Below are 57,113 nucleotides of genomic sequence, written 5' to 3'. Positions count from 1 at the left end.
TCCCGGTGATCGGCGACAGCGGGCGGCCGTCGGCGACCGGCACGGGTTCCAGGGCGCCGAGGATGACGGCTGCGGCGGCGGCGATCACGACGACCGCGGTGAGGATGCGCACCGGCCGGGGGCGGCCCATGGCGCCGGTCGCGGTGTTCCAGGACTCGCGGACGGCTTTCACGGCGACATCCGCAGACGCACGGCCCGATGCACGTGCAGATCGGTTACGGAGAGTTTGCGCCGGACAAGTGGCATGTCGGCGCCCCCTTCCGCGCAGGGTCCCGGGGCCGTGCGGCCCCCGGCGGAAGGCTAAATCAATCCTGATGAACGCAACAGGGCTTGACGGAGTCGAGACGGCCACACTCGGCGCGCGGCGGCCGAAACCAGGCGCGACGGCGGAGCGTGAAGTGGATCAGGCGGACGCCGAACCGTCGCGCGAACCGGCCGCGCCCGGCTCGTCGCGAACGCCCGCCACCTCGGCCTCCTCGGCCTGGCCAGCGACAACCGATCGATCGGTCTCGACATCGCCGGAGGCGGCGGCGCCGGAGCGCTGGGCCGCGTCGCCGCCGCGGGCGATCTCTGACACACGATCCCGCTCAGATGCAACAGGAAAACTGTCGGGAAGCCGACGAATTCGCTTGTTCATGTTGCGGATCAAAAGAACGGTCGCCACACACATGAGGACGATGAGGAACAACCCCATCGGGCCGGCCAGGCCGCCCGATCGGGTGTCGCCGAAGTTGTTGACCGCTACCACGAAGTCCACGCCGCCAGCGTACTGCTCAGCGCGCGTCGACCTTCTCCCGGATGCCCGCGAACAGGTCGGACTCCGGAACCGGGCTGTCCACGAGCGAGCGGGCGAGCTCGAAGTCCTCGGTGGGCCACACCTTCTGCTGCATCTCCAGCGGGATGTGGAACCAGAAACCATCCGGGTCGACCTGGGTCGCGTGGGCACGCAGCGCGTCGTCGCGGATCCCGAAATACTCTCCGCACTCGACCCGCGTGGTGATCTTGTCACCACGGTCGTCACGGTCGGCCCACTTCTCCAGCCACTCCGCATACGGCGACTCCAGGCCGGCCGCCAGCATGCCCTCGTGCAGCGCCAGCATCCGCGCCCGGGTCCAGCCGGAGTTGTAGTACAGCTTCGACGGCTGCCACGGCTCGCCCAGCTCCGGGTAGAGCTCGGGGTCACCGGCCTTCTCGAAGGCCACCACCGAAACCTTGTGGCACATGATGTGGTCGGGGTGCGGGTAGCCGCCGTTCTCGTCATAGGTGGTCATGACGTGCGGCCGGAACTCGCGGATCAGCTTGATCAGCGGCTTGGCCGCCTCCTCCGGGTCCTGGAGGCCGAAACAGCCCTCCGGCAACGGCGGCAGCGGGTCGCCCTCGGGCAGCCCGGAGTCGACGAAGCCGAGCCAGGCCTGCTCGACGCCGAGGATCTCGCGCGCCCGGTCCATCTCGGCGCGGCGGATGTTGGTGATGTCGGCGAGCACCTCGGGCCGATCCATCTTGGGGTTGAGGACACTGCCCCGCTCCCCACCGGTACAGGTCGCCACCAGCACCTGGACACCCTCGGCGACATATTTCGCCATGGTGGCGGCGCCCTTGCTCGACTCGTCGTCGGGGTGCGCGTGCACGGTCATGAGACGCAATTGCTCGGCCACGGTTGTTGAGATCCTCTCGACCAGGCCTGCCGTCGGCGGGCCGGGATCGGCTGCGAAGATGGAACCCTGCCATTCTGGCCGATCCCCCCGACAACAAACGCACGAGAGGTCGTCAGGTGAGCGAGACGCACGCCACAGCTCCGGTCTTCCCGCCCGGCCGGTACGGCCGTCGCCGTGAAGGCGGGCGGCGCCGTCTGGCCCCGGTCCTGGCCGTCGCGATCTTCGCTGTCGTCATCTCCGGCATCACCTATGCCTACTACGACAAGTTCGGTCAGACCGACTACACCGCCGACATCATCGGCTGGAGCATCCCGTCCGACACCGAGATGGTCGTCGAGTTCCGGGTCCGGGTGCCGGCCGGCGGCGCCGCGATGTGCATGGTCCGGGCCCGCGACTACGACGGTTACGAGGTCGGCCGGCAGGCGGTGACGGTGCGTGCCGCCGACGGTGGCGGCGCGGTCGAGGTCAGCCAGGCCGTGACGACCGAGAGCAAGGCTTCGGTGGGCGACGTGATGGGCTGCCGCGCCACCGGCTGAGTCGAGATCCGACAACATTTCACCTTCCGGGCGGCCCGCATACCGCTGGTAAGCTTGGTAATTCGCTGCGTTCAGCATGACGCCTTTTCAGGCGTCATGTTTCGACCATGCCCCGTTCCAGCAAGGAGATCGACCGTGTCCAGTTCCGAGGCGCCGAAGACCTGGCTCTCCCAGGACGCTTACGACCGGCTGCAGGCCGAGCTCGACGAGTTGATCGCCAACCGGCCGGCCATAGCGGCGGAGATCAACGCCCGGCGTGAGGAAGGCGACCTCCGCGAGAACGGTGGCTACCACGCGGCGCGTGAGGAGCAGAGCCGCCAGGAAGGCCGGATCCTGTACTTGAAGGAGTTCCTGCGCAACTCCGAGGTCGGCGAGATCAAGGCCGCCGACTCGGTCGGCCCCGGCTCGGTCGTGACGATCTACTTCGACGACGACCAGAAGGACACCGAGACCTTCCTGCTCGGTTCCCGGGAGATCGCCTCCACCACCAAGCTCAAGGTCTACAGCCCCGAGTCGGCGCTGGGCAAGGCGATCCTCGGCTCCCGCCCCGGCCAGACGGTCACCTACGCCGCCCCGAGCGGCGCGGACATCAAGGTCACCGTGGTCGAGTTCGGCCCCTTCGAGGGCTGATCCACAGTTTCGACGCAGAGCCCGCGGCGCATGTGCCGCGGGCTCTGCCGTAGCTTCAGGGCGTCGTGTCGGCCAGCAGCGCCACCCGGTAACCGGCGTCGCGCAGCGCCTTGATCAGCGCCGACGAGTGGGCCGGCCCGCGCGTCTCGACCGACAGCGCCACCTCCACCTCACCGAAACTGAGCCGCGGGCTCTGCCGCGAGTGGTTCACGTCGACGATGTTGGCCCGCTGCGCGGCGATCTCCCGCAGCAGCCGGGCCAACTCCCCCGGCCGGTCCGAGCAGCGCACCGCGAGCCGCAGGAACCGCCCCGCCGACGCCAGCCCGTGCTCGATCACCCGCAGCAGCAGCATCGGGTCGATGTTGCCACCGGACAGGATCGCCACCACCGGGCCGCCGGCCGGCACGTAGGCGCCGGTCAACAGGGCCGCCGCAGCCGCCGCGCCGGCCGGTTCGACCACCGTCTTGTGCCGCTCCAACAGCACCAGGAGCGCCGCCGACAGGTCCTCGTCGTTGACCGTGACGACCTCGTCGACAAGCTTCGCGACGTGCGCGAACGTCAGGTCACCGGGCCGCAGCACGGCGATGCCGTCGGCGATCGTCGCGCACGACTCCAGCTTGCGAGGGGCGCCGGCGGCCAGCGAGGGCGGGTACGCCGCCGCCCCGCTCGCCTGCACACCGACGATCCGGATGTCCGGCCGCAGCGCCTTGGCCGCGACCGCCAGCCCGGAGATCAGCCCGCCGCCGCCGACCGCGGTCACGATCGTCGCCGCCTCCGGGCACTGGGCCAGGATCTCCAGAGCGACGGTGCCCTGGCCGGCGATCACGTCCGGGTGGTCGAAGGGGTGGATCAAAACCGCTCCGGTGGTACGGGCGAAGTCGTCCGCCGCCTCCAGCGCGTCGTCCACGCTGGTTCCGGCGTACTCGACGGCCGCGCCGTACCCCTTGGTGGCGGAGACCTTGGGCAGCGGAGCGCCCTCCGGCATGAAGACGGTGGCCCGTGCGCCGAGCAGTCCGGCCGCGAGCGCCACCCCCTGCGCGTGGTTGCCGGCGCTCGCCGCGACGACACCGCGGGCGCGTTCGGCGTTCGACAGGCGGGAGATCCGGGTGTACGCCCCCCGCACCTTGTACGACCCGGCGCGCTGCTGGTTCTCGCACTTGAGCCAGACCGGCACCCCGGTGATCTCGCTGAGCGGCCGCGACGGGATCAGCGGCGTCTCCTTGACCACCCCCGCCAGCAGGTCGCGGGCGGCCTCGACGTCAGCGAGGGTGAGCAGGTCGAGCGGGGTGCCGGAGGCGGTCATGGACACCAATCGTGCCACCGCCCAGGCGCGGCGCAGCCGCCTGCCCGGGCGGAACAGCAATCAGCCGCCGAAGGCGTCCTCGCCTTCGAGGAGGCGAAGCCTCTATACGAGCGCGTGCCGCTGCCAGGGATTGGCGACCTCGAATTGACCGGCCACCGAGAGCAGCAGCAACTCCGATCCGGGCGGCCCGACGAGCTGGATCGCGAGCGGCAGCCCGTCCGGCCGGAAGCCGACCGGCACCACGATCGCGGGCAGTCCGGCGTAGTTCCACGGCGCCGCGTACGGCGCGTAGGACGCGTTGGCCCACATGTTCTTGCGCCAGGGCGACGCCGAATACTGCACGGCCGGCGGTGGCGCGGTCGCGAGCGCCGGCGTGAGCAGCAGATCGACCGCCTTGTCGGCGAAGAACTGGGTGGACCGCTCCCGCCACGCGTCGCGCTGCTTCTGCCGGACCAGACCGGCCCGCATCATCGTCTTGCCGAGGGCGATGTGCCGGCGGGTCCGCGGCTGGAGGCGCTCGACCGGCAGGCCCTCCGAGTTCACATACGCCCCGGCGAACCAGGTCGCCAGCACGCCCAGGGCCACACCCGTCGGGTAGACCGGATCGGCGGTGACCGTGTCGTGGCCGACGTCGACGAGCAGCTTCGACGCCCTGGTGACGGCCGAGACGTTCGCCTCGTCCGGTTTCACCCCGGCCGCCGGGGAACGCAGCGAGACACCGATCCGCAGTTTCGACGGCTCGACCAGCTTGACCGGGGTCTGGCCGGACAGCACCGAGAAGCCCAGCGCGGCGTCGGCCACCGTGGTGGTGAGCACGCCGTTCTCCACCAGGCCGAACCAGTCCTTGTCACCGAAGTCGACCGGGACGACGCCGCGGCCCGGCTTGAGCCCGACCAGGCCGCAGCAGGCGGCCGGGATCCGGATCGAGCCGAGCCCGTCGTTGCCCTGCGCGATCGGCACCAGCCCGGCGGCCACCGCGGCGGCCGAGCCACCCGACGAGCCACCCGGGGTCCGCTCCAGGTCCCACGGGTTGCGGGTCGGGCCACCCTCGTCGTCGGTGACGGCCCACAGACCCATCTCCGGCATCTTGGTCACCCCGACCACGACGGCGCCGGCGCCGCGCAACCTCCGGACCACTTCGTGGTCGACTTCAGCAACCTCGGGGGTACGCGCAGCGGCCGAACCGTGCCACGTGGGCAGCCCCGCCACCGCGGTGTTCTCCTTGACCGCCACCGGAACCCCGGCCAGCGGAAGGTTGGCCAGGTCCTCCTGGTCGTCGACCTTCTCCGCCTCGGTGATCGCCTCGCCGCCCCGGACCACCCGGAACGCGCCGAGGGCCGGGTCGGAGATGGCGATCTGTTCCAGGTGATCGGCCACGACCTGGGTGGCGCTCGCGTCTCCGCGGCGCACCGCACGGGAGATCTGTTTGGCGGTGGCGCCCACCCAGGTCGTCGAGTCCATCGCTCTCAGTTTCTCCAGCGTCGGTCTTATCCGAGGGCCTGCTCGAGATCGGCGAGCAGATCGTCAACGGTTTCGATGCCGACAGACAGTCGCACGAGATCGGCGGGAACTTCAAGCGCTGAGCCCGCAGCCGACAGATGTGTCATCTGACCCGGGTGCTCGATCAGCGATTCGACACCACCGAGCGACTCGGCGAGCACGAAGAGCTTCGCCTTGTTGCAGATCGCGATCGCCGCGTCCGGGCCGCCGGCCGCACGGAACGACACCATGCCACCGAACCGGCTCATCTGCTTGGCCGCGACCTCGTGCCCGGGGTGCGTCTCCAGGCCCGGGTAGAGCACGCTCGCCACGGCCGGGTGCTCACGCAGGTAGCCGACGATCCGCTCGGCGTTGTCACAGTGCCGGTCCATCCGTACACCCAGGGTCTTGATCCCCCGGAGGGTCAGCCAGGCGTCGAAGGGACCGTTCACGCCGCCCATCGCGTTCTGGTGGAAGGCCAGCTCGTCGCCGAGCCCGGCGTCCGCGGTGATCAGCGCGCCGCCGACCACGTCGGAGTGACCGCCCAGGTACTTGGTGGTGGAGTGGATCACCACGTCGGCGCCGAGGGTGATCGGCTGCTGGAGGTACGGCGAGGCGAACGTGTTGTCCACGGCCAGCATCGCGTCGTACTCGTGGGCGAGACCGGCCAGCTGCGCGATGTCGTTCACGTTGAGCAGCGGGTTGGTCGGCGTCTCGGACCAGATGAGCCGGGTGTGCCCCGGGCGGAAGGCGGCCCGAACCGCGTCGATGTCGTCCAGCGGGGCGGCCGTCCAGTCCAGGCCCCAGCGCTCGGCGACCTTGCTGAACAGGCGGAACGTGCCACCGTAGGCGTCGTTCGGGATGACCACGTGGTCTCCGGGCCGGCACACCGTACGCAGAAGGGTGTCCTCAGCCGCAAGGCCGCTGGCGAAGGCCAGCCCACGCCGGCCACCTTCGATCGCGGCCAGGCATTCCTGGAGCGCGTCCCGGGTCGGGTTGCCGGACCGGCTGTACTCGTAGCCCAGGCGAGGGGCGCCGACGGCGTCCTGGGCGTAGGTGCTCGTCTGATAGATGGGCGGCACCACCGCGCCGGTCCGCGGATCCGGCTCCTGGCCGGCGTGGATGGCGAGGGTGTCGAACCCGTAGCTGTTAGCCGTCATGTTGCGCAAGGCTAGTCTCACCAGATGGCGGACTGCGTGTTCTGCGGCATCGTTTCGGGTTCCGTTCCGGCCTTCATGGTCGCGTCCGACCCGGCCGGCCTCGCCTTTCTCGACATCCGCCCGGTCTTCAAGGGGCATGTCCTGGTGATCCCGCGCCCGCATGTCGTCGAGCTCACCGCTCTACCGACGCCCGACTTGCCGGGATATTTCGGGTTTGTGCAGCGGATTGCCGCGGCCGTACCCGTTGCCATGGCCGCAAAAGGCACATTCGTCGCAATGAACAACATCGTCTCCCAGTCGGTGCCTCATCTGCACACCCACGTGATGCCCCGCACCAAGGGCGACGGCCTGCGCGGCTTCTTCTGGCCCAGGCGCAAATACGCCGGCGACGACGAGGCCACCGCGGTCGCCGAGGCCATTGGTAAGGAATACCTCCGGCTCAGCGTTGCAGAGGGTGGACGAAGGGAGTGACCGTGTTCCTGCGGTACAAGAAGCTCGACCTGCCCACCGCCGACACCGCTCTGCCCGGCCGGCTGATCTCGATGCCGGTCGCCGACCGTCACGAGGTTCTCGGAACCCCGCTGGAGGGTCCGTGGCCGGCCGGTCACGAGGTCGCCGTCTTCGGGATGGGCTGCTTCTGGGGCGTCGAGCGGATCTTCTGGAAGTTGCCGGGCGTGCACTCCACCTCGGCCGGGTACGCCGGCGGATTCACCGCCAACCCGACCTACGAGGAGGTCTGCTCCGGCAGCACCGGCCACAACGAGGTCGTGCAGGTGGTCTACGACCCCAGCCGGATCAGTTACGAGCAGCTGCTCAAGGCGTTCTGGGAGAACCACGACCCGACCCAGGGCATGCGCCAGGGCAACGACGTGGGCACCCAGTACCGGTCGGCGATCTACACCACCACGGAGGCCCAGGCCGAGACCGCGCGGGCGTCCCTCGCGGCGTTCCAGCCGGTGGTGACGAAGGCCCGGCTCGGTGAGATCACCACCGAGATCAAGCCGCTGACGAAGTACTACTACGCCGAGGACTACCACCAGCAGTACCTGGCCCCGACCAAGAACCCGAACGGTTACTGCAACCACGGCCCCAACGGCCTGACCTGCCCGGTCGGCGTGGCTCGCACCAACTGACCGGCGTCACACGGGACGGGCCCCCTCCGGAGCCCGTCCTGTGTGACGATGGTGGGAAGGAGGTGACCTGAGATGCGCCGGTACGCCAAGCCGATCGTCGTTGCGGACGATCTCGGCCTGCTGCGCGGGCGGACGACAGGAGTCGTCACTCTGCCGCGTCACCTCGACTGGTCCGGCGCGGCCGACTACGACCTCGACGGCCCCGGCCGGATCGTCGATCTCTACCGCACGGTCCTGATCGAGGCCACCAAACCCGATGATCTCCACAGGTTTCTTGATCGGACGGTCCTGACAAGGCTGTGGCCGTCGATCTGGCTCTCTCCGGAACTACGCCGGGCGTGGGAACTGCGCTTCCCGGAGCTTCGGCGGACCGCGCCGGAGGCCTCTGCCGCGTAAGGTCGCCGGCATGGATCCCCGTCACCGCGAGCTGGCCGAGATCGCCCTTCGCCCGGCTACTGGTCTCACGGCCTGACGAACCAGACACGGAACCGCAGAAGATGGAGCTGGCCGCCGACTGGCGCGCCCACCCACCGGTGGCTCTGAACGTAGGGCCCGTCCTGCACCCGGACGACGCCGTCGGCAACAAGATGGCGGCGCTCTACGGCCGTGCACTCGCCCGCGACTTCCTCGACATCGATGCCGTGCTCACCAGTGGTCGTTACACAAGCAATCAGCTCCTGCGGCTGATCGAGGCCGCCGATCCCGGCTTCGACCGCACCACCTTCGCCGATGTACTGGGAGCGGCTGACCAAATCAGTGACGCCGCGTTCGCTCCCTACGGCGTCACGACGGAATCCCTTCGAGGCCTGCGCCAACGCTTCGCCGAGTGGCAGAAGCAACTGCGCCAGGAATGAAATGCTGGTCCGACTCGAACAGCTGCCGCCAGCAGTACCTTTCAAGTGATAGGAACCCCACCGGTTGCTGCAACCGCGGCCCCGACGGCCTTACCGGCCCGATCAGTGTCGCCGAGACCGGCGCCTGTTCGCTCGGCCGGCTTCGGGTGTGACAGACCGACTGCGACGATCCGGCGGTCCGCGTCTGGGCAAGGCCGCCGGCCGGCACCTCGTACTCAGAACTCTCGGCAAGGCGGAGGTCAATGGTCGGACCGCTTCGCGGGGCCGGGGGCGAACCGGTCCCCGATGGCAAGTGGGTGGAGAGGATTTCACGCTGGCGATCGAAAAAAGTCGACATGTCCGGAAACTCCGCTCAAACTCGAAATCGAGCCAGCGGGAGGTGGATGTGAATCCGATCTACCAGCACAACGAGAGTGAGCAGGACGCCTGGGACCTCGCCGAGTCCCTGATGCAGCAGGCCCGCGCGATGATGCGTGACGCCGAAGTGGCCCTCGACACCTGGCGGACCGGCAAGGAGATGAACCGGCTGCGCTGTGCGCGCCGCGGCATCAGCACCACCGATGCCGAGATCCGCTGGTCCGCGTCGTCCAACGCGAAGAACGCGCTGACCACGAACAACTTCAGCACCGGGCTCGCGACGATGTACTACAACGCGGCGACCGCCAATTACGCCCGGGCCATGTATCTGATGGCCAGCGAAGATCTGCGGCGGTAGCCGGGACCTAGCCCTCCGGCGCCTCGTCGGGCTGGTCCTGCGTGGTGGCCGGGGGCCGGGGCGGGTCGGCCTGGGCGGGCGAGGCGGGGACGGCGAGCGCCAGACCGAGGACGGCGCCGGCGCCGATGAGGCGCAACCCGGCGAGCGAGGCGGCGAGCGTGATCGGACGGCGTTCGGACTTCTCCATGAGCACTCCTTACTGGCCGGGCCACAACGATGGCAGGCGAACCTGAGACACCGCTGTGCACGGGCCCTCGGGCCAGGCACCATGGACGTGTGGAGATCGCCACCGAGACCGAGCGCAAATACGACGTCCCAGAGACGTTCGAACTTCCTGACCTGGTCGGTGTCGGCGGGATCGCCGGCGTCGACGGTGCCGAGACCCATGATCTCGACGCCACGTACTTCGACACCGAAGACCTCCGGTTGATGAGAAATCGCCGGACACTTCGGCAGCGCAGCGGCGGCAACGACGCGGGCTGGCATCTGAAGACGCCCGGTGACGGCGACGGCCGGACCGAGCATCGTCTGCCGGCGAGCGGCGACACGGTGCCGGCCGAGCTGATGGCCCTGGTCCGGGCGATCGTGCGGCGCAGCCCGGTGGGTCCGGTGGGGCGGCTGCGCACGCATCGGGTGGAGACGCCGCTGCGTGACGCCGACGGCCGTACGCTCGCGCTGGTCGCACAGGACCGGGTGACCGCCGAGTCGGACGGCGCCGAGACGGTCTGGCAGGAGGTCGAGGTCGAGCTGGTCGACGGGGACGCGACGGTGCTGGAGGCGGTCGAGGAGCGGCTGTTCGCGGCGGGCGCGACTCCGGCCGCAGGCCCGTCGAAGGTGGCCCGGGCGCTGGCCGGGCGGCTGGCCTCGATCAAAACCGGCAAAAAGGCCAAGCCGCAGAAGAACCCCGTCATGTTGTACGCCCGTGAGCAGCGCGACGCCATTCTCGGTTACGACCCGGCCGCCCGCCGTGGCGAGGCACGCGCCGTCCATCAGATGCGGGTCGCCACCCGTCGTCTGCGCAGCACGCTGAAGACGTACCGGAAGGCGTTCGACGAGCCGGCTCTGCGCGACGAGCTGCGCTGGCTGGCCGGGGTGCTGGGCGCGGTGCGTGACCCGCAGGTGCTGGAGGAGAAGCTGCTGGCGCTGGTGGACGAGGCCGGCCCGGAGTTCGCGCACACCGCTGCGCGGGTGCGGGCGCACCTGGAGCACCGGATCGAGACCGGGCTGGCCGAGCTGGCCGAGGCGCTGGAGACGGATCGCTACCTGGACCTGCTGGACCGGATCGACGAGCTGGTGGACCACGGTTCGCCGCACACCCCGGACCCGGTGCGCCGGGCGGAGAAGGTGCTGGCGAAAGCGGACGCGAAACTGGACGCGGCCCTGGCCTCGGGTGTCGAGGAGGAGATCCACGAGTCGCGGAAGGGCTTCAAGCAGGCGCGGTACGCCGTCGAGCTGATCGCCCCGGACGCCGGCAAACCCGCGAAGCGGCTGGTGAAGGCGCTGACCGCCCTTCAGGACGGGCTCGGCGACTACCAGGATTCGAACATCGCCCGTGGCGTGTTGCGCGAGCTGGGTTCGGACAGTTTCCACTTCGGCGTGTTGTACGGCCGGCAGGAGCAGGTGGGCCGGGAGGCGCTGGCGAAGGTTCCGGCACTGGCGCAGGCGTCCCGGCGGCGAAAAGTTCGGCGAGTGTTCTGATCAGGCCGGTTGTGGTCTTGGCCTTCGCGGGTATGAATCAGTGTCATGCAATCCGAGTTCGACCAGGCGACCACCAACCCCTATGACGGGCCGATCGCCGAGCTGTCCGGCTACCGGGTCGTCGACGACGAGGACGACGACCCTCGACTGATCAACGCCGACGGCCAGCCGGTGGACACGTGGCGGGACGACTATCCGTACGACGCGCGGCTGCCCCGCCCGGAGTACGACCACGACAAGCGTCTGCTGCAGATCGAACTGCTGAAGCTCCAGAACTGGTGCAAGGACACCGGTGAGCGGTTGCTGATCCTCTTCGAGGGCCGGGACGCGGCGGGCAAGGGCGGCACGATCAAGCGGTTCATGGAGCATCTGAACCCGCGCGGCGCCCGGGTCGTCGCGCTGGAGAAGCCAAACCAGCGCGAGAGCACCCAGTGGTACTACCAGCGCTACATCAAGCACCTTCCGGCGGCCGGGGAGATCGTGCTCTTCGACAGGTCCTGGTACAACCGGGCCGGCGTGGAGCGGGTGATGGGCTTCTGCGACCGCAAGGAGTACCTGGAGTTCCTGCGCCAGACCCCGGAGCTGGAGCGGATGCTGGTCCGGTCGGGCATCAGGCTGGTCAAGTTCTGGTTCTCGGTGACCCAGGGCGAGCAGCGGACCAGGTTCGCGATCCGGCAGGTGGATCCGGTCCGGCAGTGGAAGCTCTCTCCGATGGACCTCAAGTCCCTGGACAAGTGGGACGACTACACCGAGGCCAAGGAGGCGATGTTCTTCTACACCGACACCGCGGACGCCCCGTGGACGGTGGTGAAGAGCAACGACAAGAAGCGCGCCCGGGTGAACGCGATGCGGCACGTGCTGAACCGGTTCGACTACACCGGCAAGGACCGGGAGATCGTCGGCATACCGGACCCGCAGATCGTCGGCCCGGCCTCCCTGGTGGTGGAGAGCACGAACGACTCCCCGCTGATATTCCCGCGTCTGTAGTGATTCAAATTCGTTGGCGCTCCCTCCTCGGGCTGGATAACGTGGCCGTACACGTGAAGGGAGGTGGTCCGAAGTTGTATAGCAACGGGACTCGTGAGGTGGCTGTCCGCTAGCCGCTGTCCTTGACAGCTTCGTAGTTTCAAGAAGTACGTCGAGACCGTGTGGCAGCGGTGCGGCGAATCTCAAGACAGCCACCCGACCCCTGGGGATCCGGTTTAGTCCGGCCGGACCGCGTTCGGTTACGAGCGCGGAAGTCCCCAGGGGTCGCTTCATATCCGGGGGGAGATTTCGGTGACGCGCGAGCTGTTGGTGCTCGGCACGGCGAGCCAGGTGCCGACGCGGCACCGCAATCACAACGGCTACCTGCTGCGCTGGGACGACGAGGTGATCCTCTTCGACCCGGGTGAGGGCACCCAGCGCCAGCTGCTGTTGGCGAACCAGCCGGTCACCCCGATCAAACGGATCTGCATCACCCACTTCCACGGCGACCACAGCCTCGGCCTGCCGGGCGTGCTCCAGCGGATCTCGCTCGACAAGGTCCCGCACCCGGTCGCCGTCCACTACCCGGCCGGCGGCCAGGAGTTCTTCGACCGCCTGCGGCACGCCACCAGCTACTGGGACAACTCGGAGATCGTGCCCGGTCCGGTCGGCGCCGGATTCGCGGTGGAGACGTCCGCGGGGCGCCTCACCGCTCTTCCACTGCGACACCCCATCGAGACGTACGGCTACCGCCTGACCGAACCGGACTCGCGCCGGATCGTGCCCGCCCTGCTGGCCGAACACGGCATCGGCGGACCGGCAGTCGGGGAGCTGCAGCGGACCGGCCGGCTCGGTGACGTGACCCTCGACCAGGTGAGCATGGCCCGGCCCGGGCAGAGTTTCGCCTTCGTGATGGACACCGGGCTGTGCGACAGCGTGTTCGAGCTGGCCCGGGGCGTCGACATGCTGGTGATCGAGTCGACCTTCCTGTCCGAGGACGCGGAGCTGGCCGCCCAGGTCGGGCATCTCACGGCCGGCCAGGCCGCTGCGGTCGCGCGCGAGTGCGGCGTACGGAAGCTGGTCCTGACGCACTTCTCGCAACGCTATCCGGAACCGAACCGCTTTCTGGAGGAAGCCCGCCGGGAGTTCGACGGCCCGGTGGTGATCGCCGAAGACCTGTCGCGGGTGAAGGTGCCCTCCCGTCAGGCGGCAGCCTGAGGCTGGTTCCCTTGGTGGCATGACAGTTCTGCTGCGCCCGGTTGCGGACGCCGACCTGATCGCGGTCGGCGCGCTGCATCATCGTTCGCGTGCCGCCGCCTACGCCGGCCTGCTGCCGCCCGAGACGTTCGAGGCCCGTGGGCCGGAGGCGATGAGCGCCTGGTGGGTGGAGCGCTGGAAATGGGAGCGGGAGTCCCATCTGATGACCGTCGCCGAGGTAGACGGCGAGCTGGCCGGGTTCACCTATGTGGGGCCGAGCGAGACGGATCGGGCCGCCGAGCTGTATGCGATCCATCTGGAGCCGCACCGGGTCGGCTCGGGCGTCGGCCGAGAGTTGATGATCAACGCATTGGCGCAGCTGGCGGCGCTCGACGCGGAACGGGCCGTGCTGTGGGTGCTGGCGGACAACCCGGTGGCCCGGCGCTTCTACGAGCGCGGCGGCTGGACGCCGGACGGCGCGACCAGGGTCGCGCCGATCAACGACCGCCCGTTTTCGCAGCTTCGTTACACACACCCGCTGTAGGGCGCGGGGGTTGCTGGTTGGGCGGGAACACGCGACCGAGTGAATGCGGGGGAACCTGTAGTCGCGTGCTCCCGCCCACCGCCCCGCCCGTACCGGATGCGCCTGGCCGGAGGCGCTCGATCAGCGGAGGCGTGCCGATCTGGGATCCAGTTCAAGGGCGGGTCTGGGCGCGGGATACCGGCGCGCTGGCGGGGCGCTCCGGTGTCACCGCTGGTCGACGTCGGCCGGGCCGGGAAGCCGTACTTGCCGGGGGACGGTCAAGCGTGTCGGCGACGTCGTGGTCCTGGGGTCAGGCCTGATACCTCCGGTGGTCGTCGTTGCGGTGGTGCGAGCCGGCACCGGTGTACCGGCTGCCGATCTCGTCCAGCCCGGCCCGTTTTCCGGGCAGGGCACGCATGCTGTTCAGGTCGTGCCGTAGCGTCCAAGCCTCACGCCAGGGGCGCCTGGCGATCGCGTCGGCACGCTCGGCCAGGTGGCGGGCCGAGCACGGCCAGCGCCATCCACACCAGACGCATGTGCCGTTCCGGGCCTCCACGTGGCGCCCGAGCATGTTCTGCGCGTCCCGCCACAGCAGGCGGTCCACGATGCCGGCGGGCGCCGCCTCGTCGACGTCGACCATCCCCTGCCCCTTCGTCCGGGAGTGGCTCATAGCTCCGTCACGACACATACAACCGCAGCAGCCCCTCAGGCGGTCGGACTGTCTGTGCGATTGCCGCAACTATCCGTGACGATCCATGTACCGAGGTTGTCCACCGCGCAGTTCACGCCGTACCCGGCCCTTTGTTGGTACGGTCCTGCCGTGATCTTCAAGAGGCGCCCGAAGGCGGTCCCGGCCGACGCGATCACGGCGTTCTGGACCTGGTGGGCGAGCGCACGGCCACGCGCCGAGAAGATGATCGACGGCGGGCCGGACGAGACGCTCATCGAGGAGATCGCCGCCCTGGTCACCGCGATCCATCCGGACCTGCACTGGGAGTTCGCGGCCGGCACCACCTCGCGGCACCTGCTGATCGTGAGCACCGGCGGATCACCGGAACTGCGCTCCCTCGCCGAACGCTGGCGACGGGCCGGACCGCCGCCGGACGAGACGTTCGGGTACGCGGCCGCCCGTCAGGGCCGGCCGGACGCGCTGGACGGGGCCCGGCTGGCGATCGGCGGCCACCACCTGGACCTGGGTGAGCTCCGGTTCCACGCCGAACACGACGAGGAACGCGACTGCGTGGACGTCGAGGTCTGGCACCCGGCCTTCCCGGGACTGCCGGAGGAGGCGCGCGGGCAGATCGCGTACCTGTCGCTCGACTGGCTGCTCGGCGAGGACACCGTGGAGATCTGGGTCGGCGCGATCGACGCGGTCACCACGACGACGGGCGCCGGCCTGACCGGTCCGGAGCTGGCCGGGCTGGTCGCCGCGATGCAGCCGGCCGACGGGGCGCCGCGCTGGCGCAACATGTCCGGGATCCGGGCCGGGAAGCCGATCATCGCGATGGCCCAGACCCGGCTCCGGCCGGCCCGGTGGCCCGGACACGACCTGCACATCCGGATGGACGTGCCGTACTCGGCCCGGGACGAGAACGGCTTCCCGGACAAGGCCGCGCTGGCCGAACTGCACGGATTCGAGGACCACGTGGCCGAGCACGCCGACGGCATGGTGGTGGTCGCCCACGAGACGAGCGACGGGGTACGCACCACGCACCTCTACGCCGACAGCCCGGTCGCCGCCGAGGTCCTGAAACCGTTGATCGGTGGCTGGCAGGACGGGCGTGTCCGGATCACCGTCACGCCCGACCCCCGCTGGGAGCAGGTCGAACACCTGGCCCCTTAGCTCAGGTGCGCCAACAGGTCCTGACGCGTAAGTACGCCGGCGGGCTTGCCGTCGACCAGGACCATCGCGGCGTCGGCCTTCTCCAGGAGCACGACCGCCTCGGCGACCGGCTCACCGCCACCGATCATCGGCAACGAGTCGGTCATGTGCCGTTCGATCGTGTCGTGCAGGTGGGCCTGCCCGGTGAAGAGCGCGTCCAGCAGCGCCTTCTCCGAGATGGAGCCGGCCACCTCACCGGTCACCACGGGCGGCTCGGCCTTCAGCACCGGGAGCTGGCTCACGCCGTACTCCCGCATGTAGTCGATGGCGTCGCGGACCGTCTCGGTCGGGTGCACGTGGATCAGCGGCGGGATCTCGGCGCCCTTGCCGGCCAGGGCGTCGGCCACCGTCGGCGTGCCCTCCTGGGTGCGCAGGAACCCGTACCGTGCCATCCATTTGTCGTTGAAGATCTTCGAAAGGTAGCCACGGCCGCCATCGGGCAGCAGAACCACGATGACGTCGTCGGGGCCGGCCTTGCGGGCCACCTCGAGCGCGGCCACCACGGCCATCCCGCAGGAGCCGCCGACCAGCAGGCCCTCCTCACGGGCGAGGCGGCGGGTCATCTCGAACGAGTCCGAGTCGCTGACCTCGATCACCTCGTCGGTGACGTCCCGGTCGTACGCCGTCGGCCAGAAGTCCTCACCGACGCCCTCGACCAGGTAGGGACGCCCGGTCCCGCCGGAGTAGACGGACCCCTCCGGGTCGGCGCCGATGATCCGCACCGGCCCCTGCTCCTTGAGGTAACGCCCGACGCCGCTGATCGTGCCGCCGGTGCCGACGCCCGCCACGAAGTGGGTGATCCGGCCGCCGGTCTGCTCCCAGAGCTCGGGCCCGGTGTCCTCGTAGTGCGACCGCGGGTTCGCGGGATTGCTGTACTGGTCCGGTTTCCAGGCGCCCGGAATGTCGCGGGTCAACTGGTCGGACACGTTGTAGTAGGAACGGGGGTCCTCCGGGGCCACAGCGGTCGGGCAGACCACCACCTCGGCCCCGTACGCCCGGAGCACGTTCTGCTTGTCCTCGCTGACCTTGTCGGGGCAGACGAAGACGCACTTGTACCCACGCCGCTGAGCCACCAGGGCCAGCCCGACGCCGGTGTTGCCGCTGGTCGGCTCGACGATCGTGCCGCCCGGCTTGAGGAGGCCCGCCTTCTCGGCGTCCTCCACCATCCGCAGCGCGATCCGGTCCTTGACCGAGCCGCCGGGGTTCAAGTACTCGACCTTGGCCAGCACGGTGGCACTGATGCCCTCGGTCACGCTGTTCAATCGGACCAAGGGGGTATTGCCGATGATCTCGACTACGTTGTCGTAATAGCGCACGTCTTACTTTACGACCGCGGGCCGGCCGGTCTTCTCCCACTCCAGGAACCGGTCGGTCTCGGCGAGCACGGCGCCGGCCAGCCAGGTGACCGCGACCGCGTCGTCGATCAGCCCGAAGACCCAGACGAACGCCTCCGGAACCGCGTCGATCGGCGACACCACGTACGCTGTGGCGGCCGCCATCAGGGCCAGGCGCATCCCACCGTCGTATTGACCCCTGGTACTCGCCTTGATCATCCTCGGGATCGCACCGAGTCGCTGGGCCACCGAAGGTCCACCGCGGCTACCCGCGGTGAGCGCCCGGGCCAGCGCGGTGAACGCCGCCGCACGTTTCAACGTCTTGGCCATTTCTGTTCCCCTTTCCGCAACTCCAGCATGACGGGAGCGCGCCATGATTGCCTCTCGCCACTGCGAGTTAGCCTCGAATCCCGACCCCACACGCCGATCATGGGCGAGCCGGATGGTTCCCTTCGAGCGACAGCGAGGGAGACTATGAGCAGCATCGATGTAACTGGTACCCACTGGCGATGGATCAGGAACGCCGGACGGGTCGCCGGAGCAGCCGCGGGATTGACCGCCCTGTCCGCGGGACTGCTGATGCGCCAGGCCGCCGAGGCCCGCCGGGTGATCCCGATGGCCGAGGCGCCACCGCCGCGCGGCGACGGCGTCTACGGCGCCAAGTTCGGCGGCAAGGCCCTCGAGCTGGTGATCCTCGGTGACTCGTCGGCCGCCGGGTATGGCGTGCACCGTCCCCGTGAGACGCCCGGCGCACTCTTCGCCACCGGCATCTCACGCCGCCTGCGCCGCCCGGTCCGCCTGCACCGGCTGGCCGTGGTCGGTTCCGTGTCGGCCGGGCTTCCGTACCAGGTGGACGCCGCCTTGGAGTACTCACCCGAGCTGGCGATCATCCTGATCGGCGGCAACGACGTCACCCACCGCTCAGCGGTGCCGGCCGCGGTCCGCCACCTGGGTGATGCCGTGCGCCGCCTGCGGGCCGCCGACTGCCGCGTGGTCGTCGGCACCTGCCCCGACCTCGGCGCCATCCAGCCGATCAAACCACCGCTGCGCTGGCTGGCCCGCCGCTGGAGCCGGCAACTGGCCGCCGCACAGACCATCGCCGTGGTCGAGGCCGGCGGGCGGACCGTGTCGATCGGCAACCTGCTCGGCCCGATGTTCGAGGCCGACCCGGCCCGGATGTACAGCGAAGATCGTTTTCACCCGTCGGTCGAGGGGTACGCCAGAGCCGTGTCCGTCATGATGCCGACAGTGATGGCGGTGCTCGGCACGGACGACCGGGCGGTGCTGCCGCTCGCCGAGGACGTGCGGGCCCTGCCGGAGGCCGCCGACGAGGCCGTCCGCGCCCCGGGCACCGAGGTCGCCCCGGCCGGCCGGTGGGCCCGGATGCGGCGCTACCGCTGGTTCAGTTCGCGCCCAGTGGCCGCGGCCCCCGTTCCCAGCGGTGACCCCACCAGCGGGGCCGTAGGGTATACCCCAGAGGATCATCAGGTCGGCTGACGCAGGGAGGCGGGACATGGCTGGGCTGCCGGAACGTCTGACCAGGGCCGCGGCCACGAGCCTGCTGGCCGGCGTGGTGGGCGGGGTCGCCCTGATCGCCGGCGAGATGCTCGCGGCGAAGGCACGGAGGTATGCCAAGCCCACCATGGGGCTGGCCTTGCGTACCTCGATGGGCCCGCAGAGCGCGCCGCCGCTGCGCCTGGTGCTGCTCGGTGACTCGGCCGCGGTCGGGGTCGGGGTGGAGTGGCTGTCCGACACGGTCGGCGGCCAGCTCGCGCGGCTGCTGGCCGACGGCTCCCCCGGCAACGGGCAGCGGCACGTGCTGCTCTCCAGCGTCGGCGTGGCCGGGTCCCGGTCCACCGACCTCGCCACCCAGGTGGCCCGGGCGCTGCTCGGCGACCGTCCGGACGTGGCGGTCATCCTCATCGGGTCGTATGACGCGGGTTCCGGCCGGGCCGCGGAGGATTCGGCCGGTCACCTCGGGCAGGCCGTCCGCCGGCTGCGCTCGGCGGGTGTCCAGGTGGTCGTCGGCACCTGCCCCGACCTGGGGGCGGCCCGGTCGATGGCGCCACCGCTGCGGCAGATCGCCGGGCTGATCGGCCGACGGCTGGCGAAAGCGCAGGCCAAGGCGGTGACCGATGCCGGTGGCGTGGTGGTCGACCTGGCCTCCGAGACGGGCGCGGTGTTCCGGGCCGACGCGGGGACGCTCTGCTATGACGGCTTCCACCCGTCCGCCGACGGCTACCGGGTGTGGGCGCACGCCCTCTACCCGGCGGTGGCGAAAGCCGCAATGACCGAAGTGTGAGTTCCCGGCTCACAGCCGCTCCTCGGCTGGTTTTTTCACGGCGTGTGACAAATTCGCGCTTCCGACCATGTTACTGATGAGTAAACTGGGCGCATGCCGGAAGCTGTCATCGTCGCCACTGCCCGCTCCCCGATCGGCCGCGCCCACAAGGGTTCACTGAAGGATCTGCGCCCCGACGACCTCGCCACCACGATCGTCGACGCCGCCCTCAACAAGGTGCCGCAGCTCGACCGCACGCTCATCGAGGACCTGTACCTCGGCTGCGGTCTGCCCGGCGGCGAACAGGGCTTCAACATGGCCCGCGTGATCGCCACCAAGCTGGGGCTGGACGGCCTGCCCGGCGCCACCGTCACGCGGTACTGCTCGTCCTCGCTCCAGACCACCCGGATGGCCTTCCACGCCATCAAGGCCGGCGAAGGTGACATCTTCATCTCGGCGGGTGTCGAGACCGTGTCCCGCTTCGCCCGCGGCAGCTCGGACGGTCTGCCGTCAGCCGCTCAGGAACTCGTCGGCGGGCCGTGGACCAACCCGGCGTTCGCGGACGCCCAGGCCCGTACCATCGCGTCGGCGAAGAACCAGACCACCTGGCACGACCCGCGCGAGGACGGCCTGACGCCGGACATCTACATCGGGATGGGCTACACCGCCGAGAACCTGGCACAGATCAAGAACATCTCCCGCCAGGAGATGGACGAATTCGGCGTACGCAGCCAGAACCTCGCGGAGAAGGCCATCGCCAACGGGTTCTGGGAGCGGGAGATCACCCCCGTGACCCTGCCCGACGGCACCGTGGTGTCGAAGGACGACGGGCCCCGCGCCGGCGTCACCATCGACGCGGTCGCCGGGCTCAAGCCGGTCTTCCGGGAGGACGGCCGGGTCACCGCCGGCAACTGCTGCCCGCTGAACGACGGCGCCGCCGCGGTCGTCATCATGAGCGACACGAAGGCCCGCGAGCTCGGGATCACGCCGCTCGCCCGGATCGTCTCCACCGGCGTGACCGGGCTGTCCCCGGAGATCATGGGCCTCGGCCCGGTCGAGGCCTCGAAGCAGGCGCTCAAGCGGGCCGGCATGAGCATCGGCGACGTGGACCTGGTCGAGATCAACGAGGCGTTCGCCGCCCAGGTGATCCCCTCCTACCAGGATCTGGGCATCCCGATCGAGAAGCTCAACGTGAACGGTGGCGCCATCGCGGTCGGCCACCCGTTCGGCATGACCGGCGCCCGCATCACCGGCACCCTGCTGAACTCGCTCGACTGGCACGACAAGAGCATCGGCCTGGAGACCATGTGCGTCGGTGGTGGGCAGGGCATGGCGCTGATCCTCGAACGCCTCAGCTGACCGCATCACCTCTGCTCGGGCCCGGCACGTCGCACCACGTGCCGGGCCCGCTCCATCCCAGCGTGCCAACCAGCGGTCCGATCCACGCCACAAATCACCACACGCAGTCACGCACGCCGCAGCGTGCCGACCAGCGGTCCGAACCGCGCCACAGATCACCACACACGGTCGCGGGCACCGCAATGTGGTGAGCTTTGGCCGCGGGTTGCTGCGCGCTGGGGGCCGGATTCAGCCCGGCTGACGCGTCTCGGTCCGGTGGCGGGCCTGCGTCGCGTGGTAGCCAGGGGGCTGGGTGGTTCGGCGAGGGACGTTATGCCCGTACCAGAGAATCGCGGACGTCGTTTGTCGCCTGCGTGGCGCGTTTCAGCAGGTCGTCGGTGGGGTTGGCGGCGAGGATGTCGTCGGCCATGACCCGCAGCTGGTCGCGGAGGACCAGGTCGTGGAGGTGCGGGACCGGGCGGGCCGGGCGTTTCTCAGCCTCGGCGCCCAGGTCGGCCAGCTGCTGTACCAGGCCCTGGACCAGCCGCGAACGGGACAAACCGGCCGACGCCGACGCCGACCGCCAGCGCGGCTCGTCCCAGTGGTGGACCTGGGTCAGCAGGCGCTCGACGGCAGCAGCGAAGTCTGGCACCCGGCGACGATACCCGGCACGGGAGAAAAGGCGAATGCCCGCCCTGCGCCGGAGCGCGGGACGGGCATTCGTGTGAGATCGGGGGCAACGCCCGGTCCGCGGGGAGTCGGGCCGGGCGTTGCTCGTGACGACGGACGAACCGTCAGTCGTCGCCTTGGAAGTAGCTCAGCAGGCGCAGGATCTCGATGTAGAGCCAGACGAGGCCGACCAGGATGCCGAACGCCGCCGTCCACGAGTAGCGCGCCGGCAGACCCATCCGCACGCCCTCCTCGATCTCAGCGAAGTTCAGGATGAAGCTCAGCGAGGCGACCACGATGCAGACCAGGCTGAACCCAATGGCCAGCGGGCTGCCGTCACGCAGACCGGTGTTGATGTCGAACATCGCCAGCACGAAGTTGATCAGCATGACGGCGAAGAGACCCGCCATCACGGCGATCATGCCTCGCACGAACTTGGGCGTCGCCCGGATGACGCGGGCCTTGTAGAGCGCCCCCATGATGAAGAAGACGCCGAATGTGGCCGTCGCCGCCTGGAGGACGATGCCGTCGTAGAGCGACTCGAAGTACTTGCTGACCATGCCGACGAACACACCCTCGATGACCGCGTAAGCGATCACGAGAGCCGGGTTGGCCATCCGCATGAACGAGATGACCAAGCCGAGCACCAACCCGGTCAGCGCGGCACCGATCCAGGCCACGCCGAGCAGCGAATCCGGGATGAGTGCCCATGCGGCGACCGCGGAGGCGCCGGTGATGCCCAGAACCGTGACCGTCTTGACGACGACGTCGTCGATGGTCATCGGCTGGACGGCCGGAGGAGCGGAGGGGTAGCCCGTAGCCGTGGGGTAGGGATCGCCGTATGCCGGCTGACCGTAACCCGGCTGCGCGGCCGGCCCGTATGGCCCGTACCCGGCCGCTCGCTCCCGCTCAGCCGCCTGGCCGAGGCGCGAGAGCACCGGGTTAGATGTCTTCACTGTTTCCAGCCTCCCTTGAGGTTGCGGCGCTATGCCTGCGTTCAAGGGTAAGCGGTGAGAGCCATTCGCGCCGCACCCGAAAGCTGTGAGCAGGCTGAAAAAGGCAGGTTTCTGTGCTGCTCAGAGCGTATGCGACGACGATCACGGTCGCGGCGGGCCTGCCGCGACCGCTGGCGATGGTGCCCGGGGCGGGTCTCGAACCCGCACGCCTTTTGGGGCAGCCGCTTTTAAGGCGGCCGTGTCTGCCATTCCACCACCCGGGCGGCCTGCGAACACCGTAGCTGGTGCCGCCCAGGCAGTGGAAACGGCATTGGCCGGATCAGCGGGCGGCGGCGCCGACCTTCTTCTCGGCGGGCAGCTCGACCGGCGGGGTCACCTCGGTGAACTCCTCACGCGGGCTGTGCAGCTGGCCGAGGGCCACGGTCTCCCGCTTGAACAGGAACGCGAGCACCCAGTCGGCCACCACGCGGACCTTGCGGTTGGTCGAGGGGATCCGGCTGACGTGGTAGAAGCGGTGCATCAGCCACGCCGGGTAGCCCTTGACCTTGATGCCGTAGACGTGCGCGACACCCTTGTTGATGCCGAGGCCCGCGACACCGCCGACGTGCTTGTGGCGGTAATCCTTCGGCGCGCCGCCCAGAACCACCTGGGCGATGTTGTCGGCGAGCACCTTGGCCTGGCGGACCGCGTGCTGCGCGCTCGGCGAGCAGTAGCCGCCGGGGTTGGTCAGGTCGGGGACCTGCGCGCAGTCACCGGCGGACCAGGCGCCCTCCCACACCTCATTGGTCTCCAGGTCGGCGACCTGAAGGGTGGGCAGGCAGTTGACGTGCCCCTTGGGGCCGAGCGGCAGGTCGGTGTTGGCGAGCATCGGCGACGGCTTGACACCCGCGGTCCAGACCAGGGTCTCGGCGCGGAACGTGTCGCCGTCGGAGAGCACGATCCGCCCGTCGACGCAGGACTGGAGGAAGGTGCTCAGGCGCAGGTCGACACCACGGCCGGCGAGCTGGCGGGCGGTGTAGGCGCCCATCTCCGGGCCGACCTCGGGGAGGATCCGGTTGCTGGCCTCGACCAGGATGAAGTGGACCTCCTTCGGGTCCAGCTCCGGGTAGTACTTCAGCGCGTCGGCGACCACGTCCTGCATCTCGGCGAGCGCCTCGATGCCGGCGAAGCCACCACCGACGAACACGAAGTTGAGGGAGGCCTTACGCACGTCCTCGTCGGGGGTCGCCGCAGCGACGTCCAGCCGGTCGAGGATGTGGTTACGCAGGTAGATGGCCTCACCGATGGTCTTGAGGCCGATGCCCCGGTCACTGAGACCGGGAATGGGCAGGGTGCGAGAGACCGAGCCGGGCGCCACGATGATGTGGTCGTACTCCATCTCGTAGGCCGGGCCGTCGATCGGCTGGATCGTGACGGTCTTGCGAGCGTGCTCGACCTTCGTCACCTCACCGGAGACGATGCGGCACTTCTTCAGCTCCCGGCGCAGCGGCACCACAGCGTGTCGCGGCGAAATGTTACCGGCCGCTGCCTCAGGCAGGAACGGCTGGTAAGTCATGTGCGGAACAGGGTCAATCACGACGATCTCGGCCCGGTTCCGGTTCAGCTTCTTGGACAGGCGGAGGGCGGCGTAAAGCCCGACGTGACCTGCTCCTACGACGACTATGCGCGGCGGATTCACGCCCCTATTGTCGCGCGCGGGGCCCCTTTCATGCGCCGTTCTGTGACGATCACAACGGCCTAAGTCAAGTGACGAAACACTCAGATTTCACTCGCGGCGGGCCATACGGGTTAGGACCATTGTCACAGTCGTCGCCGCGACAAGTCCGACGAGTGTGGCCAGCTGGAACGGCTCTCCGCCCAGGTCGGCGGTCAGGCCCAGGGCCAGGACGATGACCACCGCGGAGAGCAGCACGACCAGCAGGGCGCGGCCCAGCCAGAGGGCCGGGACGTCGAAATTCACGATCGCGTCGTACGGCAGAACAGCCGCCAGCGCAGTGAGCGTGTGCCCCAGATAGAGCAGTGTCGCCAGTGCCAGCACGCGCCACAGTTCGACCGGGGAGCCGTACCCCGCGGTGTCGATCAGCCAGCCGGCAATCGCGGTGAGCGCGACCGCCGTGCCACCTCGTCCTCGTGGGGCCAGCGCCGGCCAGAAGACCGCGACCAGGGCCGGCAGCATGAACTTCGGATTGGACAGCAGGTCGGCCGGCCAGGCCACACCCACGGTGAGCAGGCCGGTGAGCGCGATGCCGAGACGGACCGTGAACGGCACGACAGTCGCCCGTCCGGCCGCCGAGCGCCAGCGGTCGATCCGGCGGTTCACCCCGTTGAGCATGTCAGCGTCCCCTCGGTGCCGAGGCCAGCCGGGCGACGTCACGCAGCACCAGGTCCAGGCTGCCGGCGCCGGCCCAGGCCACCACCGGCACGCCGTGCTCGCGCAACCGGCCCAGCACGTTCTCCCGTTCCATCCGCCACAGCCGGGTGGCGGCGGGTGTCCACTGGTTGCGCACCGGCGGTTTGGCCCCGGCGGGCAGCGTGTCGACCGCCACCACGTACCGGCCGGACTGGGTGAGCTGGGCGAGCATGTCGGCGGCCCGCGGGTCGACCAGTGGGGTCAGCACCACGACCAGCGCTGACGACGAGACGTGGTGCGCGCTGACCATGTTCTCGTACTGCTCGGTCCCGGCCGGGTCGGGCCGTACGTCGAGCAGCCACTCCAGAACCGTCAGGTACTGCCGGCGGCCGGAGGCGGGGCGCAGCCGGCGGGCGGTCGAGCCGTACTCCAGCAGCGACACCCGGTCGCCCCGGTGCAGATAGTGCTCGGAGATCGCGGCGGCCGCCCGGACCGTGGTGTCCAGCACCGACGAGCCGCCCCGGACGCCGCCGGACAGGCCGATCTCGCCGAGCACGTCGAGCAGGAGCAGCACCTCGGCGTCCCGGTCCGACAGGGTCGAGGCGACATGCAGGTCACGGGTCCGCAGGGAGACGCGCCAGTCGATACGTCGTAGTCGATCGCCGGGCGCGAACTGGCGTACCCCCGCGAGCTCTCCGCCCTCACCCGGCCGCCGGGAGCGATGCGCCCCGACCAGGCCGGCCGCGGCCGGCATCGCCTCCGTCGCGTTGAACGGCTCGGTCACCGGATAGACCCGCACGCCTCGCGCCGGGGTGACCACCGGCCGGCAGGCCAGCAGGCCGCCGCAGGCCGCGGCGCGGGCGGCGGCCGGGCCGACCTCCTGCCGGCCCCAGCGCAGCGCCTCGCCGGGCAGGTCGATCGCGGCCCAGCCGTCGGCGCTCACGGTGATCGCGAACGGCCGGTCGGAGTGTTCCAGTTTCAGCCAGGGCGACGTCCTGGTCCGGACGACGACCAGGTCGTAGTCGATCGAGTCCGGATTGGCGACGGTCAGCCCGGCCTCCACCTCGCCGCCCTCGACCAGGTGGGACTCGTCGGCGCTGATGGTGATCTCGGGGGCGGAGACCGGGGTGCGGCGCAGGTTGATCGCGGCGCCGATCGCGAACGGCGCCGCGAGCAGCACCAGGTCGACCCGGCCCAGTGCCACCCCGAGCAGCAGGAGCAGGCCGGTGAGCAGGATCGTCCGGCCCAGTGCCCGGGTGGGCGCCCAGGCCGGGCCGGACGACGACTCGGCCGTGCCCGCAGCGGGCACGGCCGGCCGGAGGCGCAGCAGGTCAGTCATGCCGGGCGTACGTCGGGAGCGCCCCGCTGGCCGGGGCGGGCACCGCGGTGAGCACCTCCTGGACCACGAAGGACGGATTGACCTGGCGCAGCCACATCTCCGGCCGAAGTGTTATCCGGTGGGCGAGGGCTGGGATCGCGACGTCCTTCACGTCCTCCGGCACCACGTAGTCACGGCCGGCCATCGCGGCACGGGCCCGGGCCAGCAGCAGCAGGGCGAGCGAGCCACGGGGCGAGGAGCCGACCAGCACCGCGCCGTGCTCGCGGGTGGCCGAGGCGAGGGCCACGATGTAGCGGCCGATCGAGTCCTCGACCGCGACCGACTCCAGCGCGGCCTGCATCATCTGGAGGGTACGGGCGTCGACCACCGGCGCCAGGGTGGCCTCCTCCTGCCGGCGGGCCATCCGGCGCTGGAGCACCGACCACTCCTCCTCGGCGGTCGGGTAGCCGAACGACACCCGCAGCAGGAACCGGTCGAGCTGCGCCTCGGGCAGCGGGTACGTCCCCTCGTACTCGATCGGATTGGCCGTCGCGATCACGTGGAACGGCGGGTCCAGCCGGTAGGTGACGCCCTCGACCGAGACCTGCTTCTCCTGCATCGCCTCGAGCAGGGCGGACTGGGTCTTCGGCGGCGTCCGGTTGATCTCGTCGGCCAGCAGCATGTTGGTGAAGACCGGGCCGGCCCGGAACGCGAAGTCACCCTTGCGCTGGTCGTAGAGGAACGAGCCGGTGACGTCAGCCGGCAGCAGGTCCGGAGTGAACTGGAGACGGCGGAAGTCGAGCCCGAGGGCCTGCGCGAAGGACCGGGCGGTAAGCGTCTTACCGAGACCGGGCATGTCCTCCAGCAGCACGTGGCCGCCGGCCAGGATCCCGGCCAGCACCAGCTCCAGTGAGTCCCGCTTGCCCACCACAACCGAGCCGACCGAGTCGAGGACCGCCCCGGCCAGCCGCCCGACCTCGTACGGGGGAAGAGCCTGCGTCACCGGCGCACCTTTCTCACAGTCGTTCCATGGCGTCTAGGTAAGTCTCGACGTCGCGGGCCTTGAGCGCCCGCCGGCCCGGCTCGGACAGCGCCGACCACAGGTCGTCACCGAGGAGTTCCCTGGCCCGGCGCGGGTCACCGGCCCGGGTGAAGCCGTGCCGCAGGCGCAATCGTTCGTCGGCCAGTTCCGCGAGCACCGGCAGAACGTTACGCGCATACAGTTCCGGGTCCGAGTGGGCCCGGTCCAGGTTCTGCTCCCAGCGGCGGACCGCGGCCCGGAGCGCGTCACCTGACGGCTGCGGGCCGGCGCCGATCCGGGAGCGCAGCCGGGGCGCCGGCGGCGGGGCGACCCGGGTGGCCGCGTAGATCACCATGCGCAGGCCGATCAGCAGGCTGACCAGGAGCAACAGCGAGATGCTGGTGTCCAGCGCGCGCAGCCCGGCGGTGATCACGACGGCGGCCAGGCCGATCACCACCCCGTTGCCGATCAGGGTGACCGCGATCGAGCGTCGCTTGGCGACGGTCTCGGTCTCCTCAGCGGTACGCGGGGTGTCCGCGACGCCGAAGAGATCGTCCAGCCCTCCGTCGCTCATGCGGCCACCACTGCCTCGGCCCGGCCCGGCCGTGCTCCTGTCATGCCGGCGCTCCGCTCCGGGCGGCGCCCAGGTCGGCGCGTAGCCGTTCCAGGGCGGACCGCGCCTGCTGTCGCATCTGGTCGTCGACGGTGTGTGTGGCATACCGCGCCTCGCGGTACACCTCCAGCAGCGCGGCGAGCACCCCGGCGTCGACCCGCTGCTCGGCAAGCAACCGTCCGACGTAGTCGGTGGGGCTGTCCCCCGGATGCCGCGGGGTGCCAGCCGCGGCGGCGGCGTCCTCCAGCCGCACCCAGCAGGCGATCACCGCCCGGCGCGGGTCGCGGTCGGTGTCGGACAGCTCCTCCAGGCCGGCGTCGAGGGCGGCGACCAGGTCGTCGGCGGTCTGGCGGGCCCGGCGGGGCTGGTGCTTGCCGGTGCGGGCCGGGCGGCGGCGCAGGTGGTCGCGGACCAGCGCCCAGGTGAGGCCGACCACCATCAGCACCGCCCCGAGGATCAGCACGACGAGCGTCGCGGTGCCCACCCACTCGGGCAGGATCCGGGCTGGCTCCGGAATGCTCTCCTGGAAGCTCGGCTGCACGGACGGCCGGGGCGGCAGCAGCGGCGGCCGGGTCGGCGCCGCATCGGGCTCCAACTGGTCGAGCTGCGGGGCGGATCTGGTGGCGGCGAGCGAGGTCACGAAGAGCAGTCCGAGGACAGCAGCGAGTGGCCACCATCGGCGCAGTGCGGCGAAGTCCATAACGGGCTCAGATCCGTGGCTCGGGGATTGTCGGCGCTCGCATCATGCCAGGCCCGCCAGATCCTTCGCACGGCCGAACACGTCGTCGAGCATGGCGGGGGTGAGCCGGCCGGTGAAAGTGTTCTGCTGGCTGACGTGGAAACTGCCCAGCAGAACCGGCGCGCCGGGCACGCTGACCAGGGCGCCGTGCCCGAATTTCGGGCGTGGCACGGGCGGCCGCACACCATAGGCGGCGATCATCGCCGGCCACCACGCGGCCCATGCGAAGGCACCGAGCGCGACCACCACCCGCAGGGTCGGCCGGATCAGCTCCAGCTCGCGCCGGACCCACGGCGCGCACGTGTCGCGCTCCTCGGGCAGCGGTTTGTTGTCCGGCGGGGCGCAGCGGACCGTGGCGAAGATCCGGGTGTGCCGCAGCTCCAGGCCGTCGTCGGCGGCGACGCTGGTCGGCTGGTTGGCGAGGCCGGCCCGGTGCAGCGCGGCGAAGAGCACCTCACCGGAGCGGTCGCCGGTGAAGATCCGGCCGGTGCGGTTGCCGCCGTGGGCGGCGGGCGCCAGGCCGAGGATCGCGATCTCCGCGGCGGCCGGGCCGAACCCGGGGACCGGCCGTCCCCAATACCGCTGGTCACGGAACGACGCCCGTTTCGTCACCGCGACGTCGGTGCGCCAGGCGACCAGGCGGGGGCAGGCGAAACAATCCGCGACATGGGCGTCGAGCGCGGTCAGCGAGGCCGCTCCGGCCGCCTGGGCGACGACCGATTCGGGGGTACGCGCGGAGGCGCCGGACGGAAGCACGCGTCCAGCACAGCATCCCCGCGCTCGACGGAACGCAACCGGGTCGGCCGCGGGCACCCCATCGGATGCCCGTGACCGACCCGGAACGGAGCTCGTTGTGCAGGTCAGTTGACCTTCAGGCAGAGCAGGTAGCCGGCGCCCTCCTGGGAGGCGATGACGGCACCCTCCTCGCCCTCCTTGAGGCCGTTGTTGATGATGTCGTCGCAGGCGGGGCTGTTCTCGTCCTTGATGCCCTCGACCCGACCGAGCACGGTGTACTTCGCGTCGGTCGACGAGCAGTCGACGATCTCGGCGTCGACCTGGGTGGTGGTCTCCTTGACCTCCTGCGAGACGCCGATGCAGCTACCGGCCTTGGCGTCCTTGGTCGGGTCCTCGGTGACGGCGTCGCGGATCCCGATCTTGATGAACAGGAAGATCACGCCGACGATGATGGCGCCCACGATGCCGAGGATCTTGCGGCCGAGCTTGCTCTTCTGCTTGACCTCGGTGCCCGGGAAGGGCGGCGGCGGGAAGCCGGGGTCTCCCGCGTTCGGCGGCGGGAAGCCCGGCGCCCCCGCGTTCGGCGGCGGGAACTGGCCACCGGCGTTGGGAGGCGGGTAACCCTGGGGTCCCGCGTTCGGCGGCGGGAACTGGCCACCGGATGAGGGCGGCACGACCGGGTCTGTCATCGGGCTTTCCTTTCAAGGGGTACGGCCGGCATCGGCCGGCACGCGAGGATAGCGACAGCCGTCGCTCGCGCGCGATCCCCTTTGCAGCCTGATTCAACTCCGTGGCCGAGCCGCAACCATCGACGGTGTCACCTGCTGGGACTCGGTGACGGCGGGCTGGCCGACGGGCCTGTGGATGGAGCTGTGGACAACGATGGCTCGCCCGCCCGGAACGGCGCCTGACCCGGACAATACGGATATCCCGGGTTCCTAATCGGGACCGGATTGCCCTCCTCGTCATAACAGGACGGCTCGCCCAGCTGGATCGGCTGACCATCCTGGTCGTAAAGCTGCACACCCACCATCAACCGGCCCTCGGCGTCGTAGACGAAGACGTCACGGACGTTGCTCACCGGGTCGGGCCGCTCGTCGATGTAGCCGACGTTGTAGTAATAGTCACGCTGCGCCGCCGAGTCGACCTCGAAGAACCCGATCACCGCGAAGATCACCAGGAAACCGGTGCCCAGCCGCTGCAGGCGCCGCGACCAGGACCCGGCCGGCTGCTCCCGCCGCCCCAGCCAGATCGAGCCCAGCAGGCCGAGGCCGAGCAACAGGATCGCGGCCAGGTCGTCACCGCCGACCCGGGGCAGCAGACCCAGCGGGGTGCCGTGGTCGTGCAGCATGAACGCGACCGCCATGGCGGCCAGATAGCCCCGCAGCACCCACCAGGCGGGCCGCAGCAGCGCCAGGAACTCGCTGGCCCGGGGGTAGCCGAGCACCGGGCCGACCCGCTCGTCGAACCCGCGCAACCAACGATCGATCCGGGCCCGATGGCGGGCGGCGGTCTCGGCGATCCGGGACCGCTCCCCCTCCGGCGGCGCGGTGGCGGTGAACCCGGCGCTCGCGCTCAGCTCGGCCGCGTAGGCGGCGGGTGGGCCGAGCCGCTCATACAACGAGCCGCCGCCCTCGGCCAGCACCTCGGCCAGGTGCTCCGGCAGATCTTCGAGCAACTCGTCGCGGGTCGCGGCCGGCAGCCCGGCAAGCGCCTCCCGGACGCCCTCGACGTAGACGGCGATCTCGTCCTGTGCCGTGAGGTTCACGCCTTCCCCCGCTCGCGAAGCAGATCTTCCATGATCGACGCGAAGCCGTGCCACACCTTGCCGGAGCTGAGCAGCTCGGCGCGACCGGCCTCGTTGAGTGCGTAATACTTCCGGTGCGGGCCCTCGTCGCTGGGCACCACATAGCTGTTGAGCAGGCCGTTGTTGAAGAGGCGGCGCAACGTGCCGTAGACCGAGGCGTCGCCGACCTCCTCCAGGCCGGCCGCGCGCAGACGGCGCAGGATGTCGTAGCCGTAGCCGTCCTCGTCGCGCAGCACCGCCAGGACGGCCAGGTCGAGCACCCCTTTGAGCAGTTGCGTCGCATCCACGCGGAGCACACTACTGCGCAATCCGAAGTACCGTCAACAGCGCACTACCAGGGCGGGTGGCGCAGGAAGTCAGAGAGCCAGGCCGAAGGCGATGCCGTCGAGGATGTCGTGCTCCGAGGCGATCACGAAGTCGTGGCCGGAGCGCTCCTGGATCACCTTCATGATCAGGGCGCCGCCGCCGATCACGTCGGCCCGGCCGGGGTGCATCACCGGCAGGGCCAGCCGCTCGTCGACCGTCATGGCCAGGAGTTCGTCGGTCACCCGGGCGACTGCCGAGGCTTCGATCCGGCTGTGGTGGATGCGCGTGGAGTCGTACACCTCGAGGTCGTGAGCCAGCGCGGCAACCGTGGTGACCGTCCCGGCCAGGCCGACCAACGTCCTCGCCGAACTGCCGGACACGGCCGCCAAGGCCGTGTCGACGGCCGCCACGATGTCCGCCTCCGCCGCCGCCAGCTCGGCCGCCGTCGGCGGATCGCTGTGCAGGTGCCGCTCGGTCATCCGGACACAGCCGATGTCCATCGAGATCGATTTCTCCACGCCCCAGGTGCCGGTGACGAACTCGGTCGAGCCGCCGCCCAGGTCGTAGACGAGATAGGGACCCTCGGCGTCCAGGCCGTTCACGGCGCCCAGGAAGGACAGCTCGGCCTCCTGCTCGCCGGTGATCACCTCGGGGTCGATGCCGAGCACACCACGGACCATGTCCCGGAAGTCCTGCGCGTTGGAGGCGTCCCGGCTGGCCGAGGTGGCACACATCCGGACCCGGGTGACACCCAGCTCGGCGATCTCCGCGGCATAGACCAGCAGGGCCTGCCGGGTGCGCTCGATCGCGGCCGGGGCGAGCATCCCGGTACGGTCCACGCCCTCCCCCAGCCGCACGATCTCCATCCGCCGGGAGACGTCGGCCAGCTTGTCCCCGGCCACGTCGGCGATCAGCAGGCGGATGGCGTTGGTGCCGCAGTCGATGGCGGCCACTCGCGTGCTCACAGGTGTAGAAGCATTCTCGTGTTCCCCAGCGTGTTCGGCTTGACCCGTTCCAGGTCGAGGAATTCGGCGACACCCTCGTCGTACGACCGCAGCAACTGCTCGTAGACCCCGTGCGGCACGGCCGCCCCGTCGATCTCGGTGAACCCGAACGACCCGAAGAACCGGGTCTCGAACGTGAGACAGAACACCCGCCGCACCCCGAGCTCACGGGCCTGGTCGAGGAGCGCCGACACGATCCGGTGGCCGATCTTCTGCCCGCGCAGGGTGGGGTCGACCGCGACCGTGCGGATCTCGGCGAGGTCCTCCCACATCACGTGCAGCGCGCCGCAACCGGCCACCCGGCCGTCCGCCGCCTCCGCCACCCAGAACTCCTGGACCTGCTCGTACAGCGTGACCGTGGCCTTGCTGAGCAGCCGGCGATCGGTCGTGTACGTGTCCACCAGGGACCGGATCGCCCGGACGTCCCCGGTCCGCGCCCGCCTGACGTTCACTCGCCGTCCGTCAGTCGCACGCAGGGGCCCCCGGCCCAGTACGGCTCGATCGCGTCGCGCACCTCGTCACCGAACGGGTTGACGCCCCGCCCGGCCGCGAGCGCGTGCCCGAGGTGCACGTGCAGGCACTTCACCCGGTCCGGCATGCCACCGGCCGAGACGTTCTTGATCTCCGGCACGTCCTCGATCGCGGTACGCCGGTCCAGATAGTCCTCGTGCGCGGCCACATACTTCTTGGCCAGCTCGGGATCGGTGCTGAGCCGCTCCTGCATGTCGCGCATGACACCGGCCGACTCCAGCCGGCTGCACGCCGCGGTCGCATGCGGGCAGGTCAGGTAATACATGGTGGGGAACGGCGTGCCGTCGTCCAGACGCGGTGAGGTCTCCACCACATCGGGGTTGCCGCACGGGCAGCGGTGCGCGATCGCCCGGGTGCCGCGGGGGCGGCGGCCGAGCTGGGCCGCCACGATGTCGAGGTCGGCGGGTGTGGGTTCGTCCATCAGTCCTGGGGTTTCGCGTGGGCGGGCTCGGCGTTTGCCGCTTGAACACTGCTCCACAGCGTGTCGTACCACCTGTCGGGGGCGGCCGCCGGGGTCTGCTCCGCGGCGGCGGCCTCGTCACCCTCGTTCGGCACGACCAGCAGCGGCGTCTCACCTGGACGCACATAGGAGAACCGCTCCAGAGCCTGAATTCGCAGGTACTCCGGGTCCTTCCACTTCGCCAACTGCTTCTCGGACGCGGCGATCTGGGCCTTTTTCGCGGCCACCGCCGCCTCCATCTCGGCGATCTGCGACTCCTGCTCCAGGTACACCCGAAGGGGGTACGTGTAGGCGAGAGCGAGAACGACGACGAGCGCGATGAGGACGGTGGCCCGGCCGGTCAGCGCGCGCGGGCGGGGGGCGTCGGTGCGCTGAGCGGCTGCGCCGCCGGAGGATCCCCCAGGAGTACGCCGAGCCGACGGCACCCGGATCGGTCCGGTGTTCCTGGTGCGGGACGGGGCGGGCCGGCCACCGGCGCCGGTGCGGCGACGGGTCGGCCCCTGGCCACTCGGCGTGCGGCGTTCCGCCATCTCCGCGCCTCCCGTCAGCCTTGAGTCATGGCACCCGTCCCCGGAAACCTAAACCTCCGGGGACGGCTGTCACAAACTCGATGATCCTCGCCGGACGGTCAGCCGACGCGGTAACGCGGGAACGCGCCCGCACCGGCGTACCGGGCGGCGCTCTCCAGCTGCTCCTCGATGCGCAGGAGCTGGTTGTACTTCGCGACCCGGTCGGACCGGGCCGGGGCGCCGGTCTTGATCTGGCCGGAGCCGACCGCGACGGCCAGGTCGGCGATGGTGACGTCCTCGGTCTCACCGGACCGGTGGCTCATCATCGTCTTGAAGCCGGCCCGGTGGGCCAGGTCCACGGCGTCCAGCGTCTCGGTGAGCGAGCCGATCTGGTTCACCTTGACCAGCAGGGCGTTGGCGGCCTTCTCGGCGATGCCACGGGCCAGGCGCTGCGGGTTGGTGACGAACAGGTCGTCGCCGACGATCTGGACCTTGTCGCCCAGCTGCGCGGTCAGCGCGCTCCAGCCGGCCCAGTCCTCCTCGTCCAGCGGGTCCTCGATGGAGACGATCGGGAAGTCGGCGGCCAGCTTCGCGTAGTACGCGATCATCTCGTCGGTCGACTTCGGGGTGCCCTCGAAGACGTACGCCCCGTCCTTGTGGAACTCGGTCGCCGCGACGTCCATGGCCAGGACGATGTCACTGCCCAGGGTGTAGCCGGCGGCCTGCACGGCCTCGGCGATCAGCTCCAGGGCCGCGACGTTCGCCGACAGGTTCGGCGCGAAGCCGCCCTCGTCGCCGAGGCCGGTGGACAGGCCCTTCTTCTTCAGCACCGACTTGAGCGCGTGGTAGACCTCGGCGCCGCTGCGGACAGCCTCGCGGAAGGTCGGCGCGCCGATCGGGGCGATCATGAACTCCTGCACGTCGACGTTCGAGTCGGCGTGGGAACCACCGTTCAGGATGTTCATCATCGGCACCGGCAGCAGCGACGCGTTCGGGCCACCGAGGTAGCGGAACAGCGGCAGCTCGGCCGAGACGGCGGCGGCCTTCGCCACGGCGAGGGAGACGCCGAGGATCGCGTTGGCACCGAGCGAGGACTTGGTGTCCGTGCCGTCGATGTCGATCATCTTCTGGTCGATCAGGCGCTGGTCGGAGGCCTCGTAACCGACGAGCTCCTCGACGATGTGCTCCTCGATGTTGGCGACCGCCTTCTCGACACCCTTGCCGAGGTAGCGGCCCTTGTCACCGTCGCGGAGCTCGAGCGCCTCGAAGGCGCCGGTGGAGGCGCCGGACGGCACCGCCGCGCGGCCGACCGAGCCGTCGTCCAGGCCGACCTCGACCTCAACGGTCGGGTTGCCCCGGGAATCGAGGATCTCGCGGGCGACGATTGCTTCAATGGTGGCCATTGGTCGTGTCGCTCCCTAACGTTTGTACGAATACAGTTTCGGTCCGCGACCCTGCGGGCCGACCACACCGCAGAGCGTATCGAGTCCGGCCATGACGTGTTCGCGCGGCCGGTGAACTCCCCGGCCGGATCACCTCAAACCTGCGGCGTACCTGCCGAAGCGATGAGCACTATGACCAGTAGCCTGTTTCCGCCAGACGGGTCGCGTGTCGAGTTGGACATCGGGGCCGAGATCCTCACGGAAGTCCGCGTGGTCCGGGTCACCGAGACCACCGTGACCCTGTCCCTGCCGCTCGCCGACGCCGGGATGAGACCCGGCACCGTCGTGCTGGTGCGCTGGCCGGCCGGGCCCCGCGGCCGGTATACCCAGCAGGGGACGGTCCGCAAGGCCGACGAGAACCGGATCGACCTCACGATGCTCGGCGAGCCGGAGATCGAGCAGCTGCGCAACTTCGTGCGCGGCGGCGGGGGCGAGAGCATCCTGCTGGTCCGGGCCGACGAGCCACAGCGCGTCGGGCGGGTGCACGACCTCAGCGAACGCTCGGTGCGGGCCTACTTCGGCGACGTCGACCTGCGGCCCGGCGAGGAGATGCTGCTCCGGCTCCAGCTCGGCGAGGAGGTCGTGCAGTTCCCGGCCACCGCGTACCGGGTGGCCCAGATCCGCCAGCAGGTCCCGGTCCGCGGGCCCCTGGTCACCGAGATGGTCGCGATCTTCGAGCAGGACGAGCGACAGGCAAAGATCATCCGGCGGTACGTGATGCGCCTCCAGTTGCAGGCCCGACGCGAGGCGGCAGCGGCCGCGGCCCTCGCCGAGGAGGCGCTGGCGGAGGCCGCCGCTCTGGCCGCTCGATAAATCCGGAAATTCGAATTGAAATGCGGCCGGAGGGTCCCGTGAATGGAGGACCTCCGGCCGGTTAATTGTCGTGCCATAGGCCCTCGAATCATCGACGCCGATCGCCGGATACTCGATTGCGCGGGGTTGCGCGGGTACGTCAGGGTGGTCTCCGTGCCCGCCACCCCGCGCCGCATACAAGCCGGCCACCACCGGCTCCCCGGCCGTCCCCCACCAGCCGTCCACCCCGCCGAGGCCACACTCCAGGCCGCCACCCCGACCGGCCCACCCCTGCATCGCCCCACCCTTCCGGCCGGGCGCACCACCACCCCGACCGGCCCATCCCCGCATCGCCCGGCCCCGCGTCGCCCGGCCTTCCTCGCTGACAGCGCCGCCCTTCATCCGCGCCACCCATTTCCGTATGACCGATTTATCGGATTTGCCGGACGTGGACGGATGGGCGTGATCCGAATTGCCGCCCTCCTCATCACGACCCTGGCCGCAACAACCGCCTGCACCGGTCTAGACCAGGCGAACGCGGCCGGCATCGCCGATGAGGCGCTGGTGTCCGAGGCCGCTGACCGGGTCGCCGCCGCCGATGCGCTGACCTGGACGACCACCTACCGCCTGGCCAACGGGGCGACCGCCCGGGTGGTGCGCTCGCAGACACCGTCCCGGATCGCCTACAGCTGGCCGTCCGGAACCCTGATCAGCACCCCGGACGCCGTCACCCGCTGCGACGGCACCGGCGAGAAGGCGGTCTGCACCGCCACCTCACCGGGCGCCGACGACACGATCCCGGCCTCGACCGGCTTGATCACCCCGGCCGAGATCCTCGACATGCTGGAGATCGCCGCGATCGACCCGGGCGTGGAGGTGGTCCCTCGGGAGACCACGATCGCCGGGCGATACGCGTCGTGCCTGAAGTTCGGCGGCAGTTACGAGGTTTGTGTCACGGTCGAGGGGACCGTCGCCGCCTTCACCGGAACAGTCGACGGCACCCCGGTCGAGATGTTGCTCACCGATTACCGCTCCGGCATCGAGGAGTCCGACTTCGCCCTCCCACCGAACGCCCAGGTGAACGACCGCCGCCCCACCTGATCCGCGTGGTGACCTACGGCGCGAATCACCCCACAGATAGCCGCTGGCGCGAGATCGGCGCGTGTCCGGTTGCCGGGTGCCGCGCGGTGCGGCGTGGCCCGGCGGTCAGACGCCCAGAAGGGTCCGCAGGTGGCGGGGCGGCGGGGAGCCGTGGGCCAGCATCGCGTCGTGCCAGGCTTTCGGGGTGGCCCCGAAAGGCCGGGCCGCCGCGATGGCCGCCACCTCGGTATAGCCGACGAAGTAGGTCGACAGCTGGGTGGACGTGAGCAGGGCACGCCGCCACTTGCCGGCCGCCTCGCCCTCCTCCTGGAAACCTCGCCCGGTCATCAGGGCCATCGCCTCGGACTCGGGCAGATCCGCACAGTGGGTGAGCTGGTCGATGATCGCGTTGAGGCTCATCCGGAGCTGCATCTTCAGCTGCTGCACCCGGACCGGCAGGCCGCCGAACCCGAGGCCGGCCATCAGCTCCTCGGCGTAGACCGCCCAGCCCTCGACGAACGGGCCGGACCAGCCGAGCGAACGCACCCGGGTGGCGGCCCGGAACCGCCGGGAGTGGGCGATCTGCAGGAAGTGGCCGGGCATCGCCTCGTGGACGGTGAGGTTGCGCAGCATCTCGTCGTTGTACTCACGGTAGAAGCTGGCGATCCGCTCGGCCGGCCAGTCGGCGGGGGCCGGCGCGATGCAGTAGAAGGTGGGCACGTCGGCGGTCTCGAGCGGGCCGGGCGGATCACAATAGGCGACCGCGACGCCCCTGGCGAACTCCGGCATCTCCTCGATCACGCACGGATCGCCGACCAGCGAGAGGATGTCGTGCCGCTGGACGAACTCGGTGGCCTCGACCATCGTGACCTGGGCCAGGCCGACGATGGTGGTGTCGTCGGGGTGTTTCTCGGCGATGGCGCCGAGGGCACGGCGGACCGTCTCGTCGGTGGCCGGGCCGCCGGTCAGCTCGGCCGCGGCGGCGCGCAGCTCCTCGCTGACCCGGTCGAGGTTGGCCTGGGCGCGGGAGAGGATCTCGGCGGCGGGCAGCTCGGTGTCGAGGGTGTGCCAGAGCCGCGCCTCCCACAGGCGGCGGCCGAGGCGCGGGTCACGGCCCGGGTCGTCGCCCTCCAGCCGGGCCCGCAACCAGCCGTCGAACTCGGCGAACGCCGCCTGTGCCGCGGCGGCGGCCGGCTCCACCTCGGCGCGCAGGCCCGGCGCCTGGGACAACAGGCGGGGCACCTCGTCGCGGATCAGCCGGGCGGTGCCGGCGAACTGGCCGATCGCGGTCTCGACGTGGATGCGGGGCACGTCGCTGAGCACGGCACGGGCGGTGGCCAGCGCGTCCGGAATCGCGCCGAGCCGACCGGACAGACTGGTCAGGCGCTCGTCGAGGGGCGCGAACGGGCGGGCGATCAGCCCGTGCAGCAGTGGGCCGGGGTTGTGCTCCAGTGGGTTCCACTCGTGCTCGCGGATCTCGGTCAGCTCGAACAGCTCACGCTCCACCCGGGCGGTCAGGATCGCGTGGTCGACCTGATCCTCCGGGTCGAGACCGTCGGGGTCGACGCCGCTGAGCGCGTCACCGGCGTCGCGCAGCATGGCGACACGAGCGGACACACCGGCGGCGGAGTGATCGGGCAGGCGGTCGTCGAAGCGGTGGTCACCGGCGTAGGAGGCGGTGGCGGGGTCGCTCTCCAGGAGGGCGTCGACGATCCGCTCGGCAAGCGGTACGAACTCCGGCATGCCGTGAAACCTACTCGTAAGGACTGACATTTTCCCGGAGCACGCACCCGGCCGGTGATCTAACCTTCCGCCGCTCGCACCGCGTCGGCGTACAACAGGGTCGCGGCTCGAAGTGCGGCTTCGGCGTCCAGACCGGCGGCCCGGGCCTCGGCGACCACCCGTAGCAGCAGGCTGCCGAGGTCGTCGTCGGCCGGCAGCGAGACGGACAGTCCGGCCCGCTCGACCCGGTGCAGGATCTTCGCGGCCAGGGCGAGGGCGGGCTGGCTGAGCGCGATCCCGTCGAGGACCGAGTCGCGGGCCTTCTCCTCCCGCTTGATCCGCTCCCAGTTGGCGGTGATCTCCTCGATGTCGGCGACCTGCTCGCCGGCGAACACGTGCGGGTTGCGGCGGATCATCTTCTCCACCAGGCCACCTGCCACGTCGTCGATGGTCCACCGGTCGCCGCCCTCGTGTTCCTCGGCGAGGCGGGCGTGCAGCACCACCTGGAGGAGCACGTCGCCGAGTTCCTCACGCAGGGCGGCGAGGTCTCCGGAGTCGATCGCGTCGTACGCCTCGTAGCTCTCCTCGAGCAGGTAGGTGGCGAGCGAGGCGTGGCTCTGTTCGCGTTTCCACGGGTCGCCGCCGGGTGACACGAGCCGGTCCATCACGGTGACGGCGTCGAGGAGCCGGGCGCCCGGTGGGTCCCAGGAGCCGTACATCAGCTCGAGCTCGGCCAGGCCGGGCTCGCGGGCCAGACGCAGGCCGAGCTGCCGGGCGAAGGCCTGGTCGCCCTCGGGTCCGGCGAGCCAGACCGCGGCCGGCTGCCCGGCGACGGCGTCCAGCAGTCCCTGTGCGTCGGTGTCGAGCACGGTGACCGGCACGCCGGTGACCCGCAGGGCGTCGGCCTGGGCGCTGTCGGCGGCGGCGTACACCGGATAGGCCCGGACGGCGTCCCACGCCTCGGCGGTCAGCAACCCGGCCGGCAGCCGTGGCGAGGTGACGAGCAGAACGATCCGGGTGCTCAAGACTTGTCGTCCACCGGGACCGCCCACTGGTCGTCGAAGTCGGCGGTGAGCAGGTCCAGCGGGCCGGCTTCGGCCTCGATGCCGAGCACGGTCAGGTCGAACGCGTACCGCGGATTGATTTTGACGTGCAGTTCGTCGGCGGTCGCCTTGACCTCGTCGCGGAGTTTCGCCGCGGCCGCGACGGCCTGGAGGTTCTGCTCGCCCTGGCTGGACTTCCAGGCGGCGTAGTCCTGACCGGGCTGGACACCGCCGTTCGCGGAGAGCTGGTCGAAGACGAAGCGCATGTCCTCGTCGGACGGCGTGGCGGAGGGGGCGACCAGCGCCTGGGTGAGCAGGCCACGCAGGTAGTAGTTGTCGATGTAGAGCTTCGCGAAGGTGGAGTCGGCGGGCAGCTTGCGCTGGGCGGCGAACTCCGCGTACGGCACGTCGGCGGGCAGCTGCACCGAGTGCTTGGTGGCGAGGCGGCCGTAGATCTCCTGCCCGACCATCGCCTTGAGGACGTCGGTCCGGGTGAACGGCACCTGGGCCCGGTCCGCGGTGATGGTCGGCGCCGGGGTGACCGTCTCGCCGGCGGCCTTGCGCTTGGCCTCGGTGTCCCGCTGCGCCGCCTCGGCCGCCGACGCCTCGGCTTTCGCCTGCGCGGTCAGGGCGTCGTAGGTCTCGTTCCAGACCTTGTCGACGTCCTTGTCGGAGATGTCACCGGCGCTGCCCATATAGGCGGCCACGGATGACTCCGAGCGGCAGCCGGACACCCCGGCCAGGGCGAGGGACGCGACGACAAGAGCGGAGGCGAGTCGGCGGGCAGGCAGCATGGTCAACACTCTCTCACGCGCTCTGTGATTTACGTCGCCCGGCCCGCGCCGGTTTTCACCGGCTCGCCGAGGACGTCCTTGAGCAGTTGCCCGCACCACTGAAGCAGGTCCTGGTCGCGCAGTAGCTCGCCGCCGATCCGCCGGGTGCTGGGCCGGGGCACGCTGACCTGGTCGGTGCCGGTCTTGTAGACCGAGTCCGGGTGGTAACGCTTGAGTCGCAGCTGCTTGGAGTCGGGCAGCGCGAGCGGCGAGAACCGGATGTGCTTGCCCTGCATCGACACGTCGGTGAGGCCGTAGGTGCGGGCCAGCTGCCGAAACCGGGCGACCGCGATCAGGTTGACGACCGGGGCGGGCGGTTCGCCGTACCTGTCCTTCATCTCGCCGACCACCTCGTCGAGGCGGGCGTCGTCGCGGGCCTCGGCGAGTTTGCGGTACATCTCCAGGCGCAGGCGCTCGACCGAGATGTACTCGGTGGGCAGGTGCGCGTCGATCGGCAGGTCGATCTTGACCTCGGGCTCCTCCTCCTGGCGCTCACCCTTGAACTGGGCCACCGCCTCGCCGACCATCCGCACGTAGAGGTCGAAGCCGACGCCCTCGATGTGGCCGGACTGCTCGCCGCCGAGCAGGTTGCCGGCGCCGCGGATCTCCAGGTCCTTCATCGCCACGTACATGCCGGCGCCGAGCTCGGTGTGCTGCGCGATGGTGGCCAGCCGCTCGTGGGCGTGCTCGGTGAGCGGCTTCTCCCGGGGGTAGAGGAAGTACGCGTACGCCCGCTCGCGTCCCCGGCCGACCCGGCCGCGGATCTGGTGCAGCTGGGCGAGACCGAGCAGGTCGGCGCGCTCCAGGATGAGGGTGTTGGCGTTCGGGATGTCGATGCCCGACTCGACGATCGTGGTACAGACCAGGACGTCGAACTCCTTCTCCCAGAAGCCGACCATCACCTTCTCGAGCTGTTCCTCGCTCATCTGGCCGTGCGCCACCGCGACCCGGGCCTCGGGCACCAGCTCACGCAGCTTGCGGGCGGCCCGGTCGATCGACTCGACCCGGTTGTGCAGGTAGAAGACCTGGCCGTCGCGCAGCAGCTCGCGGTGGATGGCCGCGGCGACCTGCTTCTCGTCGTACGCCCCGACGTAGGTGAGGACCGGGTGCCGTTCCTCCGGTGGGGTGGCGATGGTCGACATCTCCCGGATGCCGGTGATCGCCATCTCCAGGGTCCGCGGGATCGGGGTGGCCGACATGGTCAGCACGTCGACCGACGCGCGCAGGGCCTTGAGCTGCTCCTTGTGCTCGACGCCGAAACGCTGCTCCTCGTCGACGATGATCAGGCCGAGGTTCTTGAACCGGGTCGACTTGGCGAGCAGGCGGTGGGTGCCGATGATGATGTCGACCGTGCCGTTGGCGGCGCCCTCCAGGGTGAGGGTGGTCTCCTTCGGCGTCTGGAACCGGGACAGCTGCTTGATCTGCACCGGGAACTGGCTCATCCGCTCGGTGAACGTGTTGAAGTGCTGCTGGGCGAGCAGAGTGGTGGGCACGAGCACGGCCACCTGCTTGCCGTCCTGCACGGCTTTGAACGCCGCCCGTACCGCGATCTCGGTCTTGCCGTAACCGACGTCGCCGCAGATCAGCCGGTCCATCGGGACCTGCAGCTCCATGTCGTGTTTGACCTCGATGATGGCGGCCATCTGGTCCGGCGTCTCGGTGTAGGGGAACGCGTCCTCCAGCTCCCGCTGCCACGGGGTGTCCGGCCCGAAGGCGTGCCCCGAGGAGGCCTGACGGGCCGCGTACAGCTGGATGAGCTGGGCGGCGATCTCCTTGACCGCCTTCTTGGCGCGGGCCTTGCTCTTCTGCCAGTCGGCGCCGCCCATCTTGTGCAGGGCCGGTGACTCGCCGCCGACGTAGCGGGAGAGCTGGTCGAGCTGGTCGGTGGGGACGAAGAGCCGGTCGCCGGGCTGGCCCCGCTTGGACGCGGCGTACTCGATGACCAGGTACTCCCGCTCGGCGCCGTTGACCACGCGCTGCACCAGCTCGATGTAACGGCCGATGCCGTGCTGCTCGTGCACCACGAAGTCGCCGGTCTTGAGTTCGAGCGGGTCGATCGTGTTGCGCCGCCGGGCCGGGAGCTTGCGCATGTCCTTCGTGGACGCGCCGCGGCCGCCGGAGATGTCGTTGCCGGTGATCACCGCGAGCCGGGACGCCTCGTCGACGAAACCGTGGTTGAGCCCGCCGCAGGTGACGAGCAGCCGCCCGTCCTCGATGGCGGACGGGATCGAGTCGACGGTGGTGACGCCGAGACCGGCGTCGCGGAGCAGCTCGGCGGCCCGCTGCGCGGTCCCCTTGCCCTCGAAGACCAGCGCGATCGCCCAGCCCTGACCGGCCCATCCGGCGAGGTCGCCGGCGAGGCGCGCGGTGTCACCGTGGTAGAGCGGGACGGGCTGTGCGGCCAGCGCGATCGCGTCACCGAGGTCCGGCGACACCTCGACGCTCGACGCGTCCTCCCAGGGGAGCGCCTCGGCGGGGGTGTCGGCCAGCCCGAAGGGTGAGATCGACCACCACGGCTGGTGCAGGACCGCGGCGTGCGCCCGGACGTCGGCCAGAGTGCGGAAGGCCACGGCGCCGACGTCGATCGGCGCCTGGCCGCCGACGGCGGCCGCGGCCCAGGAGGCTTCCAGAAATTCATCTGAGGTACGGGTGAGGTCGTGCGCCCGGGTCCGGATCCGCTCCGGGTCGCAGAGCAGCACGTGGGTGCCGGCCGGCATGCAGTCGATCAGCAGTTCCATGCTGTCGGTGCCGCTGAGCAGGGCCGGGGCCAGTGACTCCATCCCTTCGACCGGGATGCCCTCGGCGAGTTTGTCGAGGATCTCGGCGAGCTCGGGATGCTCGGCGGCGAGGGCAGCGGCCTTGGCCCGGACCGGTGGGGTGAGCAGCAGCTCCCGGCAGGGTGGCGCCCACAGGCGCGGCACCTGGTCGATGGTCCGCTGGTCGGCGACCGCGAAGGTGCGGATCTCCTCGACCTCGTCGCCCCAGAACTCGACCCGGGACGGGTGCTCGTCGGTGGGCGGGAACACGTCGAGGATGCCGCCGCGGACCGCGAACTCGCCGCGCTTGGTGACCAGGTCGACCCGTGCGTACGCCATGTCGGAGAGCCGCCGCGCGACCTCCTCCAGCTCGACCTCACCGCCGGTGACCAGCTCCACCGGCTCCAGGTCGCCGAGGCCCTTGAGCTGTGGTTGCAGCAGCGACCGGACCGGCGCGACGATCACCCGCAACGGCGTCCCGCCGGGGTGGGCGAGCCGGCGCAGCACGGCGAGCCGGCGGCCGACCGTGTCGGACCGGGGTGACAGGCGCTCGTGCGGCAGCGTCTCCCACGAGGGGTAGACGGCGACCAGATCGGGGTCGATCAGGCAGCCCAGCGCGTCGGCCAGGTCGTCGGCCTCGCGTGAGGTGGCGGTGACCGCCAGCACCGGCCGCTGGGCGCCGCCGATGTCGGCCGGGCCGGCGACGGTGGCGACGACGAACGGGCGCAACGAGACCGGCGCGGTCAGGTCGAGCGAGTCCGAGTCGACGAAGCCTTTGGCCGCCAGATCACGGGCGCGGGCGAGACCGCGGTCGCGCAGGGCGGCGGGAACCAGACCGGACAGTTGCATGACGAGTGACCCCCCGAGGGCACGACGAACAGCCCCGATCCAGGTGGTGGACGGGGGTGTGCCCTCAGCTTAGTCCGGCGCACCGACAGATCGCGCACCCCGCGCCTTATCGCACAGCATGTCCGACATGTGAACCGAGCTCTCGTGGAAGAGTCCCCGGACGTTGCGCATTTGATCGGGGAGGGCAAAACGTGCGGCATGATCCCGGGGCCACACAGATCATTCCGGCTTCCGTCCCGATAACGACCGGGAAGGTGCCGCCGCAACGGCCGCCGACCGGCCGGACGCCGATGCCCGCGGACGAGATGAACAGCACCCATCTCCTGCCCCGGCAGTCCGCCTACAGCGCGTACAGCGTGCTGGCCGGCCCGGCCGAGCAGGCGCCGGACGGGCCGTACCGGGTGGGGATGCGCCGGCTGGCCCGCCGCCGTCCGATCCGGACACTGCTCATCACGCTGTTCGCCTTCGCCTTCGAGAGCACGTTCTTCGGCTGGCTGGTCACCTCGATCGAGATGCCCGACCACGACCTGCACACCACCCTCTACCTGGCGACCGGCTTCATGATCGTGGCGACCGCCGCGATCGAGCTGTTCCGGCTGGTCAACGTGGTCACACTGTGCCTCGCGACACTCTGGGCGCGTGATCCGCAGCCGGTCGTCCCGGACACCTCGCTGCGGGTCGCGTTCCTCACCACGATCGTGCCCGGCAAGGAGCCGGTGGAGATGGTGGAACGCACGTTGCGGGCCGCCCAGCAGATCCGGTACGACGGCCACTTCGACGTGTGGCTGCTCGACGAGGGCGACGACCCGGTGGTCAAGCTGATGTGCCGCCGGCTCGGGGTGAACCACTTCACCAGGCACGGGAACCTCGACTTCAACACCGAGAAGGGCCGCTACAAGACGCGGACCAAGCACGGGAACTACAACGCCTGGCTGACCACGCACGGGAACGCGTACGACGTGTTCGTCTCGGTCGACCCGGACCACGTGCCGGCGCCGAACTTCTGCGAGCGCCTGATCGGCTACTTCCGGGATCCGGACGTGGCGTTCGTGGTCGGCCCGCAGATCTACGGCAACTACGACAACCGGGTGACCCGCTGGGCCGAGTCGCAGCAGTACCTCTTCCACGCCCTGTTGCAGCGGGCCGGGAACCGGCGCGGCATCGCCATGCTGGTCGGCACCAACAACGCGGTCCGGATCTCGGCGTTGCAGCAGATCGGCGGCCTGCAGGACTCGATCACCGAGGACATGGCCACGAGCGTGGAGATCCACGCCAGCCGCAATCCGGACACCGGGCGGCGCTGGACCTCGGTCTACACACCTGACGTGCTGGCCGTCGGCGAGGGCCCGTCGTCGTGGACCGACTACTTCACCCAGCAGCACCGCTGGTCGCGGGGCACCGACGAGGTGGTGGTCCGCCGGTTCGCGGCGCTGCTGCTGCGGCTCGGCCCGGCTCGGGCGCTCCAGTACGGCCTGCTCATGTCGTACTACCCGCTGACCGCGGTGGCCTGGCTGCTCGGCGCCCTGAACGCGGCGGGCTTCCTGCTGCTGGGCGCCAAGGGCGTCCAGGTGCCGGCCGAGGTCTGGCTGATGCTCTATGTGGACGCCGCGCTCTTCCAGGTCGGCCTCTACCTGTTCAACCGGCGGCACAACGTCAGCCCGCACGAGAAGTCCGGGTCGTCGGGGCTGGCCGGGATGCTCGCCTCGACCCTGTGCACGCCGGTCTACGTGTCGTCGTTCCTGTCCGCGGTGCTGCGCCGGAAGTCGGGGTTCGTGGTCACCCCGAAGGGCGACTCGACCAGCCCGGACCGGCTGGCCACGTTCGCGCCGGGCCTGCGCTGGGCCGCCCTCTACGCGGCCCTGCTGATCTTCTCCCCGTTCGTCGACCACGTCGATCCGGCGATGTACGCCTGGCCCGCCCTCAACCTCGCGATCTGCCTCACTCCGGCCGCGCTGTGGCTGTTCCGTTCCCGGAAGGACACTCCTGTATGAAGCCCCGCACGCGTCCCTCTCTCGCCCGCCGCCTGGTGAGCGGTCTGGTCACGCTCGCGGTGCTGGCCGTGCTGGCCGTCGCGAACCGGCCGATGGTCGCGGTGGCCGGTGAGGCGCTGCACACGTTCCAGATCAACCGGCAGGCCTACAAGGAGCGGTACGGGCACTGGGCCGCTCTGCCGGTCCCCCGCGGCTTCAAGGTCAACGCCATTCACGCGGCGCTGCTGCACACCGGCAAGGTGCTGATCATCGCGGGCAGCGGCAACAACAAGGACGCGTTCGAGGCGAAGTCGTTCCGGACCGTGCTGTACGACCCCCAGGACGACGAGTTCACCGAGGTCCCGACACCCACCGACGTGTTCTGCGCGGGGCACACCTTCCTGCCGGACGGCAAGCTGCTGGTGGCCGGCGGCACCAAGTCGTACGAGGTGCTCGAAGCCGACGTGGAGCACGCGGCCGGGGTGATGAAGTTCAAGAACGAGTCCCCGGACGCCGGCCCACGGGTCTTCCCGAAGGGCACCCGGCTGCTCTCGGCCACCGGCGAGGCGTACCGGACCAGGTCGCGGGTGACCGTCCCGGCCGCCCGCAAGGTGACCCACAACGGGCAGGTCATGGTGCACGCGGGCGAAGCCGAGGTGTGGGCCGACGCCGAGGCGAAGGGCGACCGGCCGGTGGTCGGCAGCCCGGCCCAGTACACGATCGAAGGGCTGTCCGGTCCCGACGCACGCAACCTCTACGGCATCGCCGAGAAGATCACCAGGGAGAAGCAGGAGTACGGCGGGGACCGCACCTCCTACGAGTTCGACCCGCTGACCGAGCGCTACGTCCGGACCGGGAACATGCGCGACCACCGCTGGTACCCGACCCTGATCGGCCTGACCGGCGGCGACGTGATCGCGGTCTCCGGGCTGGACCAGTTCGGCCGGATCCTGCCCGGCCGCAACGAGCGGTACCTGCCGGAGCAGCGGCGATGGGTGGCCGCGCCGGAGCTGAAGCGCTACTTCCCCACCTATCCGGGCCTGCACCTGATGGCCGACGGGCGGGTCTTCTACTCCGGCTCCAACTCCGGTTACGGCTCGGACACCGAGGGCCGTACGCCCGGTCTGTGGAACGTCGAGCGCAACACCTTCCAGCCGGTGCCCGGGCTGGCCGACGCCGGGATGAACGAGACCAGCTCGTCGGTGCTGCTGCCGCCGGCCCAGGACCAGAAGGTGATGATCCTCGGTGGTGGCGGGGTCGGCGAGTCGGAGCACTCGACCGCGCGGACCGGAATCGCCGACCTGGACGAGCCGAGCCCGCGCTATGCGCCCGGCCCGGACCTGCCGGAACCGGCCCGCTACCTGTCGACCGTGGTGCTGCCGGACGACACCGTGCTCACCACCGGCGGCTCGTCGGGGTACCGGGGTGGGCCGTACCGGGGCGAGCCGCGCAGCGACCTGTTCAATTCGCAGATCTACCACCCGAACCGGAACGTGTTCGAGACCGCGGCCGAGTCGACTGTCGGCCGCAACTACCACTCCGAGGCGATCCTGCTGCCGGACGGCCGGGTGATCACCATGGGCGGCGACCCGCTCTACGACCGGACCGGGAAGAACGCCGGCGCCTTCGAGAAGCGGATCGAGATCTACAGCCCGCCCTACCTGTTCCGGGGCGACCGGCCGGTGATCACCAGCGGCCCGGTCGCGGTGGACCGGGGCGGCGCGGCGGTGTTCGGCGTCGCGGAGGCGAGCCGGATCGTGTCGGCCCGGCTCGTGCGGCCCAGCGCGGTCACCCACGTCACGGATGTCGACCAGCGGTCGGTGGCGCTGGGGATGCGCAGCCTCGGCAACTCCGTTGAGGTGAAGGTGCCAGAAAAGTCCGGTCTCGTACCTTCTGGGTGGTACATGCTGTTTCTCATGAACGAGAAGGGCGTACCGTCGGCGGCTCGCTGGGTGCGGGTGCGCTGAGGCCGATGGCACGGCACCGCTACCGGAGAGGCCGCCGGGCTCAGCTGCTGGCTGCCCTGCTCGGCGTGACCACCGCCGGCGCCGTCGCGCTGACGCACGACCCGGCCGAGCCGGCCCCGCTGCGGACTCCGCCGGCCACCGGACCGGTCGCCGGGCTCTACCTCGACCCGGGCGGGCTCGCACCGCGCTACCTGCGCAATCTCCGCGGCTCGGGGCGGCACGCGGAGGCCGCGGTGATCCAGCGGATCGCCGACCAGCCGGCGGCGACCTGGTTCACCGACGCGCGGCCCGGGTTCGCCGACCGGGCCCGCCGGCTGGTCACCGCGGCGAGCGCGGCCGGGAAGACGCCCGTCGTCACGCTCTACTTCATCCCGCACCGGGACTGCCGGCAGTACTCGGCGGGCGGCGCGCGCGACGCTCAGACGTACCGGAACTGGATCTCCTCGATGGCCGCAGCGATGCGCGGTCATCGCGCCCTGGTGATCCTCGAACCGGACGCGGTCGCGCACGCCGTCTCCGGATGCCTCGGCCCGCGCGCCTCGGCGGCCCGCTACGCCCTGCTCGCGGACGCGATCGACACCCTGCGGGCCGAACCCGGGGTCGCCGTCTACCTCGATGCCGGCCATCCCGGATGGGTCTCCGCTTCGCGGATGGCGCCGGCACTGCGACGGTCCGGCGCCACCCGCGCCCGCGGCTTCGCGGTCAACGTCGCCAACTTCCAGACCACCAGGACCAATCTGCGGTACGGGACAGAGCTGTCCCGTCTGCTCGCCGGCCGGCACTTCGTCATCGACACCAGCCGCAACGGCAACGGCCCGGCCCGTCGGGTCCGGGGCGACCGGCAGTGGTGCAACCCGCCCGGACGACGCCTCGGTCACGCGCCGACCCTGCGCACCGGGCAGGAGCTCGTCGATGCCTATCTCTGGGTGAAACGCCCCGGCGAGTCGGACGGCGCCTGCGGTGCCGGAGCTCCCCCCGCAGGTCAGTGGTACCCCGCCTATGCGCGTTCACTGACCGGGTCATGAGACTCTTGACTCAATTCACCCCCTGACCGGGGTACGCCGATAACATCGGCGAAGTCGGGACAGCGCCGTCCTGGAGCCATCCGAGCGAAGGAGCGCCCGATGTCCGACGAGCCTGCCCACCTCGACCTGGAGGGCCCCGACGCAGCACTCCGCGCCGACATCCGTCGGATCGGCACACTGCTCGGTCAGACCCTGGCCCGTCAGGAGGGCCGTCCCCTTCTCGACCTGGTCGAGGAGATCCGTGCGTTGGTCCGGCAGGACGCTCCGGCGGCCGCCGACCGTCTCGGTGCCATGGACATCACCACCGGCACCAAACTGGCCCGCGCCTTCTCCACCTACTTCCACCTGGCGAACATCACCGAGCAGGTGCACCGCGCCCGTGACCTGCGGCGCCGCCGGGCCAGGAACGGCGGCTGGCTGGATCAGGCCGCCAAGCGGATTGCCGAGAAGGGTGTGCCGGCCGACGAGATCGCCGCCGCCGCCCGCCGCCTCGCGATCCGCCCGGTCTTCACCGCGCACCCGACCGAGGCGGCCCGCCGCTCGATCCTGTCGAAGCTGCGCCAGGTCGCCGACTCGCTGGACGCCGAGTCCGCGGCCGCCGCGCTGTACGGCGCCACCGACACCACCGTCTCCACCAAGCGGTTCGCCGAGCTGATCGACCTGCTCTGGCAGACCGACGAGCTTCGCCTGGACCGGCCGGACCCGACCGACGAGGCCCGCAACGCGGTCTACTACCTCAAGGATCTGTACGCCGACGCCGCCCCGCAGGTGCTCGACGACCTCGCCGACACGCTGCGCCGCCTCGGTGTGGAGACCGCGCCCACCTCGAAGCCGCTGACCTTCGGCTCGTGGATCGGCGGCGACCGCGACGGCAACCCGTTCGTCACCCCGAAGGTCACCCGTGAGGTGCTGCTCATCCAGCATGAGCACGGCATCCAGGCCACCGAGAAGGCGATGGACAAGCTGATCGACGAGCTGTCCGTCTCCCGGCGGCTGCGCGGCGTCTCCCTCGACCTGTCCGCCAGCCTCGCCCAGGACCTGGAGAACCTGCCCGAGGTCGCGTCCCGGTTCCGCCGGGTCAACGCCGAGGAGCCGTACCGTCTGAAGGTCCGGGCGATCAAGGCCAAGCTGGCCAACACCCGGGCCCGGCTGATCAACGGCACCCCGCACGTGGCCGGCCGTGACTACCTCGGCTCCGACGAGCTGATCTCCGACCTGGAGCTGATGCGCGCGTCGCTGGCCCGCAACTCCGGCCAGCTGCCCGCGGTCGGTGTGGTCGCCACCGCGATCCGGCAGGCGTCCGCGTTCGGTCTCCAGCTGGCCACCCTCGACGTCCGTGAGCACGCCGAGAAGCACCACGAGGTGCTCCAGCAGATGTACGCGCAGGTCGGCGAGGTCGACGACTACGCCGAGCTGGACCGGGCGTCGCGGACCAAGCTGCTCGCCGCCGAGCTGACCGGGCGGCGGCCGCTGTCCAACATCGACACCCCGCTCACCGACGCGGCCCGCAAGACGTTCGACGTGTTCCACACCATCCGCGAGGCGCAGGCCCGGTTCGGCGACGACGTCATCGAGTCGTACATCATCTCGATGACCCTCGGTGTCGACGACGTGCTCGCGGCGGCCGTGCTGGCCCGCGAGGCAGGTCTCGTCGACATCCACACCGGCCGCGCCCAGGTCGACATCATCCCGCTGCTGGAGACCCCGGCCGAGCTCGACGCCGGTGGCGACCTGCTCGACGAGATGCTCTCCATCCCGGCCTACCGGGAGATCGTCCGCGCCCGCGGCGACGTGCAGGAGATCATGCTCGGCTACTCGGACTCCAACAAGGAGGCCGGGATCACCACCAGCCAGTGGCGGATCCACAAGGCCCAGCGGTCGCTGCGTGACGTCTCGGCCCGGCACGGCGTCCGGCTGCGGCTCTTCCACGGCCGCGGCGGCACGGTCGGGCGCGGTGGCGGCCCCACGCACGAGGCGGTGCTGGCTCAGCCGTACGGCACGCTGGACGGCGCGATCAAGGTGACCGAGCAGGGTGAGGTCATCTCCGACAAGTACACGGTGCCCGCCCTGGCCCGGGAAAATCTTGAGCTCACGGTGGCCGCCGTGCTCCAGGCGACGCTGCTGCACACCAGCATCTCGGTCGACCCGGTCCGCCTCGAGGTGTGGGACTCGGTCATGGACACCGCCTCGGACGCGGCGTTCACCAGGTACCGTTCGCTGGTCGAGGACCCGGACCTGGCCGCCTACTTCTGGGCCGCCACCCCGACCGAGCTGCTCGGCGCTCTCAACATCGGCTCCCGCCCGGCCAAGCGCCCCAACGCGGACGCCGGCCTGGGCGGCCTGCGCGCCATCCCGTGGGTGTTCGGCTGGACCCAGACCAGGCAGATCGTCCCCGGCTGGTTCGGAGTCGGCACCGGCCTGGCCGCGGTCCGCGCCGCCGGCAAGGGCGACGAGCTCGACGCGATGCACCAGAACTGGCAGTTCTTCCGCACGTTCCTGTCGAACGTCGAGATGATGCTGGCCAAGACCGACCTGTCGATCGCCCGCCGGTACGTGGAGACGCTGGTCCCCGAGGAGCTGCGGCCGATCTTCGACAAGATCGAGCAGGAGTACGCGCTGACCGTCCAGGAGGTGCTGGCCATCACCGGCGGCACCGAGATCCTGTCGAACCAGCCGGAGCTCTCCCGCACGCTGAGCGTCCGCGACACGTACCTGGAGCCGCTGCACCACCTGCAGGTGGCGCTGCTCCGCCAGTACCGCGACCTGGGCGATTCCGGCCGCCAGCTGCCGACGGCCCCGGGCGCCCGCCGCGGCCCGTCGGACTCGACGGCCCTGGAGCGAGCCCTGCTGACCACGGTCAACGGCATCGCCGCCGGCATGCGCAACACCGGTTGATCATGCCGCTGAAGTATTCCGGGGCCCGAGCCATGATCGGCTCGGGCCCCGGCTCATGTCCGGCCTGATGGCCTTACTCGAGGACCTCTACGACACCCGGACCGACCGAGAGGTCCCGGATTCCAAGATCATCAGTTTCGGCGTCCGAATAGATGAGCACCTCGTAGTCCTCGAACTCGTCCTCGTGCGGCTCTCCGTCCGGGTCGGGCTGGGCGACGACCTTGAGCTCGCCGCCGCCGACCTGGGCAAGGGTGTACTCCCCGAGGTATTCGCTCTCGCGCAACTCGAAGGTGCAGTTGAGGCGAGCCGCCAAGGCGGCGGTCGCGTCCTCCACATTGCCGTTCTTCACGCCATAAAGCATTGCTTATCTACCTTTGCACTGACGCTTTCCACTACTTGCATCCGCAAGTGACAGCCGGCAGGCTGGGGCTTCGGCCCAGTGCCTTGTCGAAGTCCTGGAAGACCATGAAGTTGACCGGACGTCCAGCCTTGGCCGAGAGTTCCTTTCGCATCTGCGTGAGCCCCAGCGCGTCCAGCTGCCAGCCCTTCAGCGGCCCGGTCCGACTCTTCCCCTCCCGCAGGGGAATGCCCAGCGCCTTGGCCTTTTCGAAGATCTCCTTACCACCGAGCGCCACGTCGTAGTCGCTGTGGGAACCGAACGCCCGACCCGTCTTGAAGCTGACACCGGTCACCGAACTTCCCTGGAAGGCCGCCTTGGTACCGGCATGTCCAGCGCTGGCCAGACCCGCATCGAGGTCGCCGATGAACTTGTTGTAGTCGTCCTTGCCGGCGAAACCACGGGGCAGGGTGCAGTTGTGGACGAGCACCGGCGTGTTGCCGACCAGCACATAGTAGGTGTGGAACTCGTCGATGGTCAGGTTGTGTACCCAGGTGAGCTCCGTCCGGTGCTCGACCTGCTCGATCTTGACCAGTGCACCGTCGTCGTCACGCAACTGTGTGCCGGCCACCAGTTCCTTGGCCGGAACCCACGACTTGAGCGCGGGAACCCAGAAGGGGTGACTTTCCGTCGCCGAAATGGACTTGGCAGTCCCCTCCGCTTCGACTGTCAGTTCGACGATGTCCTTGGACCCGTAATTGGCGAGGGTCGCGGTGACCGTACGAGCGCCGGTGCGCCCCCGGACCGGATCGGTGGCCAGCACCGAGTCGCCGATTTGGAGGTCCTCGATCTTCTCGCTGCTGCCGTCGGACAGCAGGACCCGGGTGCCCGGCACGAAGCTGCTGGTCCGGCATTTCGTGATGATGTTGTCGATGAGCTGCTTGACGTTGCGCAGCTTGTCGGAGTTCTTCCACGCCTTGACACCGGTGGTGGCGTATCCGAGGCCGGGAATGGCTGATCCGAGGGAGAGCAGTCCGCCGGCCCAGTCACCACGGCTGAACGACACCGCGGCGTCGATGCCATCACAGGCCTCGCCGGCGACCGGGATCAGGCCGCAGCCCATCAGGACGAACTGGAGCACGTCCAGCATGACATCGCCGTTTTCACCGATGAAGCTCTTCAGATCGCCGAGCATGAGACAGCCTGGCGTGTTCTGGTTCGCCGGCACGGCACACTTCGGCTGGTCGGCGAGCGCGCCCGCGAAGTCCTTGTAGACCTTCAGGCACTCGGTCGACACCGCGGACGGGTCGAGCTGCAGACAGCCCCACGTCTTGTGGTCGTCGGCGGCGCTCCCGACCCCGTCGGAGCCGGTACCCGGAGCGGTATTGCGCTGCTGTGCCTCGTACTCCTTCAGTTTCAGGGTGTACACCGCGGCGGCCTCTTTCGCCGCGGTGTCCGCTGCCGCAGCGTCCTGGCCTGCGGCGTTCGCGGACTCGCGTGCCTCACGCTTTGCGGCGTAGGCGGCGTTGGCGTCGACCCGCGCACGAGCGGCCGCAGCGGTGGCGGTGGCCGCAGACTGAGCCGCGGCGTCCGCGCTGGCCTGCGCCGAAGCGGCGGCCTGCTTCGCCTTCGTCGCCGACTGGGCGGCCTGGTCCGCCGAGACCTTGGCATCGGCTGCGGACTTCTTGGCGTCGTTGGCGTACCCGGCGGCCTTGTTCGCGTAGGCGATCGCGTCAGCCGCGGCCTTGTTGGCCTCGGTGACCTTGCCCCACGCGTCCAGCGCCGCCTTGTTCGCCCTCGCCGCGTCCGCCAGCGCATTCTGCGCGTGCTCCTGCGTCTGGGTCACGAGAGCACGAGCCTGCTGGACGTGCGCAGCCTGTTCCTGGTCGCGCTGCATCGCCTGGTACTGCGCCGTGGTCAGGAAGTACGTGAGGTACGACTTCGGACCTTCGAGCGCTACCTGCCCGGCGGCCTGAACCTCGGGGCCAGCGGTCTCAAGAATCCGGTAGACCTCGAGCCGATCGTCGGCAGCCCGGGCCGTGTACTGACCCTCACGCAGGAACTTATGGATCTCCGCGCTCGTGCCGCCCAGTACGGCGTTCGCCGCGTTCCTGACATTCGGACCGGTCGCAGCATCGATGATCGCGTAAATCTTGGTGCGATCCTGAGCTGCCTTGCCCGCGTAGTTGCGCGTCCGCAGGAACTTCTCGACCGCCGCGTCGTCACCGGTCAGCGCGGTCTTCGCCGCGGTCTTCTCGGCACCGTCCGGCAGCGTGTCGATCAGGCGCCAGATCTTCGCCCGGTCATCCTGACCGACGGCAAACCGTCGCCCCTCGGCCAGCCATGACCGCAGCTCGGTCTCACCGCCGCCGAGCACCTCTTCCGCAGCGGCAACCGTCCATTCGCTGCCGGTGCTCAACAGCGTGATGGCCGCTTGCCGCCCCTTCTGGAGCACCGTCTCGGTCGGGGTGCCTGCAACCACGGCTTCGTTCAGCAGTTGGCGGGTGGCCGCGTCAACACGGTCCTCCTCGGCGGTGTCCCAGAGGAGCTTGTTGTTCCACGCGACGGCCTCACCGCCCTTGGCCTTCTGCTCGTTCTCCGCTCGCAGGGCGTCCTGGGCACGCATGACGCCCTGCTCGGTGAACTCCGCCAGACGAGTGGTGTCCGCCTCACGAGCGAGCTTTTCCAGGTTCACGGCCTGCTCGGCAGTCGCCACGGCCATGTTGGCGGCCTCGACGGCAGCGGCGGCGTGGTTGGACGCCTCGGTTGCCGACTTCTCACCACGCTCGGCAGCAGCCGCGGCAGCCTCAGCAGCGGTTGCGGCCTTCTCCGCGTGCGCGGCGGCCTGACGGGCGTACTCGAACGCCTGATCCGAGGCCACCGCGGCCTTACGCGCGAACGCAACAGCACGCTCAGCGGCCTTCGCGGCCGCGGCAGCCGCGCGACGGGCATCCTCGGCCGCCTTACGCGCCCGAGCCGCCTCCGCCTCGGAAACACCCGCCTGCGCACCCGCATCATCCGCCGCAGCAGCCGCCGCGTCCGCGTCCGAGCTGGCACCCTTCGCGGCGTTCGCGGCCTTCTCCGCCTCGGCCAGCGCCCGGTCACGCTGCGCGCGAACCTGATCCAACTCACGAGCCTTGGCCGCCGCGTCACGAGCCGCCTCAGCAGCGATCCGGGCATCCCGCGCAGTACCGGCACCGGTGCGCGCATTCGCCGCCGCCTGCTGAGCACGAGCCGCCGCCTGCGCCGTCGCCGACGCAGCAGCAGTCGCCTTACGAGCCGCATCCGACGCAATCCCCGCAGCACGCATCGCCGCGTTCGACGCACCCACCGCATCACGAGCAGCGTCCGCAGCGCCCTTCGCCGCATCCGCGGCCCGACCGGCAGCAGCGTCGGCCTTCTTCGCTGCACCACCAGCAGCTCGGGTCTCCGCCGCAGCGGTCTGCGCCGCCTTCTTCGCCTCGGCAGCCGCGTTCGCCGCACGAGTTGACGCGCCAGTAGCGGCAAGAGCCTCACGCGCTGTCGTCTCCGACGCCTGCTTGGCCTGCTGCGTCAGGCTCTGCAGCCCGGCCAACTCGGCATCCCGCGCACGGGCCACCAGTTGCCCCGTGACCAGGAACTCCTGCAACTCTTGCGGCGTTCCGGCCAGAGCCTCCTGCGCCGCTGTGTGAAGCACCGGGCCGCTGTTGGTCGACCCGCCGGTCAGCATCCGCGTCGCGGTGATCCGGTCGTCGGTGTACGACGCCTTCTCATACCCGGTCGACAGGAAGGTCTTGAGCTCGTCCGCGGAACCGTTGAGAGCCGCCTGCGCGGCGGTCCTGACCGTCGGGCCACCGGCTTCGAGAATCTGCGTCGTCCGGATGCGCTCGTCGACGTTCCAGCTGGCCTGCCAGCCGCCCGTGACGAAGGTCCATACGGCTTCCGGTGAAGTCTCGATCGCCGTCTGGGCCGCGGCGCGCGTGGTCGGCCCGTCCATGGCGGCCACAGCCTGTGCGGCGGCCACTTGGTCGGCCGCTTGAGCCTCCGGAAAGACCGTGTCGAAGTACTGCTGCATGTCCGCGTCGGTTCCGGCCAGGGCCGCGGCGGCCGCCCGTTGCACCGATGGCCCGCCGTTCAGAAGGTCAGAAACGGCGAGCTCGCGCTCCAGAGGCTCAGCCTCGGCAGCCCGAGCGGGAGCGACCGGTTGCAGAAGCGTGGCAGTCAGTACAGCGCTGAGGGCCGCGGAGAGGCCGCGGCCTGATATGAATCGTCCGCTGCCTGATCGGCTGAACGGACGCGAGATTCGAGACACCGATCCCCCGTGAATTCTTAGTGACTACAGAAATGCCGAAATTGAATGAAGATCAGAGGTGCGGTGGGCAACCGGAAACGGTCACCCACCCATCAGGAAAGAGTCAGCCGATACGGAGTTCGACGAGGATCGCGGTCGGCAGGCTCTCACCATCACCCGGATCGATCGGCTTCGGCGTGTTCGCCGGAATCTGGAACACCTCAGTGCCCTCATCCGTCTGCGCCGTCGCCGTCACCGCGTTGTTACCCGCCCGCACCCCGAACGTCCCCGGCACCTCAAGAGTCAGCACACCCTTCGAACCCGAGGTCTTGAAACAGTAGTAATAGCCATACGGCTCCACCGCCAGCGCCTTCTCCACCTGAATCTCAGCGGTAGCGCACTGCACCTCGTCCTCAAAGGACTTCCGCGA

The 57,113-nt window shown here is 70.1% G+C and carries 54 protein-coding genes, 1 tRNA gene and 1 pseudogene (1 of these 56 running past the window's edge); 21 read left to right on the top strand and 35 right to left on the bottom strand.

Going from position 1 to position 57,113, the window contains the following annotated elements; genetic code table 11:
- The 3 genes from AB0E94_RS23095 to mca all read right to left on the bottom strand — a co-directional run.
- Positions 1–172, bottom strand: partial view of a bifunctional diguanylate cyclase/phosphodiesterase gene (locus tag AB0E94_RS23095; protein ID WP_360329264.1) — the 5' portion only. Its footprint begins 2,345 nt before the window's first position; the window shows 172 of its 2,517 coding nt (coding positions 1–172); its start codon is at positions 170–172; its stop codon lies off the left edge, out of view.
- 231 nt (positions 173–403) lie between these two features.
- Positions 404–757, bottom strand: coding sequence for a hypothetical protein (locus tag AB0E94_RS23090; RefSeq protein WP_360329263.1), 354 nt, complete (start codon positions 755–757; stop codon positions 404–406).
- Positions 758–773: 16 nt separating this feature from the next.
- Complete coding sequence (gene mca, locus AB0E94_RS23085) at positions 774–1,655, bottom strand: mycothiol conjugate amidase Mca (RefSeq protein WP_360329261.1); 882 nt, start codon at positions 1,653–1,655, stop codon at positions 774–776.
- Between the two features lie 116 nt (positions 1,656–1,771).
- Here mca and AB0E94_RS23080 point away from each other — a divergent pair, with 116 nt between their 5' ends.
- Positions 1,772–2,191: a DUF4307 domain-containing protein gene (locus AB0E94_RS23080; protein ID WP_360329259.1), complete on the top strand. Its 420-nt coding sequence runs from the start codon at positions 1,772–1,774 to the stop codon at positions 2,189–2,191.
- 135 nt (positions 2,192–2,326) lie between these two features.
- Positions 2,327–2,821 carry a transcription elongation factor GreA gene (gene greA / locus AB0E94_RS23075; RefSeq protein WP_360329257.1) on the top strand — a complete coding sequence of 165 codons (495 nt, stop codon included), beginning with the start codon at positions 2,327–2,329 and terminating at the stop codon, positions 2,819–2,821.
- Between the two features lie 55 nt (positions 2,822–2,876).
- Here the strand turns inward: greA and ilvA are convergent, their stop codons facing one another.
- The 3 genes from ilvA to AB0E94_RS23060 all read right to left on the bottom strand — a co-directional run bounded on the left by ilvA (position 2,877) and on the right by AB0E94_RS23060 (position 6,763).
- Entirely contained in the window at positions 2,877–4,124 is a 1,248-nt protein-coding gene (gene ilvA / locus AB0E94_RS23070; RefSeq protein ID WP_360329255.1) for a threonine ammonia-lyase, read from the bottom strand.
- A gap of 102 nt (positions 4,125–4,226) precedes the next feature.
- Positions 4,227–5,585 carry an amidase family protein gene (locus tag AB0E94_RS23065; protein ID WP_360329253.1) on the bottom strand — a complete coding sequence of 453 codons (1,359 nt, stop codon included), beginning with the start codon at positions 5,583–5,585 and terminating at the stop codon, positions 4,227–4,229.
- 26 nt (positions 5,586–5,611) lie between these two features.
- The gene (locus AB0E94_RS23060) at positions 5,612–6,763 is read right to left on the bottom strand and encodes a cystathionine gamma-synthase (protein WP_360329252.1); all 1,152 of its coding nucleotides are present in this window, start codon (positions 6,761–6,763) and stop codon (positions 5,612–5,614) included.
- 24 nt (positions 6,764–6,787) lie between these two features.
- Here AB0E94_RS23060 and AB0E94_RS23055 point away from each other — a divergent pair, with 24 nt between their 5' ends.
- The 5 genes from AB0E94_RS23055 to AB0E94_RS23035 all read left to right on the top strand — a co-directional run bounded on the left by AB0E94_RS23055 (position 6,788) and on the right by AB0E94_RS23035 (position 9,465).
- Positions 6,788–7,234 carry an HIT family protein gene (locus AB0E94_RS23055; protein ID WP_360329250.1) on the top strand — a complete coding sequence of 149 codons (447 nt, stop codon included), beginning with the start codon at positions 6,788–6,790 and terminating at the stop codon, positions 7,232–7,234.
- Between the two features lie 2 nt (positions 7,235–7,236).
- Entirely contained in the window at positions 7,237–7,896 is a 660-nt protein-coding gene (gene msrA, locus AB0E94_RS23050) for a peptide-methionine (S)-S-oxide reductase MsrA (protein WP_360329248.1), read from the top strand.
- A gap of 72 nt (positions 7,897–7,968) precedes the next feature.
- Positions 7,969–8,292 carry a hypothetical protein gene (locus tag AB0E94_RS23045; RefSeq protein WP_360329247.1) on the top strand — a complete coding sequence of 108 codons (324 nt, stop codon included), beginning with the start codon at positions 7,969–7,971 and terminating at the stop codon, positions 8,290–8,292.
- A gap of 101 nt (positions 8,293–8,393) precedes the next feature.
- Positions 8,394–8,750 (top strand): nucleotidyl transferase AbiEii/AbiGii toxin family protein, encoded by a 357-nt coding sequence (locus tag AB0E94_RS23040; protein WP_360329245.1) that lies wholly within the window; start codon positions 8,394–8,396, stop codon positions 8,748–8,750.
- 385 nt (positions 8,751–9,135) lie between these two features.
- The gene (locus AB0E94_RS23035) at positions 9,136–9,465 is read left to right on the top strand and encodes a hypothetical protein (RefSeq protein WP_360329243.1); all 330 of its coding nucleotides are present in this window, start codon (positions 9,136–9,138) and stop codon (positions 9,463–9,465) included.
- A gap of 7 nt (positions 9,466–9,472) precedes the next feature.
- On the opposite strand, the gene AB0E94_RS23030 is transcribed toward AB0E94_RS23035, so the two are convergent.
- Positions 9,473–9,652 (bottom strand): hypothetical protein, encoded by a 180-nt coding sequence (locus AB0E94_RS23030; protein ID WP_317788506.1) that lies wholly within the window; start codon positions 9,650–9,652, stop codon positions 9,473–9,475.
- Positions 9,653–9,741: 89 nt separating this feature from the next.
- Here AB0E94_RS23030 and AB0E94_RS23025 point away from each other — a divergent pair, with 89 nt between their 5' ends.
- From AB0E94_RS23025 to AB0E94_RS23010, 4 genes are all read left to right on the top strand, one after another.
- On the top strand, positions 9,742–11,163 hold the full coding sequence (locus tag AB0E94_RS23025) for a CYTH and CHAD domain-containing protein (protein WP_360329241.1): 1,422 nt from the start codon (positions 9,742–9,744) through the stop codon (positions 11,161–11,163).
- Positions 11,164–11,208: 45 nt separating this feature from the next.
- Positions 11,209–12,150 carry a polyphosphate kinase 2 gene (gene ppk2 / locus AB0E94_RS23020; protein ID WP_360329239.1) on the top strand — a complete coding sequence of 314 codons (942 nt, stop codon included), beginning with the start codon at positions 11,209–11,211 and terminating at the stop codon, positions 12,148–12,150.
- 291 nt (positions 12,151–12,441) lie between these two features.
- Positions 12,442–13,347 (top strand): ribonuclease Z, encoded by a 906-nt coding sequence (locus tag AB0E94_RS23015; RefSeq protein WP_360329238.1) that lies wholly within the window; start codon positions 12,442–12,444, stop codon positions 13,345–13,347.
- Between the two features lie 19 nt (positions 13,348–13,366).
- Positions 13,367–13,870 carry a GNAT family N-acetyltransferase gene (locus tag AB0E94_RS23010; protein ID WP_360329236.1) on the top strand — a complete coding sequence of 168 codons (504 nt, stop codon included), beginning with the start codon at positions 13,367–13,369 and terminating at the stop codon, positions 13,868–13,870.
- 289 nt (positions 13,871–14,159) lie between these two features.
- Here the strand turns inward: AB0E94_RS23010 and AB0E94_RS23005 are convergent, their stop codons facing one another.
- Positions 14,160–14,489, bottom strand: coding sequence for a hypothetical protein (locus AB0E94_RS23005; RefSeq protein ID WP_360329234.1), 330 nt, complete (start codon positions 14,487–14,489; stop codon positions 14,160–14,162).
- Positions 14,490–14,669: 180 nt separating this feature from the next.
- On the opposite strand from AB0E94_RS23005, the gene AB0E94_RS23000 reads away from it, so the two are divergent.
- Complete coding sequence (locus AB0E94_RS23000) at positions 14,670–15,692, top strand: DUF695 domain-containing protein (RefSeq protein ID WP_360329232.1); 1,023 nt, start codon at positions 14,670–14,672, stop codon at positions 15,690–15,692.
- Here AB0E94_RS23000 and AB0E94_RS22995 read toward each other — a convergent pair.
- Positions 15,689–17,047, bottom strand: coding sequence for a cystathionine beta-synthase (locus tag AB0E94_RS22995; protein ID WP_360329230.1), 1,359 nt, complete (start codon positions 17,045–17,047; stop codon positions 15,689–15,691). The genes AB0E94_RS23000 and AB0E94_RS22995 overlap by 4 nt on opposite strands.
- A gap of 3 nt (positions 17,048–17,050) precedes the next feature.
- The gene (locus tag AB0E94_RS22990; RefSeq protein ID WP_360329228.1) at positions 17,051–17,395 is read right to left on the bottom strand and encodes a YkvA family protein; all 345 of its coding nucleotides are present in this window, start codon (positions 17,393–17,395) and stop codon (positions 17,051–17,053) included.
- A gap of 144 nt (positions 17,396–17,539) precedes the next feature.
- On the opposite strand from AB0E94_RS22990, the gene AB0E94_RS22985 reads away from it, so the two are divergent.
- From AB0E94_RS22985 to AB0E94_RS22975, 3 genes are all read left to right on the top strand, one after another.
- Positions 17,540–18,562, top strand: coding sequence for an SGNH/GDSL hydrolase family protein (locus AB0E94_RS22985; protein ID WP_360329226.1), 1,023 nt, complete (start codon positions 17,540–17,542; stop codon positions 18,560–18,562).
- Positions 18,563–18,578: 16 nt separating this feature from the next.
- A complete protein-coding gene (locus tag AB0E94_RS22980; protein ID WP_360329224.1) occupies positions 18,579–19,367 on the top strand; it encodes an SGNH/GDSL hydrolase family protein in 789 nt (262 codons plus the stop codon).
- Positions 19,368–19,460: 93 nt separating this feature from the next.
- Complete coding sequence (locus AB0E94_RS22975) at positions 19,461–20,705, top strand: acetyl-CoA C-acetyltransferase (protein WP_360329223.1); 1,245 nt, start codon at positions 19,461–19,463, stop codon at positions 20,703–20,705.
- A 310-nt stretch (positions 20,706–21,015) separates the two neighbouring features.
- On the opposite strand, the gene AB0E94_RS22970 is transcribed toward AB0E94_RS22975, so the two are convergent.
- The 18 genes from AB0E94_RS22970 to eno all read right to left on the bottom strand — a co-directional run bounded on the left by AB0E94_RS22970 (position 21,016) and on the right by eno (position 35,105).
- Positions 21,016–21,336, bottom strand: coding sequence for a hypothetical protein (locus AB0E94_RS22970; protein WP_360329221.1), 321 nt, complete (start codon positions 21,334–21,336; stop codon positions 21,016–21,018).
- 142 nt (positions 21,337–21,478) lie between these two features.
- Positions 21,479–22,309, bottom strand: a complete 831-nt coding sequence (locus AB0E94_RS22965) for a Bax inhibitor-1/YccA family protein (RefSeq protein WP_360329219.1) — start codon at positions 22,307–22,309, stop codon at positions 21,479–21,481.
- Positions 22,310–22,486: 177 nt separating this feature from the next.
- Positions 22,487–22,572 (bottom strand) — tRNA-Leu (locus tag AB0E94_RS22960).
- 56 nt (positions 22,573–22,628) lie between these two features.
- Complete coding sequence (locus AB0E94_RS22955) at positions 22,629–23,987, bottom strand: NAD(P)/FAD-dependent oxidoreductase (protein ID WP_360329217.1); 1,359 nt, start codon at positions 23,985–23,987, stop codon at positions 22,629–22,631.
- Positions 23,988–24,074: 87 nt separating this feature from the next.
- Positions 24,075–24,641: a hypothetical protein gene (locus tag AB0E94_RS22950; protein WP_360329215.1), complete on the bottom strand. Its 567-nt coding sequence runs from the start codon at positions 24,639–24,641 to the stop codon at positions 24,075–24,077.
- Between the two features lies 1 nt (position 24,642).
- Entirely contained in the window at positions 24,643–25,998 is a 1,356-nt protein-coding gene (locus AB0E94_RS22945; protein WP_360329214.1) for a DUF58 domain-containing protein, read from the bottom strand.
- On the bottom strand, positions 25,991–26,980 hold the full coding sequence (locus tag AB0E94_RS22940; protein ID WP_360329213.1) for a MoxR family ATPase: 990 nt from the start codon (positions 26,978–26,980) through the stop codon (positions 25,991–25,993). The genes AB0E94_RS22945 and AB0E94_RS22940 overlap by 8 nt, the downstream gene beginning before the upstream one ends.
- A gap of 13 nt (positions 26,981–26,993) precedes the next feature.
- The gene (locus AB0E94_RS22935; protein ID WP_360329211.1) at positions 26,994–27,572 is read right to left on the bottom strand and encodes a hypothetical protein; all 579 of its coding nucleotides are present in this window, start codon (positions 27,570–27,572) and stop codon (positions 26,994–26,996) included.
- 40 nt (positions 27,573–27,612) lie between these two features.
- Positions 27,613–28,311, bottom strand: coding sequence for a DUF4129 domain-containing protein (locus AB0E94_RS22930; RefSeq protein ID WP_360329209.1), 699 nt, complete (start codon positions 28,309–28,311; stop codon positions 27,613–27,615).
- 42 nt (positions 28,312–28,353) lie between these two features.
- Positions 28,354–29,106 carry a uracil-DNA glycosylase gene (locus AB0E94_RS22925; protein WP_360329207.1) on the bottom strand — a complete coding sequence of 251 codons (753 nt, stop codon included), beginning with the start codon at positions 29,104–29,106 and terminating at the stop codon, positions 28,354–28,356.
- A 104-nt stretch (positions 29,107–29,210) separates the two neighbouring features.
- Positions 29,211–29,774 (bottom strand): DUF3824 domain-containing protein, encoded by a 564-nt coding sequence (locus AB0E94_RS22920; RefSeq protein ID WP_360329205.1) that lies wholly within the window; start codon positions 29,772–29,774, stop codon positions 29,211–29,213.
- Between the two features lie 128 nt (positions 29,775–29,902).
- A complete protein-coding gene (locus AB0E94_RS22915; protein WP_360329203.1) occupies positions 29,903–30,853 on the bottom strand; it encodes a hypothetical protein in 951 nt (316 codons plus the stop codon).
- The gene (locus tag AB0E94_RS22910) at positions 30,850–31,179 is read right to left on the bottom strand and encodes a PadR family transcriptional regulator (protein WP_360329201.1); all 330 of its coding nucleotides are present in this window, start codon (positions 31,177–31,179) and stop codon (positions 30,850–30,852) included. The genes AB0E94_RS22915 and AB0E94_RS22910 overlap by 4 nt, the downstream gene beginning before the upstream one ends.
- A 69-nt stretch (positions 31,180–31,248) precedes the next feature.
- Positions 31,249–32,151, bottom strand: a complete 903-nt coding sequence (locus AB0E94_RS22905) for a Ppx/GppA phosphatase family protein (RefSeq protein WP_360329391.1) — start codon at positions 32,149–32,151, stop codon at positions 31,249–31,251.
- 8 nt (positions 32,152–32,159) lie between these two features.
- Positions 32,160–32,678, bottom strand: a complete 519-nt coding sequence (locus tag AB0E94_RS22900; protein ID WP_317788537.1) for an amino-acid N-acetyltransferase — start codon at positions 32,676–32,678, stop codon at positions 32,160–32,162.
- The gene (locus AB0E94_RS22895; RefSeq protein WP_360329199.1) at positions 32,651–33,154 is read right to left on the bottom strand and encodes a DUF501 domain-containing protein; all 504 of its coding nucleotides are present in this window, start codon (positions 33,152–33,154) and stop codon (positions 32,651–32,653) included. The genes AB0E94_RS22900 and AB0E94_RS22895 overlap by 28 nt, the downstream gene beginning before the upstream one ends.
- Positions 33,154–33,723 carry a septum formation initiator family protein gene (locus AB0E94_RS22890; protein ID WP_360329197.1) on the bottom strand — a complete coding sequence of 190 codons (570 nt, stop codon included), beginning with the start codon at positions 33,721–33,723 and terminating at the stop codon, positions 33,154–33,156. Before AB0E94_RS22890 ends, AB0E94_RS22895 begins: the two co-directional genes overlap by 1 nt.
- A 98-nt stretch (positions 33,724–33,821) precedes the next feature.
- Complete coding sequence (gene eno, locus AB0E94_RS22885; RefSeq protein ID WP_360329196.1) at positions 33,822–35,105, bottom strand: phosphopyruvate hydratase; 1,284 nt, start codon at positions 35,103–35,105, stop codon at positions 33,822–33,824.
- A gap of 171 nt (positions 35,106–35,276) precedes the next feature.
- On the opposite strand from eno, the gene AB0E94_RS22880 reads away from it, so the two are divergent.
- Both AB0E94_RS22880 and AB0E94_RS22875 read left to right on the top strand, forming a co-directional pair.
- Positions 35,277–35,957, top strand: a complete 681-nt coding sequence (locus tag AB0E94_RS22880; RefSeq protein WP_360329194.1) for a hypothetical protein — start codon at positions 35,277–35,279, stop codon at positions 35,955–35,957.
- Between the two features lie 435 nt (positions 35,958–36,392).
- Positions 36,393–37,037 (top strand): hypothetical protein, encoded by a 645-nt coding sequence (locus AB0E94_RS22875; RefSeq protein WP_360329192.1) that lies wholly within the window; start codon positions 36,393–36,395, stop codon positions 37,035–37,037.
- Positions 37,038–37,142: 105 nt separating this feature from the next.
- Here AB0E94_RS22875 and AB0E94_RS22870 read toward each other — a convergent pair whose 3' ends face one another.
- From AB0E94_RS22870 to mfd, 4 genes are read right to left on the bottom strand one after another with little or no spacing between them, the layout of a single operon-like run.
- On the bottom strand, positions 37,143–38,759 hold the full coding sequence (locus AB0E94_RS22870; RefSeq protein ID WP_360329190.1) for a DUF885 domain-containing protein: 1,617 nt from the start codon (positions 38,757–38,759) through the stop codon (positions 37,143–37,145).
- 59 nt (positions 38,760–38,818) lie between these two features.
- A complete protein-coding gene (locus AB0E94_RS22865; RefSeq protein ID WP_360329188.1) occupies positions 38,819–39,763 on the bottom strand; it encodes a nucleoside triphosphate pyrophosphohydrolase in 945 nt (314 codons plus the stop codon).
- Positions 39,760–40,575, bottom strand: a complete 816-nt coding sequence (locus AB0E94_RS22860; RefSeq protein WP_360329186.1) for a hypothetical protein — start codon at positions 40,573–40,575, stop codon at positions 39,760–39,762. Before AB0E94_RS22860 ends, AB0E94_RS22865 begins: the two co-directional genes overlap by 4 nt.
- Before the next feature lie 29 nt (positions 40,576–40,604).
- Positions 40,605–44,219, bottom strand: a complete 3,615-nt coding sequence (gene mfd, locus AB0E94_RS22855; RefSeq protein WP_360329184.1) for a transcription-repair coupling factor — start codon at positions 44,217–44,219, stop codon at positions 40,605–40,607.
- A 254-nt stretch (positions 44,220–44,473) separates the two neighbouring features.
- Between mfd and AB0E94_RS22850 the strand changes: the two genes are divergently transcribed.
- From AB0E94_RS22850 to ppc, 4 genes are all read left to right on the top strand, one after another.
- Entirely contained in the window at positions 44,474–46,210 is a 1,737-nt protein-coding gene (locus tag AB0E94_RS22850; RefSeq protein ID WP_360329182.1) for a glycosyltransferase family 2 protein, read from the top strand.
- Entirely contained in the window at positions 46,207–48,156 is a 1,950-nt protein-coding gene (locus AB0E94_RS22845; protein ID WP_360329180.1) for a galactose oxidase early set domain-containing protein, read from the top strand. Before AB0E94_RS22850 ends, AB0E94_RS22845 begins: the two co-directional genes overlap by 4 nt.
- Before the next feature lie 5 nt (positions 48,157–48,161).
- A complete protein-coding gene (locus AB0E94_RS22840; protein ID WP_360329178.1) occupies positions 48,162–49,181 on the top strand; it encodes a glycoside hydrolase family 6 protein in 1,020 nt (339 codons plus the stop codon).
- 99 nt (positions 49,182–49,280) lie between these two features.
- On the top strand, positions 49,281–52,076 hold the full coding sequence (gene ppc, locus AB0E94_RS22835; RefSeq protein ID WP_360329176.1) for a phosphoenolpyruvate carboxylase: 2,796 nt from the start codon (positions 49,281–49,283) through the stop codon (positions 52,074–52,076).
- A gap of 73 nt (positions 52,077–52,149) precedes the next feature.
- Here the strand turns inward: ppc and AB0E94_RS22830 are convergent, their stop codons facing one another.
- From AB0E94_RS22830 to AB0E94_RS22820, 3 genes and pseudogenes are all read right to left on the bottom strand, one after another.
- Positions 52,150–52,425 (bottom strand): hypothetical protein, encoded by a 276-nt coding sequence (locus AB0E94_RS22830; RefSeq protein WP_360329174.1) that lies wholly within the window; start codon positions 52,423–52,425, stop codon positions 52,150–52,152.
- Positions 52,426–52,468: 43 nt separating this feature from the next.
- Positions 52,469–56,704 (bottom strand): polymorphic toxin-type HINT domain-containing protein, encoded by a 4,236-nt coding sequence (locus AB0E94_RS22825; RefSeq protein ID WP_360329173.1) that lies wholly within the window; start codon positions 56,702–56,704, stop codon positions 52,469–52,471.
- Positions 56,705–56,807: 103 nt separating this feature from the next.
- Positions 56,808–57,113 (bottom strand): annotated as a pseudogene (locus AB0E94_RS22820) (hypothetical protein); the annotation flags it as partial.

Source organism: Actinoplanes sp. NPDC026670 (assembly GCF_040638175.1).
Classification (GTDB): domain Bacteria; phylum Actinomycetota; class Actinomycetes; order Mycobacteriales; family Micromonosporaceae; genus Actinoplanes.
The sequence above is the reverse complement of the archived record's forward strand: the minus strand, read 5'-3'. Positions and strand labels throughout refer to the sequence as shown.

What these genes read in the sequence shown, in the direction of transcription:
- ilvA (WP_360329255.1), bottom strand. Translation starts at nt 4,124, where the DNA reads ATGACCGCCTCCGGCACCCCGCTCGACCTGCTCACCCTCGCTGACGTC.
- AB0E94_RS23065 (WP_360329253.1), bottom strand. Translation starts at nt 5,585, where the DNA reads ATGGACTCGACGACCTGGGTGGGCGCCACCGCCAAACAGATCTCCCGT.
- AB0E94_RS23060 (WP_360329252.1), bottom strand. Translation starts at nt 6,763, where the DNA reads ATGACGGCTAACAGCTACGGGTTCGACACCCTCGCCATCCACGCCGGC.
- AB0E94_RS23055 (WP_360329250.1), top strand. Translation starts at nt 6,788, where the DNA reads ATGGCGGACTGCGTGTTCTGCGGCATCGTTTCGGGTTCCGTTCCGGCC.
- AB0E94_RS23045 (WP_360329247.1), top strand. Translation starts at nt 7,969, where the DNA reads ATGCGCCGGTACGCCAAGCCGATCGTCGTTGCGGACGATCTCGGCCTG.
- AB0E94_RS23040 (WP_360329245.1), top strand. Translation starts at nt 8,394, where the DNA reads ATGGAGCTGGCCGCCGACTGGCGCGCCCACCCACCGGTGGCTCTGAAC.
- AB0E94_RS23030 (WP_317788506.1), bottom strand. Translation starts at nt 9,652, where the DNA reads ATGGAGAAGTCCGAACGCCGTCCGATCACGCTCGCCGCCTCGCTCGCC.
- ppk2 (WP_360329239.1), top strand. Translation starts at nt 11,209, where the DNA reads ATGCAATCCGAGTTCGACCAGGCGACCACCAACCCCTATGACGGGCCG.
- AB0E94_RS23010 (WP_360329236.1), top strand. Translation starts at nt 13,367, where the DNA reads ATGACAGTTCTGCTGCGCCCGGTTGCGGACGCCGACCTGATCGCGGTC.
- AB0E94_RS23005 (WP_360329234.1), bottom strand. Translation starts at nt 14,489, where the DNA reads ATGGTCGACGTCGACGAGGCGGCGCCCGCCGGCATCGTGGACCGCCTG.
- AB0E94_RS22990 (WP_360329228.1), bottom strand. Translation starts at nt 17,395, where the DNA reads ATGGCCAAGACGTTGAAACGTGCGGCGGCGTTCACCGCGCTGGCCCGG.
- AB0E94_RS22985 (WP_360329226.1), top strand. Translation starts at nt 17,540, where the DNA reads ATGAGCAGCATCGATGTAACTGGTACCCACTGGCGATGGATCAGGAAC.
- AB0E94_RS22980 (WP_360329224.1), top strand. Translation starts at nt 18,579, where the DNA reads ATGGCTGGGCTGCCGGAACGTCTGACCAGGGCCGCGGCCACGAGCCTG.
- AB0E94_RS22975 (WP_360329223.1), top strand. Translation starts at nt 19,461, where the DNA reads ATGCCGGAAGCTGTCATCGTCGCCACTGCCCGCTCCCCGATCGGCCGC.
- AB0E94_RS22950 (WP_360329215.1), bottom strand. Translation starts at nt 24,641, where the DNA reads ATGCTCAACGGGGTGAACCGCCGGATCGACCGCTGGCGCTCGGCGGCC.
- AB0E94_RS22945 (WP_360329214.1), bottom strand. Translation starts at nt 25,998, where the DNA reads ATGACTGACCTGCTGCGCCTCCGGCCGGCCGTGCCCGCTGCGGGCACG.
- AB0E94_RS22935 (WP_360329211.1), bottom strand. Translation starts at nt 27,572, where the DNA reads ATGAGCGACGGAGGGCTGGACGATCTCTTCGGCGTCGCGGACACCCCG.
- AB0E94_RS22930 (WP_360329209.1), bottom strand. Translation starts at nt 28,311, where the DNA reads ATGGACTTCGCCGCACTGCGCCGATGGTGGCCACTCGCTGCTGTCCTC.
- AB0E94_RS22920 (WP_360329205.1), bottom strand. Translation starts at nt 29,774, where the DNA reads ATGACAGACCCGGTCGTGCCGCCCTCATCCGGTGGCCAGTTCCCGCCG.
- AB0E94_RS22895 (WP_360329199.1), bottom strand. Translation starts at nt 33,154, where the DNA reads ATGGACGAACCCACACCCGCCGACCTCGACATCGTGGCGGCCCAGCTC.
- AB0E94_RS22890 (WP_360329197.1), bottom strand. Translation starts at nt 33,723, where the DNA reads ATGGCGGAACGCCGCACGCCGAGTGGCCAGGGGCCGACCCGTCGCCGC.
- eno (WP_360329196.1), bottom strand. Translation starts at nt 35,105, where the DNA reads ATGGCCACCATTGAAGCAATCGTCGCCCGCGAGATCCTCGATTCCCGG.
- AB0E94_RS22880 (WP_360329194.1), top strand. Translation starts at nt 35,277, where the DNA reads ATGACCAGTAGCCTGTTTCCGCCAGACGGGTCGCGTGTCGAGTTGGAC.
- AB0E94_RS22875 (WP_360329192.1), top strand. Translation starts at nt 36,393, where the DNA reads ATGGGCGTGATCCGAATTGCCGCCCTCCTCATCACGACCCTGGCCGCA.
- AB0E94_RS22870 (WP_360329190.1), bottom strand. Translation starts at nt 38,759, where the DNA reads ATGCCGGAGTTCGTACCGCTTGCCGAGCGGATCGTCGACGCCCTCCTG.
- AB0E94_RS22860 (WP_360329186.1), bottom strand. Translation starts at nt 40,575, where the DNA reads ATGCTGCCTGCCCGCCGACTCGCCTCCGCTCTTGTCGTCGCGTCCCTC.
- mfd (WP_360329184.1), bottom strand. Translation starts at nt 44,219, where the DNA reads ATGCAACTGTCCGGTCTGGTTCCCGCCGCCCTGCGCGACCGCGGTCTC.
- AB0E94_RS22845 (WP_360329180.1), top strand. Translation starts at nt 46,207, where the DNA reads ATGAAGCCCCGCACGCGTCCCTCTCTCGCCCGCCGCCTGGTGAGCGGT.
- AB0E94_RS22840 (WP_360329178.1), top strand. Translation starts at nt 48,162, where the DNA reads ATGGCACGGCACCGCTACCGGAGAGGCCGCCGGGCTCAGCTGCTGGCT.
- ppc (WP_360329176.1), top strand. Translation starts at nt 49,281, where the DNA reads ATGTCCGACGAGCCTGCCCACCTCGACCTGGAGGGCCCCGACGCAGCA.